The following is a 57,671-nucleotide window of genomic DNA, read 5'->3' on the forward strand; positions in this document are numbered from 1 at the left end:
TGCTTTGGGAGCAGGATGTCAGGAGTTCGAATCCCCTTACCCCGACCAAACACTGTTGTGGCTGTATCTTTAGGACCTTGATGGGTGTACGTGTCTCAGTTGAGGCAGGCTTTACCTATGAGGGGTCTTATACCCAAAAAAGCAGCCGTCTGTCGCGAAACATAGCGTCAGCAAGCTGTGATGTCAAATTGGAGCGCCCCGTACCGAGCGAAAGCTTGTGTATGGGGCGTTTTTTTTTGCAAAAATGCTGTGCTGTGCGTGTATCGGCCCATATACAGCAGTCATTAGGCCTGATAACTGAATATTCGGCAGTGCGAAGCATCTCCGGATAATGGCAGTTTGAGTATTTTACAAATCTCTAATGCAGTTGGTAATCCTGGCCTGCCGATCAATCCGGTCAGGTCCACCACTTCAGGGCGTAGATGCCGAGCATATTGGCTTGGGACAGGTCTGATCCTGGATCACTGGTTCAGCATCAGTTCCTGGGCCTGCAATGTTGTTCTGTACCCGCCTGGTGAATTCCCCCAAGCTTCTCAGCAGATCTTCCTGACTGGAGTAGCCTTACGGCAACTGGCTGACTGCGGTGTAGCGGTCGCCAACGGGCGAGGGCGTATCGTCGTGGTTCACTGTCCGGATATCTGGAGCAGTCGATGGGCTCATGGTCAAGACCTGTGCAAGCAGTGTGCGGGGCTCGGCCAGCTAAGCTATCGGCTTCTGTAGTGGTTTCGCGAGTCGTTGTTGACTGAGTCAAATAATTGACTAGCATATAACGACGCAGCTGGCAAGTGAGATCGAGCTGCTGTCGCACCAGTGGACGCCTGCCTAATCAGCGCAAGATGTGCTCGCCGTTCGCTTACGATGTGGTGGGCCACTTCTTCACTCAAGCATGGGACGAAGAAAACTTCTTTCATAGCTCACGATCAACTTCAACGCCGTCGCCTCTTCCACCAGGCGCATACACTCCTCATCCTGCGCAGCGTGATCGCGATACCGTTCGTAATCCGCGAGGGTAAGCGGCCCATGGGATCGTTTGGAGATGCCTATTACCGGCTGTACGCCGCCAATCAGTTTGCTGGTCGATCGATGAAAGCGCCAATTATGCAACTATGCCTTCTCGATGGGGATAGTCAATCTCGACCTAGCATTTCGCGTACGTCGCTGTAACGAAAATGCGTGCTTTGCAGGACCGAAGGGGCAAGGTAAGCCTTCAGCTGGCAGGGAGCAGACTGAGCTGGCATAACGACCTCTGCTGGAACTGGAGTCGCTTTTGCAGCACATTGCGACAGCTGCCGGTTTTGCCTTCTGACCTCAGCCAAGGTGAGGAGTGGTTGCTTGTCCATCGCCCTCCTGCTCTTGGATTTATGGAACTGGCCAGATGATTTTGCCGGACGAATACGTTGCATTTCCCCGGATCAACTCCAGCGGTGACTAAGGCCTGCTCCGCGTGCGGTGCCGAAGTTCTCGCCGAGTCGGATGGCGACGTAGCGCTGGCCATCAATAAGGCCGAATAACGGAAAATTGCTTAACTCGCTTATGCTGCCGGAACTTCAACACTCGTAGGGCAAAGAACGCGTTGTCGTGGGGCTGCTAAGTCGTTAGCTGCCTGAGGCCTTCCATAAAGGTACCCCTGAGCATAATGACAGCCATTCTGCGCTAGCCATTCTGGCAGGTCGGGCAAGTGAAAATCCTCAATACCTTCAGCGGTCACTCTCATCTGGAGGCTTTGAGCCATTCCCAAGATTGCCTCTACCATAGGTAAATGCTCAAGCTTGCCGGCTTCAAAAAAAGACCGGTCAATCTTGATCTTGTCGATGGACAGCCGCGTCAAATGATACAGGCCTGAATAGCCCATTCCAAAGTCATCAAGGGCTACAACAATGCCGTACGCGTGGAGCTGACTGAGGTTTTGTTGTGCGGCTTCGAGGTTTCCTACAAGAGCCTCCTCAGTTATTTCGACCTCAAAACGTTCGAATGGAAATTTCTCTTGCCGAAGCTGATCCAAAAGGCAATCAGGAAACGACTCATCGGTAACCATGGCAGCGCTGACGTTAAGCGATAAATGCAGCGAGCCATCCCACGCCCTGGCCGCTTGGCAGGCTTGCTTAACTAACGAGCGCGTCATGACCGGAATGAGCCCCAGGCGCTCGAGTTGCGGTATAAAGTCCGCCGGCATTCCTGTGGTGCCATCATCCTTGATCCAGCGAGCAAGAATTTCGTAACCCACAACTGTTTGCGAAGGCAGGGCCACAATTGGCTGATAGAAGGGAACAATTTCCTCTTTTTCCACGGCCATGATCAGTGCAGCCTCAAGATCTTGCTGAGCCAACCTCTCTTGTTCGTACGCACAGTCGTAAAAATTAAAGGAAGAACGGCCACTATGTTTGCCCCTGTACATTGCGGCATCCGCATAATGCAGCAGCATTGAAGATTCCTGTGAGTCTGTCCATGAGCGTGCCACACCAACTGTCGCCCCAAGTGGAGTTGGTATGGACACCTCTGGCATAGGCGCGCCTAACAGAGCGATCGTCGTCTGCGCGATCTGAGTCAGCTCGCTTTGATCTTTTTGCCCCATGAGCAGGAGGCAGAACTCATCGCCGCCCAGCCGTACGGCCATGCCTTCGTGTTGATTGGCAATGCCCTGTAGCCTTCGAGCCGCTTCAACCAGGGTTGCATCACCGACTGAATGCCCGTGCTCGTCGTTTATAGCCTTGAAGTGATCGAGGTCAATCAGCATTATCGTCAGAGGTTTGTGCCGAGCGAGTTGCTCGCGCAATGCTTCCATGAATACTCGGCGATTGGTCAGACCGGTCAAAGAATCGTTATTGGCAAGATGTTCAGTTTGAGCTTGGAGTCGCAACAAACGGCGATGAGTTTTTTGGGTGTTGGAGACCATGTGCTTGAGCACAACACTTGGTACGATCATCGCAATAAGCGAAAAGCTTGTTGAAGTCAGAACAAACCGCCATCGCTCGCCATCTTCAAAATTGCCATCGTATGGTAGCCCCAACCAAAGCATCGCATAGGCCTCGAGTTCGAACTCCCAGAGGGTGGCGAGACCGACCACTGTCAGCAGGGTTGTGAGTAGCAGCAAATGTAAGTGATAACGGTTGGTACGCAGCAAATCGGTCATCGGAGGCCTCGCAGGGCCAGGTTGGCCTGAGTAATATCATACAGCCATCATGCGTAAGTGCCTGTACCGCTGATCGCATCTCTGGATGCATGTGGTCGACAATTTTTTGAGACCTGTTCCCAATCCCGGGGGCAGAGAAATCCGAATACAAAATCCTGATGGTTCCTAAAGCCCTTTTCGGCCGGAGACTGAGCTTTCGTTTTTCATTTCAGGTTTTAGGTTGTGCTACTGTGGTCGGTCTAGTAGCGCGGAAAATCGCGCGTCGCACTGGATGATCGTGTAGTTAATATCCACTGAAAACGTGACCATCTCGGCATCCCGCCTGGCCCGAATTTGACGCGGGGTCGCCAGTTCAGCTTCTTGCTGGGGCTAGCGTTTCTGAGTTACGTATTGAACATTGCGGTCACCTAAGGTCCTAGGGAGCGGCCCCCCCCATTGGCAGCTTTCACAACCACAAAATCATGCTAGCTGGTGAAGTAGCACGAATTAGTGCTGAAAATTGCGGCCTAGCTGTGTCGCGCATTCTGGAGCTATTGATCGACCTTGCCTTAAGGTTGGGGCAGTGGTCATCTTCCCAGCAGGTCCCAAGAAAGCTACTCGCCGCTGTGAGGGTAGGGGAGGTTCGACTTTTAAGCACCTGGCCGTCAAAAGTCGAAATGTCGTAATGGGTGACACAGCTTATGGTGAAGCCTCATAAGCGGCGACTTCAACAGGGTCATTAGTCTTTGGCGGCCGCCGGATCAAGTTCTTTAGCGCCTGGAGTATTGAAGAAGCCCCTTACAATCTGGACAAGCTTCTTGGTATCGATTTTTTGGTTACAGATGTAGGCTTGTCAGGTATGAACAGTCGGCAATTGGCCGAGATCGTTCAGCAGTCACATTCCCAGTTGCCTGTTTTGTTCCTCTCCGGTTAAGAAGAGGGGGCCAAAACCAGAACCGATTACCTCGACCGAATATGCACCTGCTAACTAAGTCATTTCCCTTGGAACTCTTGGCTACCACTGTTGCGCGCATTTTGAAATCGTTAAGCTATTTTGATATCACGGTATAGTGAGTCCAAGGCAACCAGAAGAACCTTGGAATATTCACGCAGAGAATTCTAAGATGAAACGCGAGCCGGGGAGTGCGTTCTGCCATTGAGGTTCACCTCCCAGATGCCGACTCAGGCGAGAGATCAGTTTCATGCCTAGGCTGGCAGGTTTCCTTTGCTGCCAATCCTCAGGTAACCCCGGACCATGATCGCGTACTTCCAGTCGTAGACGATCGCCGCTGGGCTTGATGCTGATGCTTACATCGCCAGATTTTTGTGGAAAGGCGTATTTCACTGCATTGGTGACCAACTCGTTCACCAGCAGGCCCAGAGGAATCGCGTCATCTGTAGGAATCATTACAGGAGGAGCTTCATACGTCAGGATGTTGGTCGACGCAGAATTGCTAAATTTCTCGCAAAGCTCCTCCAGGAAATCCTCCAGATTCAGGCTGCGTACTTCGCCTGTTTGCCATAGCCGGTCATGCAGCTGCGCAATGGTCAACACCCGGGTTTCTGCATCGCTGAGAGCTTGTCGCGCCTCTGTGGACGATGAGCTGTTGCTCTGCACGCGCAGCAACCCTGCCACAATGGCCAAGCTGTTCTTGACCCGATGGCTGACCTCCTGCGTCAGCACATGCTGATGCTCCAAGGGTTGCCGTAATTGCTCTTCGTTAGCCCGCAGTGCGTCTTCAAACCGCTGACGCTCCAACGCGACGCCTAAGAGATTGGCAAAGGTCTGCATAAATGCCAGATCAGCGTCAGTGAATCGACCATCGAGCGGACTGTCCACTTCCAGTACGCCATAGGGCTCATCCGCGACTAGTAAAACCACGTTGATCGCTCGTTTCACTTCGTGATCAGCCAGGATGTGTGGTGTGCGAAAACGGGCTTCTGCCTGCAGGTGGTTGGAAATGACCGCTCGTCTTGTTTGAAAAGCGAAACCCGCCGGGCTTTCTAGATCGGCTCCTGAGCGTGCATGCCCTACGTATCCAGGTTTCCAGCCCACACCAGCGATCATTAAAAAGTCGCCCTCTTCCGGGTGAAAGGCCATGACCTTGCACAACAAGGTGGACATGCCCTCTGCGCACAGGCGGGTAGCCTCCTGAAGCAATGCCCCTGCGTCATGGGTTTTCAAAGCGAGCAGCCCAAAATCTGCCGTCAGCTGCTGTTGACGGAGTCGGTAGGCCAATTCTTCGGCGTTTGCTGCTCCTTGCTCAGGGGGAACTGGGGCAGCATGAGAGTGATCAGCGGACATCTACGATTTCTACGACATGGATTCACTTCGTTTTGACCGAGAGCCTTTGTCATGGCTGTCCAGATCTGGCCGAGGAGGTAGCAGTGAAGCTAACAACCAACGAATGCGCCAGATTCTAAGGTGATAAGACTAGCGCCGTAAATCCCTGGAAAATGGCCCTCCGCTCGAACCGTGGTATTTAGAAGGGGTCTGATAGTCAGTATTCGTTTAACTTATACAGCTTCGGTATCCGCCATACATCTGACGCAACTTTACACAGCACTTGATCGAAAAGTCCTCCCTACTCCTTTGGATTACGACGGTATGCTCATTCCACCTCCTGATGAATTCGTTTCCTCCTCAATGGGGGAGCTATATTCGGACGTTCCACCCATGATCGGTGGGGGCCAAATGGGTGACCTGGTGAGAGGAACAGATTGGTCGCGCAGCTCGTTGGGCGGTTACGACAGCTGGCCCGGCTCTCTGCGCACGGCACTGTCGCTGGTGTTGAATGCCAAAGGCATCGCTGCTCTGTATTGGGGAGAACAGCAATGGCTTCTGTACAATGATGCCTATGGGCTTGCATTAGGAGACCGGCATCCTTTGGCTTTCGGACGACCGATGCCTGAGGTTCTGACTGACATCGGCCCCGTCCTCGGCCCTCAAGTTGCCGAAGTCCTTAGAACGGGTAAAGGGTTTGCCATCGAAAAACTGTCCATGATCATGAACCGGCATGGGCAAGATGAAGAGACCGTCTGGACCTACAGCTTTTCACCTATACAAGGCGAGAGTGGCGGGTTTGTCGGCGTCCTGCTTCTGGCTACCGAAATGACTCAGCAGGTATTAGCCGATCGCGAAAGAGATAAAGCCGAAGAGGCTCGGGCTGCAGCGGTTTTACAGTTGGAGCAACTCAATGCTCGGCTCGAAGCTGAGGTGACTCAACGCACCGAGGATCGAAACCGTCTCTGGTTACTGTCTTCTGACATCATGCTCCGGTGTACATTTGAAGGATTGATTACTGCCGTGAACCCCGCGTGGACCGCCTTGTTAGGTTGGGACGAATCAGAGTTGGTGGGGCAAACACTTCTTGAACTAATTCACCCAGACGACATAGAGCACACGCTCAGAGGGACTCGCATGTCTGCTGATGGGCATGCTTTCTCACGGTTCGATAACCGATATCGTCACAAAGACGGCAGCTACCGATGGATATCGTGGTCGACCCAGCCCGATGAACAGCAAATCAATGCCGTGGGACGTGATTTCACGGCTGAGCACGACGCCGCACAGGCACTGTCTACAGCAGAAGAAGCCTTGCGGCAATCTCAGAAACTCGAAGCCATTGGTCAGCTCACTGGCGGCGTAGCCCACGACTTCAACAACTTGTTAACGGTCATCAAATCCTCTGCGGATCTGCTCAAACGGCCTGACCTTGCCGACGAGCGTCGGGCTCGGTATGTGTCCGCTATCTCGGACACGGTTGAACGAGCGGCAAAGGTGACCGCACAGCTTCTGGCCTTTGCTAGGCGACAAGCATTGAAACCTGCAGTGTTTGTTGCCTGTGACGGGGTAAGAGCCTTGGCAGGGATGATAGAGACGATGGTGGGGGCTCAGATACAAATCACTCTCGATCTGCCCGAGCAAAATCATTTCATCCGTGCCGACCCTAGTCAGTTTGATACCGCATTGGTGAATATGGCTCTCAACGCTCGTGATGCCATGCAAGGCCAGGGGAGTCTCACATTGCGAGTCTACGCTGCAGAGCAATTGCCCGCCGTGCGAACGCATCCTGCCATTGCCGGCGATTACGTTGCTGTTTCGATCAGTGACACCGGCTGCGGTATACCGCCACAAAATCTGGGGCACATTTTTGAGCCGTTCTACACCACCAAAGGTGTAGGGAAAGGAACCGGGCTTGGACTTTCCCAAGTCTTTGGTTTCGCGAAACAATCGGGCGGGGAAATCGTAGTGACAAGTGTGATTGGCCAGGGCAGCACATTCACTCTGTATTTGCCTCGCGTAGTCCAGCCAGGTGAACCTCTAAAGGCTCATGCTCCTGTTTCGCTCATTAACGGTCATGGGACCACCGTGTTAGTGGTCGAAGACAATGTAGATGTGGGCACCTTCACGGTTCAATTGCTTACTGACCTCGACTACGTACCATTCCTGGCAATCAACGCCCAAGAAGCACTCGCTGAATTGGCAAAGGATGCTCGCCGATTTGATATCGTGTTCTCTGACGTGGTTATGCCAGGCATGAGCGGAATCGATTTAGGGCAAGAAATTCATCGCTTGTACCCAGATTTGCCGGTGGTGCTAGCGACCGGATACAGTCACGAGCTCGCTAAGAATGGCACCTTGGGGTTTGAGATATTGCATAAGCCCTACTCTGTAGAACAGCTATCGAGTGTGCTTCAACAGGTAATTAGCGTGAAAAAGCAAGGAGCGCTATTCCCATAATTCCGGTTTCATCGAACGAAGAGCCCGTCAGTGGTCTAGTGGTTATAATCTATGGCGATGCTTTGATGCATCGGTTGCTTATCATTAGCAGTTAATTAACGCGTCCCGAAACACTTTCAAACATCGCCCAATTGACCGTATTTGAGAGCATTGCGCCATAAGTAGCAAGTTAGGAGGATCGTCTATCGGAAGTGGTCGCGGGACCTGCAAGTGTGGGGGCACGAACAAATCTGTGCGTTCTTGTTGAGCGTACTGAACACGAATATCGTAGCGCACAACTTGTTCGTGCCTCAAGAAATGACTCGCGCCCAGTCGACTGGATGGGCGAGAGAGCTGGTGCAGCCCGGTGCCAAGCGACAGTTCCGCCGGAGCGCCGCCGCCTCCTCCACGGCGTTGAAAAAGAACAAGGCAACCGCCCGCAAGCCAATGAGGCTTGCATTTCACCCCGAGGACTTATTATGAAAGCCATACACATTCAGAACTACAAGGACACCCCGACCCTACAGGAGACGCCGATCCCTAACATCGCCCATGACCAGGTGTTGGTGCGGGTCTAGGCAGCGGCGCTCAACCCGCTCGATCAGTATGTGGTCGCCGGCGCGGTGGCCGATTACTTCCCGGTCTCTCTTCCCTATACCGTGGCGAGCGACTTCGCCGGCGTCGTCGAGCATGTCGGTTCTTCGGTGACCCAGTGGAAGGTCGGAGATGCCGTGATTGCCTGGAATGCGCCGGCCGCGGGAGGTGGTTTGGCAGAATTAGCGGCAGTGCCTGCAGCTTCCTGCGTCGCACTTCCCACTACTTTGCAGGCGTTTGAGGGAGCAGGTATTCCGACCGCAGCCAGCACGGCGTGGCACGCACTGTTCTCAATAGCGCAACTCAAGGCTGGCGAGACCGTCTTGATCCATGGCGCTGCCGGCGGCGTTGGTACCTTCGCGGTGCAGTTCGCGCACAAGATCGGCGCGCATGTGGTGGCAACCACGAGCGGGGACGCGGTGGCGCTGGTTCGCCAGTTGGGTGCCGCGCAGGTGATCGACTACACGGCAGAAGATTTCGCCACGATCGCCTCGAACGTGGACGTCGTGATCGATCTCATCGGCGGGGAAGTGCAGAGCAAGTCTTATGGAATACTGCGCAAAGGCGGCCGGCTGATTTCCACCGTAGCAACGCCGGACGAAGCCCTCGCTGCAGAACGCGGCGTAACAGCGAATATGCTGTTCGTTCCGGCATACCACGACCGGCTCGGCGAGGTCGTGCAGGCTATCGTGGAGAAGGGCATCAAGGTCGTTGTTGGTCGGCGCCTGCTCAGCGAGGCTGAACAAGCCTGGGGAAAGGTCGCAGTACACTCACGCGGAAAAACCATCATCACCATCGAATAGTACCGGCAGATGGTGCATGGACCGGCCCAATTGCTCTGAGAACCGACACGCGCAACGAGCCTATCCGCTGATCGGCAGCGGCCAGCAGTGTCTGAGCGACGATCAGGCTGGACTGCGCGGCCAACATGTGGAGGCAGCCCATCGAGCTGTCCCGGCAGTGCTGATCATTGCCGTGGCATCGTTCGTGATACTGCTGATGTTTGTCTCGAAGATGCCGGGAACTTGCAGAATGCTTGCCGGCTTCGGTGATGCAGAGGAATAACTCACGGCTTGACTCCGGCTTTATTGAGCCACCCGACGACCAGAGCACTCGCTAAAACGACCAGGGGAGCGACTGCGTGGGTGAACTCACCGTGCAGCAACACCGTGCCAGCAGCGCCGACCATTACTGCGGCACCCAGCACAGCACCCCAGAACCGCAGCGACTTGATGGCCAGAAGAATGGCTGCGCCCAATTCCAGTACCCCAGTCACGTAGTGGAACCAACTGGGGTAGCCCCATCGGGCGTAATCGGCAGCAATCTCTGGGGGAAGGAGGATGTTGCCGATTGAGCCAACCAGAAAAAAGGTAGCGAGAAGAAAAGCCAGGACGGCTTTCCAGGAAAAATTAGCCATGTTCATGAGTAATCCTTTTGACCTGTGCGCCGTGAAGAAAAGTGGAGACTGCGTCATTGACAATTGCGTCAAGCTGGTCGGCCGGCAGGGGCTGCGGGTCGAGACCAGCGAGCGCTCGCAGTTGAGCCTCCATCACCACTAAATTGACGAACTGCTGCGCAAGCGTTCGCGCCGGCAGTTCGGTGCGCAGCGCATTAGTACGGTTGCCTTGGTGGGCCTTGACCCATGCCGTCAGGATCTCAGTCCCCTTGAAGTGGCCAGCGTGCAAAACAGCTTGCGCAAGCTCGGGAAAGCGCTTGCCCTCGGCAACCATCAGTCGATGCAATTCCAACGTACGCGGTTGCAAGACCGTCTGCAGAAGCTGGCGCCCGAAGCTGGACAAGCCGTCGCGTACTTCGTCTTCTGCAATGTTCAGCTCCTCCAACGGCTTCGCAAGCTCGGCGCAAAGTTGCTGGACCACTTCGATGAACAGTCCCTCTTTGCCGCCGAAGTGGCTGTAGACATTGCGGCGCGATCCTCCGACGCGGGCGATGACGTCATCCACTGCCACCGACTCGAATCCTCGTTCCAGAAACAGTTCGGCGGCAACGTCCGTGAGATCACGAAGACGCTGCGCCCCCTTGGCCGTTCTGTGGTTAGGGGATGCTACGGGTTGCTGCTGTGCCATGAGATCTCCTTGGTACACTCTAAAAAGGTACGGTAATATACCAGACCAATCGGGATTTAACCATTCTTCAAGGTTTTAACCAAGGAGGATGGAAGATGTCTTCGGTGAAATCGACGGAGCGCATCGAATGGAGCTGGGCTACGGTGAACAGCCGTGATGATCGCTGGACGTTGTTGTGGATCCTAGTTTTCGGCAAACCAACTTCAACGGTCAGAACTTTGTACCCGCTCGCTGCGTCTATCGCTGATGGATCGTTCTATGCCGCTGCTATATTGATGGTCTGGTTTCGCTCGTTTGCCGCGATGCGCAAGAGGCGGTCCGCATAACAACCTACATGAATCGCTTTGATCCGGAAACGGGGATAGTCCAGATGTGCGATGATTGCTGTGGCCCAGCCAGGACTTTAATCGACCCAGGCTGTGTGAAAACTCTCGTAATTGTCTAATCTTCTGATCGTGGAGATCGTAGCGGGGACGATCATGAAGCGATTTATTGAAGGTGAGGCTCGGACGCAAGTCACCTTGCTGCCGGAGTGTCTGGACGATTACGTAGCCGAAGAAAATCCAGTGCGCGTGGTCGATGTTTTCGTCGATGAACTCGACCTGGGCGCACTTGGTTTTGAGGGCGTCGATCCTGCCGCAACTGGTCGTCCGGCCTATTACCCGGCGGTGTTGCTGAAGATCTGTGTCTACGGCTATCTCAATCGGATTCAGTCCAGCCGCCGACTTGAGCGTGAGGCCGAGCGCAACGTCGAGTTGATGTGGCTAACGGGGCGTTTGGCTCCGGACTTCAAAACCATTGCCGACTTTCGCAAAGACAACGGCAAAGCCATTCGCAGCTTATGCCGCCATTTCGTAGTTCTTTGCCGCAACCTCAATCTCTTCTCCCAGTCGATCATCGCCATCGACGGCAGCAAATACAAAGCCGTCAATAATCGCGACCGCAATTTCGCTCAGGCAAGGTGAAAGCCCTCATGCAGCAGATCGAGCAGAGCATTGATCGATATCTGGCGGCGATGGATTCGGCGGATCGGGCAACGCCCGAAGTGACCGATGCCAAAGCAGAGCGGCTTAAGGAAAAGATAGAAACACTAAAAAAGCAGATGCAGAAACTCAAGGACATCGAGGCGCAGCTTCACGAAAGTCCAGACCAGCAGATTTCCCTCTCAGACCCAGATGCACGCTCAATTGCCACGAGCGGCCGAGGCACCGAAACGGTTGGCTACAACGTACAAACAGCTGTCGATGACAAACACCATCTAATCGTTGCCTATGAGGTGACCAACGTTGCTAATGATCGTGGGCAACTGAGCAATATGGCGAACCAATCGCGTGAAGAAGTCAGGGCTGAATCGCTAACGGTGGTGGCCGACCGAGGCTATTACAAAGTTCTGGAAATCCATGCTTGCGAGCAAGCTGGCATCACTACCTTCGTACCGAAACCCCTCACATCTGGCAGCAAAGCCGAAGGGCGATTTGGCAAACAGGATTTCATCTATCTTATTGCGTCGGACGAGTATCGATCCCCTGCGAGGCAGCTACTGACCAGGCGGCATTCGTTGATGGAAGACGGCATGTTATTGCATTGTTACTACTTCTCGGGCTGCCAGTCCTGCTCAATGCAAAAGCAATGTACGACGGGTAAGGAGCGCCGTGTGAAGCGCTGGGAACATGAGGCGGTAATCGACGCGATGCAGGTTCGGTTGGAACATGACCCGGGGAAGATGAAGGTTCGCCGCCAGACTGTTGAGCATCCTTTTGGAACGCTCAAATATTGGATGGGAGCCACCCACTTTCTGACCAAAAAACTTCAGCGGGTAAGTACCGAAATGAGTCTTCATGTACTCGCCTACAACCTCAAACGAATGATGAGCATCTTCGGCATAGTAGAAGTGCTTGAGGCGATCAGGACCTAAATCCAGTCACTTGCTCGCCAGTTAGTAACCGTTTGGGCCGCTGACGCGGCCCAAACAGCATTACGAACGTCTATCTAGCTGACTAAGGCAATTCGGGCTTCCGTCTTCTGGTTGCCTCAGACAACGCCCGTGGTTCTCAACTTTCGACCGACGTATTCAGTGCGTTTTCACACAGCCTGGACCCATAGCTGCCGGTCAGTACCGGCAGCAATCGGCCAGGAGCGGTCAAGGTTGCCGCCGACGAGGCTAGAGCCTCGATTTCAAAGGAATATTCAGCCTCCGGCGAGGCAAGTCACAGCTTAAGTATACCTATATGATCTAAGTCTATAGGCTCTCCATAGCGAAGCTGGAGTAGTGAATGGATATCCTTAAACATAAGGTCATAGTCCTGATGTCGACGCATGATCAAACTTTTTGAAACTGGAATCCCATTCTTTGCAAGCAGACGGTTAAGTGGGCTTGCGAAGTTGAAGGCGGTATCGCGGTGAAGTTCAAATGCCCCAGAGAATATATACCCATTGATTTTCCCGCTCACCTCGAAGCAAAGGATGGATTCGTAGTCCGAACTGACTTGTTTCCGATACCGAACATGGACGCAGTACAAAGCTTCAGCATCACCTCTCTCGACCCCACTGAAACGATAGTATCCAGGCTCAAACATATTAACCCTCGCTATGGTTAGTAAATATTGCATCGCCCTCTATTCCTTTATAGTGATATCATTTCAAGTGTCAAGAGTTGATCTGTGTCAATATGCCACGCTAATGTCGAGCGGACACCATTGACTTCCCCTCAAAAAAGTGAATTATAATGATAAGTAAGAATCCAGTAATAAGCTAGCTAGATAAAAGCGACCATAGTCATCCAGTGAGTCCGCGGGGACTAGCGGGGACCAAACTGTATTATTAGTAATTCATCTGGTGCTCACAGTGTTTCGATTAGCCCTAAGTTTTATGGCCGTGGTGAAATTGCGCCTAATCTAGTAGGCGATGCTGAATTTAGAGTCCTTAATCGGTAGGCGATTGGGAAATAACGCAGTTACTGTTGGATAGAAGCATGCCAATCCATACTACAATTTGTGACGAGCGACTAGATCACCTTCCACCTGAACACATTAAGTGAGCATCATATGACAGAGCAAGCATCACCAGAGCATCCCACTACTATCCGTTTTCCTAGAGGATTAATAGTTGCTGGCGTAGCCTTGACTATAATCCTGTTGTTACCAGTTCCTGAGCAGTTGCCAGCTGCAGGGTTTCGGATGTTGGCTATATTAGTCTTTGCGGTGGTCGTTTGGGTCACCGAAGCCGTTTCATATGAAGCCAGCGCGATCATGATTACCTCCCTGATGGCAATTCTCATCGGTACAGCCCCTACCCTGCAGGATCCACTGCAGACGTACGGATCATCTGCCGGGATATCGATGGCACTCAGTGGGTTCGCTAATCCAGCGCTTGCATTGGTAGTAGGGGCATTGTTCATCGCCGCTGCGATGACCCACACAGGTTTGGATAAACGTATAGCTTTGGTAACCCTGACAAAAGTAGGTGCGAGTACTCGGCGTATTTTGTTTGGTGCGATGGTTGTAATCGTTCTGCTCAGCCTTGTTGTGCCAAGCGCGACAGCCCGCAGTGCCTGTGTCGTGCCAATCATGATGGGAGTCATCGCGGCTTTTGGCGTTGCAAAGCGGTCCAATATTGCCGCGGGCATCATGATTATTGTGGCGCAGGGTACAAGTATCTGGAACATTGGAATCCAAACTGCCGCCGCTCAGAACCTACTGACTATTGGGTTCATGGACAAAATGCTGGGCCAACGTGTCTCCTGGATCGACTGGTTGATCGCCGGTGCCCCGTGGGCTGTAATCATGTCTGCCGTGCTCATTATGTTGGTACTGAAACTGCTGCCGCCCGAAAGTGATACCGTTCCAGGGGGAATCTCAGCCGTTAACCAAAATCTGGCCGCTCTCGGGCCTATGACAGCTGCGCAAAAAAGACTCGGAATGGTGTCCTTGTTTTTGCTGATGGCTTGGGCGACAGAGGGCAGATTGCACCCTTTTGACACTACTTCGACGACCTATGCGGGGCTGGTGATCTTGTTGCTGCCCCGTTTTGGGGTCATGACATGGAAAGACGTGCAAGCGCGTATCCCTTGGGGAACAGTAATTGTATTTGGTGTAGGTATCAGCTTGGGTTCTGCCCTATTAACTACCCAAGCGGGACAATGGTTGGGCGGTCAGTTTGTGGAACATACTGGCCTGGACAGGATCGGCTCTCTTGGAGTCTTTGCGATACTCAGTGCATTTTTAATATTGATCCATCTAGGCTTCGCCAGCGCGACTGCCTTGACCTCTGCATTGCTACCAATCCTTATGGCTGTGCTTGTTACCCTCCCTGGAGATTTCAGTAGGGTGGGAATGACCATGCTGCTTGGTTTCGCAATGAGTTTTGGCTTCATTCTACCGATCAATGCACCGCAGAATATGGTTTGCTTGGGCACTGAAACCTTCAATCCCAAGCAGTTTGCTCAGGTAGGAGTCTGTGTAACTGTGATTGGCTATCTGCTTCTGTTGGCGTTCGCTAGTACCTATTGGTCCTGGCTTGGTTGGATGTAACTGGCCACGACAGTATGGTGGGCTATCGTTGATGTAGACCAGCCGTAAAAAAAATCGAAGCAGAACAAATGATGTGTTCTATTCCAAACTTACGTTCAGGAACAAGGAAATAACCATGAAAGCTGCAGTCGTCGCTCCAGGAAAACGCGTAGAAATCGTCGAAAAAACTTCACGAGCTCTCAAACACGGTGAGGCTCGTCTGAAAATGCAGTGCTGTGGCGTATGCCACACTGATCTGCACGTCAAGAACGGTGATTTCGGCGATAAAACTGGTGTCACCCTAGGTCATGAGGGTATCGGTATCGTTGAGGAAGTTGGACCGGGCGTAAATTCCCTAAAGCCTGGAGACCGTGCCAGTGTGGCATGGTTCTTCCAGGGATGTGGGCACTGTGAGTACTGCGATAGCGGTAACGAGGCGCTTTGTCGTGATGTAAAAAACTCAGGCTATACCGTAGATGGTGGGATGGCCGAAGAATGCATTGTGGTTGCTGACTATTCAGTCAAGGTACCAGACGGACTCGAGTCCGCAGCCGCCAGTAGTGTGACTTGTGCAGGTGTGACCACCTACAAGGCGGTAAAGATTTCAAAGATTCGTCCCGGTCAGTGGATTGCAATCTACGGTCTGGGCGGGCTTGGAAATCTCGCCCTACAATACGCGAAGAACGTCTTCAACGCTAAAGTCATCGCCGTGGATATCAACGATGAGCAGCTACGGTTTGCCGAACAAATGGGAGCTGATCTAGTCATAAATTCACGTGATGAGGATGCGGCCAAAACCATTCAGGACAAAGTAGGCGGGGCGCACGCAGTTGTGGTAACAGCTGTAGCGAAGGCTGCGTTCAATTCCTCAGTCGATGCGTTGCGCGCAGGGGGACGCTTGGTAGCAGTGGGGCTTCCTTCCGAAGCGATGAGCCTCGATATCCCAAGACTGGTGTTGGATGGGATTCAAGTTGTTGGGTCGCTGGTCGGAACTCGACAGGATTTGGCTGAAGCCTTCCAGTTTGCGGCAGAGGGAAAGGTCGTGCCTAAAGTTGCAATGCGGCCAATTCAGGATATCAACAATATCTTTGATGAAATGCAAAGGGGAGAGATTAAAGGCCGAATGGTGATTGATTTCGCGCTGGGGACATAAGTATCACTTTAAGCCTAATCCTTCTATTGATCTGCGGTCTCCCTGGCACTTATCGGGGAGGCTGTCAGGCGAGGTCAATATATTAAATAACTTTGCATAACCCAAAGGAACGAAAAAGGCATTATGTGATTCTACTAGCGCATTCGTTAACGTTTTAACGCTTAATGCACTAATTTGCTGGCGCGCTTCACCCCTTCGCTTGCCTATTCCGACGTGTAGCGGCGCGAGCCAAAGTAAATGACGAAGAAAAAGGTTTCACTAAAGATCTGAACACGAAAATCTCTGAGTCGTCAGGCGCGGAACTCAAAACCTTGATTTTCTTGTCTCTTTCCCAGTGTCTCTGAAGCTGAATATATATAACGCTTTTACATGGTCCTCTTCCTCCTACTACACCCTCTCATCATCGGACTCAATGAGGGGCCTAAAAACGCAAGTTGGTACAAATGCGTCTAACAATAGATTCTATCATTTTCTGCAATTGTATCGCCTAAAGTATTAGACTTCAGGTTGCTTTTCATATTTATGCTACGCGTGCTGTCGACCTTCTATTTGCCGGATGCAATCATCAGATTTATTCCTACCCGCTAATTCAATATTTCACTTTATATGTCGGTGAATCCTCCGGCCGGTTCTGCCGCCGATCGTAGATCTTGGTCGTGCTGATGTTGGCATGGCCCAGCCAGGCCTGGACCTTGGCGATGTCTGCTTCGTGCTCCAGGGCATTGGTCGCTGCCGTGGCCCTGAGCCCGTGCCCCCAGCCCAGTCACCTGAACCCCCGCCTTCTTGGCGTAGGCCTCGACCACGGTATAGATGCCGTTGGCCGTAATTTGGGCCCTTTCCATCGGCCGCGCAGCGGTCTGAACATCGGCACCTTCTTGTCGTCCAGATAATGCCCCGAGCGCTCTAGGTAAGGCCAGTTGCATTTTGGCAGACACTGCGCTGAGGATCGTAATCTGCAACGAGAATTACCGTTTGGTAAAAGCTGCGGATCCAACGATCACGCTCTCCTTATTTCTTGGACCGCGATTTGTGCTGCCGCTCCGGTCAGATAAGAGCGGCATTCTCTTGACACGTCGCCTCTGGAGTCGAATCAGCTAGGGAAATCTGCAGTCGCTCCCCAGCTTGCGCACTATCAACGATGGCAGTGCGAGCGCCGCCGACTCTGGACAAGCGGAAACGTCCGACGATATTGTTCAGGTCCAAAGCCAGAGTCGACAGTTCACGGCTTGCGTTACTGGTTTGCTGCGCGCCTGATGACGATTGCGCTGATAGATCTCGAATGTTCATAAGGTTGTGGTCCACTTCCCGTGCAACGTGTGCGCAGCGCTGGCGATGACCAGATTGAGGTCGTTGATCTCGCTTACCGCCGCGCTGACGACGGTAAGAGACTCATTGGCGCCCTCGGCGATACCTAGCGTTTCACTGGCCAGTTCAGTATTGCCACGCATCGAACCTACCGCCCGCTCTGTACCAGTCTGGGTGTCGGTCACCAGACGTTAGACTTCACTGGTTGATTGCTGAGCGCAGTCGAGCCACTGATGTGCGCCGTCCTCTCTGACAGCCAGGCAAGCGAGGTGAACAATTGCTGGAATCCATGTACTCAACCCTCGCGGTGGCCGCACCACAGCGCTTTGCTTACTGGAAGGAAGTGGTGTGTCGCCACTGCCTGCTTGCCGATAGCAAACCCGTAGCCCACAGCGATTTTGATGGGCAACTGGAGGTGCGCGGTTTTGGCATGCTGGACATCAGCACCCTGGCTGCGCCGCTTCATTACTGGGAACGTACGCCTCAGCATTTGCGCAAGGGGCCCAACGAAGACCTCTGGCTGGGATTCACCCGACGCGGTTACGGGCAACTGGAGCAAGGAGGAAGAAAGGCGACATTGGCGCCCGATGATCTATTTCTTTATGACGCAACCCAGACGTTCCGCTTCAGCCTGGGAGGCAGCGAGAATCATCTGGTGCGAATCCCGCGGAGCTTGTTAGCGGCGCGTGTGCCGAGCGTCGAGCGTCGAGCGGTGGACCGCGACGATGCTTGATGATCGTCGGCCTGGCGTCATGCCGCTGCGGCAAATGCTTCGAGCAGCGACCAGTATGCCCTTGGTGACACAAGACGCAGGCGTGGCCACTCGTTTTTCCCAAACCTTGCTTGATCTGCTGGTTCTTAGCTTGGAGCTACAGGACCTGCAAACGAGCCATGCCGAACTGGATCTTTATGGGCGGGTGATGAATTACATCAAGGCGCACTTGCAAGACACTGATTTGACGATAGAACGCATCGCTCAGGCGCATCATGTTTCTACCCGCACAGTGACACGGGCTTTCGCCCGTCATCAAAAAACACCGGCTTCGGTCATTTGGCTGGAGCGCCTGCACGCCAGTCGGGAGGCTATCGAGCGGGGGCAAGTGCGCAGCATTTCACAGGCGGCGCTGGATTTTGGCTTCACTGTTTTTTCCCATTTCAGCCATGCATTCCGCAAAGCTTTCGGGGTCACTCCGCTAGAGATCCTGAATCGACGCTGAAAGAGAAGGTGATTTGCTACAGGTAGATTAAGTTGGGTAAGGCCTTTCCAAACCTCGCTATACTGGCCTGAGAGACAGATCGCTCCAGTTGACCTCTCGTTGCCGGGTACGCCTCTTTTCCGGCTGGCATCCGGCCTTGATGACGCTGGTGTCCACGGCAAAACTTTCACCCTTGAACAGAGCCGCGTCCATGCGGTGACGCAGCACCTCGTTGAACAGCCATCGAAAAAGCGAGCTGTTACGAAAATGACCCTGGAGGTTCTTGGAAAATGCAGAGTGATTGGGGGAATTCATTTTCGAGGCCGAATCGGCAGAACCAGCGATACCCCAAGTCCAGTGAGCCTCTTGTGAGTTCGGGATCAATCGACGGGGCGCCCGATTGGGCTTTTAACCAATTGGTCGTAGGTTCGAATCCCACACGACCCACCATTTTTGGTTTCAAGGTTCACCTTGAAACCGAATCTTAAAGATCTGATGCCACTCGTATCAGGTCGCAGGCAGCTAGTTGAGGTGCCTTGATTTACCGGGGTATAGCGCAGTCCGGTAGCGCGCCTGCTTTGGGAGCAGGATGTCAGGAGTTCGAATCCCCTTACCCCGACCAAACACTGTTGTGGCTGTATCTTTAGGACCCTGATGGGTGTTCATGTCTCAGTTGAGGCAGGCTTTACCGTATGAGGGGTCTTATACCCAAACAAGCAGCCGTCTGTCGCGAAACATAGCGCCAGCAAGCTGTGATGTCAAATTGGAGCGCCCCGTACCGAGCTGATGCTTGTGTGCGGGGCGTTTTTTTTTGTCAAAAAAAGCTGTGCTGCGCGTATATCGGCCCATTTGAAGCAGTCATTAGGCCTGACAACTAGATAATCGGCAGCACGATGCATCTGCTGATAATGGCAGATTGACTATTTTTACAAATCTCTAACGCAGATGTTTAGCCTGACTTGCCGATCCATCCGGCTAGTTCCAGCATTTCAGGGCGTAGATGCCGAGCATCTTGACTTGGGACAGGTCTGTCCTGGATCACTGGTTCAGCACCAGTTCCTGCGCCTGCAATGTTGTTCTGTACCCACCTGGTGAGTTCCCCCAAGCTTCTCAGCAGATCTTCCGGACTGGAGCAGCCTAACGGTAACTGGTTGGCTGCGGTGTCGCGGTCACTAAAGGGCGAGTGCCTATCGTCGTGGCTCTCTGTCCTGGTATCTGGAGTGGTTGATGGACTGATGGTCGAGATCTGTGCAAGCTTTGTGCGGGGCTTGGCCAAGGCTCGGCCAGCTAAGCTATCGGCTTCTGTAGTGGTTTCGCGAGTCGTAGTTAACGGAGTCAAGTCCTTGACTGGAGCAGATATTGATCGGTGTCTATCAGCACGCAGCGTCGCATCCGGTTTTGCCATGTAGCTGATCTTGGCCGGCCGCTTTCCTCGCTCATTCATCACCTCCCGCATCATGTCGTAGTCGGGTTCGATGTAATCCATCGTGGTAGCTATATTCGAGTGGTTCAGCAATTTCTTGGTCAGATATATGTTGCGTTCCGGGAGCGTCATAAGATCACTGGCAATCGTGTGCCGGAAACGGTGAGGCGTCATTCGTATCCCTGTCATCGCAGTGAGTTTTTTGTACATCGCCTCGACTTGATTGGAGTCCATCTCATGGCGCCGGTAGTGGCCTGAAAATCTGTTCACGTTGAACAGCTGGTCACCAGGCTGGAATCTCAAGGCCTTCGCTGCGTGCATGAGGGTTTCAAGCTGAGCCATCAGGCCGTCCGGGATCGGAATCAGGAACTCACGATGAGTCTTCTCTGTTTCGCCTCTGACTCTGATCAGCCGATCGCGCAGGTAAACGTCCGCATATCTCAGGCACAGCAGCGCGTTGAGCCTGATTCCCGTGTAGTAGAACGTTTCGAACACGCTCAGCCAAAACCAGGCAGGTGTAATTTCTGTCCGTTTTGCGGTGGCACGCTCCTCCGCAGCCAACATCATTAGCCAGTTACGAGCGCGGACGCTAGCGTCATTCGCGACTGTCTTTTTTGGGCGCTTGGGCGGTATCACCCGCGTGTTTTTGAGTGGGTTAGCAACCAGATCCAACAAACCGTGCTCGATTGCATAGCCGTAGATGGTGCGCAAATGGCTGGAGTAAGTGTTCCAGCTGCGCTTGGATATCCGCTCGAGCTCAGATCTGCGCCAATCAAGCATGTCGCGGTGGGTGGTCTCACAGGCAAGGCAGTCGCCGAAGAATCTGACGTAGGAATTTGTGGCAGCCCAGTAGATCTTGACGGTGTCGGGCCTCAGGTCATGAGTGAGAATGTATTCCTGCGTCAGTTCCTTAAGAGTCATCGGTTTCATTCAGATGTATCCTTGTCTACCAATTCTGCCAAGCTGATGACTGGGTTGTCATAGGGCACCTCGCTGAAGACGTCGGTAGGCTCTATGAGCAGATAGCCCCGCAGTTGCTTGCTTTTTCGTGGTCCTTTGACCAAGCATGTCCAGATATTCAAGCCTGCGGCAGTCTTACGATGTTTTTTCAGCTTCTCAAAAGATCGCTGAACCACCTGCCAAGCTTCAAGATCACGTTCTTTCGCCTCTCGCTCTATATCTGGATGCTCAAGTGCATATCGTTTGAATATGTCCGGGCTCACCAGGAACGCTGTGCTATCTACGGTATGCACTCGGGCCTTGGCGTCGTTGATGATGATCCTGTGAGAGATCACGCCTCCCTTCAACCAAGTGAGAAAGTTCACACCGTGATTTGAGCTACCTTCAGGCGAAACTTTTGCTGGCTCCTCGACTAGGGCGGTGTCTTTCATTGTTTTTTCACCCTCAAGCTGTCGAGGTTGGCTAAGACGGGGAGATGCCGGAGTAGGGGGCAAAAAGGGAATCTGATCACCATCGTCCACCGACTCAGGCATCGGTTGAGTCGGTGCTGTCGCTACCGGATCGGGGAACAGGTCGAGCAGCTCGTCCAGCGCATCAAAATCTTTTGCTGCAGCAGGTGCCTGCTTAGGTGCATGAGGGGGCGGGGCTGTAGGTGTTTGTGTGTTTCTCGCGGATTCAGATTCGTCTCCCCCAGCAGGCAGGGGCTCGTTGTCATCCGTTATCGCTGCAGATTCCACGGTCAGTGTTCCGCTATACGCATCTGGCCTATCAGTTGTGTTCGGCCAGATCAGTGCCGGAGCTATTTTCAGTACCGTGAACGTGTTCTTCCAGCCGCGACCATTGTCGATGCTGGCCTTCCAAATAGCTTTCCCGTCTCCGTTCGGCTGAATGATCGCTTGATCCTGGAGAAGGTTAAACATTGGGGCGTTGGAGGTGGGGATATGTTCGATACCTTGGGAGAGCAGATGAGCTCGGAGCTGATCTACGGCTGGCTTGCTTACAAGCCACAAGCCGTCCTGAGTCAGCCATCCGTCCGAGGGACCATCGGGCTGGTTTAACTTGAACTTCTCGGAGACTAGCATCCTCAAGCCTTCAGCCAGCTGTCGTTGGATGGATTGTTTGGGCGCCGACATAGCCCGGCCAGGATTGCCTCCGAGTTCCTGTGCCACGGAAGCCTGGTCAGCTTGGGAGACAATTTCACCAAGGATATCGGCATGCTCATACTGGCCAGCGAACGCGAACACGAGTTGAGACCAGAGCTCGGGAAACCCGCTGAGCCAGTCCAGCGCCTTCGCCGGAATCACATTGGAGTAGATCAGCGACGACGCGGCTCCATGTAACCGGTAGTCTCGACCTTTCAAGTACTTGAATCGGTATGGCTGATTCAGAGGCCCGTGCCATGGATGCCAGGTAGTGCCATCTGCGAGTTCAATCTTGACGTCTACCGCAATTTTGCCCAGGTCGTGGACAAGCGCACCATAGGCCGATGCTGCAGACCATGCTTCTGACTGGGCAGCCTGTGATTCGGGCGGAGCTCCAATTGGGAGCAGATACATTTGTCGAATTTTCAGTGCGTAGGCGACGATTTCGAGACCGTGATCCAGCATGCCACCGTGATATGCGTGGTGATGATTCTCAGAGGCAGGGAGATGCTGCACTAAGGCTGCGTAGCTCTTGAATGCCTGCATGTAAAGCGTATCAAACTGGTCTCGGGGCAGAGAGGTCCGCTGCCAGATGTTCTCAATCAACTGACGCCGACGGGAAGTAGAAAGCAGCGCGTCGGGCGACTCTGGTTTGATAAAGCCAACAGCGGCACTGGACGATATCGGAGACGTTTTTCTTCGCTTGAAGAAACTGAGCATTTAGGCACCCATGATGAAGTCATTGGTGGGCCTTTTGCTCTATATGGCTCAGCGTGACAAGTCGAAACCTATATCCGTCCTCGAAAGGTTATCGGCATAAACTGCCATCTGATGTGTGGGATCCAAACATCCTCAGCGACCGGATGTTGCCATGCCTGCCGAGATAAATGTAGTCTCCAAGTTGAGTAAGATCCTATGTAAAATCACATTCCTATGGAGGCCCGCTTTTCGACCCCTTTCGGCGTCCTTTTCCGGCGGACTCGCCGGCCTTTTCGGGTAAGGCACTTACCCTTATTCCCCATTCCATTCACACCCTTCGCTTTGCCATTTGCTTCAGCCCATTTCGCCCCTTTTGATGCGGACGACCTCTGGCAGACGACAATGGACCGCCGCTGTGCAAATCGAAGTCAAGGACGTGGGGCAGTCAATGCTTAACAGGCTGGATGAGCTCCGGTCCTTGATTCCGCACGTTCCCGACTGCGCGATCTACCGTGAACCATTCAAAATCGTCAACAATCCTACAGTGCTCTTTTGCCAACGCTTCTGCTTTCTGCGGTGTAGTTTCGAGATCAAGCCATGCCCGCGCATCTTCTGCCGTCAGTACCACAGGGCGACGATCATGAATGTCCAACATTCCCGAATCGCTCGCTGACGTAATGATGACGAACCCGTCACCATCATGCGGCTCAAGCCCCCTGTGCACCTGGGCCAGCGCCGCGAAGAACATGGGCTTTTTACTCTTAAGGCGGATGAAGTAGGGCTGCTTCTTCTTGGGGTCACCTGCCTCCTTAACCCATTCAAACCAGCCGTTCGCTGGTGCAACTGCCCGTCCGTTAGGCCATAGCTCCTTGAAGAACTTTCCCGTCATCACGGTTTCGACTCGCGCGTTGATTGGTGCTGGTCGTTTGCCTTTTGCCCAGAAAGGCTCCCACCCCCACCGAACCTTGTCGACACTCAGGCCTTCCTCGGTGGGACGGATGATCTCAACCCGAGTGCTAGGAGCTACGTTGTAGCGCTCGATGGGCCGGAGGTCGTACCCATTGATCAGGAGCTGCTCTGGGGCAAGTTCTTTGAGGTAGTGGTCCATGGATTCGTAGATCGAGTAGCGTCCGCACATGATTTCACCTCTAATGTCACTCGTCGAAAATGCCTTTCAGTAGGATTGACCGCGCGCAGGCCAAAGAGTTAACTGTATATCCATACAGCTAACTTTATCGAAAGGTCTTGCTCATGAGCGTAGTCATCATTGGTCCGTTGTCTGAAGGTGGGATCAAGCTACCGCTGTACTCATTTCAGGTGCCAGCTGGGTTTGCTTCTCCCGCTGTCGATTACATCGAGAAGCACGTGTCTCTGGACGAAATGGCCGAGGTACGGGCACCGCATGTGTATCTGGCGAAAATTCTCGGAGACAGCATGATTGGGGCAGGTATTTTTGATAAGGATTTGATCGTCGTCGACCGCAGTCGCACTGCCGAGCATGGTGAGATCGTCGTAGCAGCGCTCAATAATTCGGAACCGATTTGCAAGCGGCTTTTCATGATGGATGGGGTTGTCAAACTTCAATCCGAAAATAGTGCCTACCCGTCCAAGCACATCCTTGAGGGTGACAACCTCGTCATCTGGGGCGTAGTGAACTACAGCATGCGCCGTCATGGAAAAGCATGAGACTGTCTTCGCGCTTATCGATTGCAACTGCTTCTATGCCAGCTGCGAGCGTGTTTTTCGTCCAGACCTGGAGAAAACGCCCATCGTGGTACTCAGCAATAACGACGGTTGCGTCATCGCCCGTAGCTACGACGCCAAGCCATTTGTGAAAATGGGGGCTCCGTATTTTCAGATCAAAGAGGTGCTGCGCCGCAACGGCATTAAGGTGTTCAGCAGCAACTATGCGCTTTATGGCGATATGAGCGAGCGTGTCATGTCGATCATCGAGTCGATGGTGCCAGCCTCCGAGGTCTACAGCATCGATGAGGCGTTTGCTGACCTCACCGGTATCCCTGGAGATCTCACAGCGTTCGGTCGACGCATCCGGGCGACCATTCTCAAATGCACTGGCATTCCTGTAGGTGTTGGCATCGGTCCTACGAAAACGCTCGCCAAGCTGGCCAACCACACTGCAAAGCGACTGTTATCCCATACAGGCGGTGTTGTAGACATTTGCGACGTGCATAACCGCAACTGGGTACTGCGTAATACGGCGGTCTCAGAGGTCTGGGGGGTAGGGAAGAAGATGAATGCCCACCTGGAGGCGATGAGCATCCGCACCGCGATGGACCTTGCGACGGCCGACCCGCGTACTCTGCGCGACCGGTTCAGCGTTGTGATTGAAAAGACTGCACGTGAACTGGCAGGTACTTCCTGCTTGGAGCTGGGCGAAGCTGCACCACCCAAGCAGGAGATCTGTTGCAGCCGAATGTTCGGAAAACGGCTAACAACCATTCAGCCTATCAAAGAGGCGGTGGCCACCTACACTCAGCGTGCTGCCGAGAAGCTCCGTTCTCAAAACTCACTGTGCAAGAAGATCCGCGTCAGCATCCGTACCGGCATGTTCAATCCGGAGGAAGCCAAGTACGCCAATGGCGCTTTGGTTGAATTGCCATACCCCACTAACGATGTGCGCCTTATGACCAGGGCGGCGACGGAGGCAGTGAATCGTTTGTTTCGACCGGGGTTCAAGTACAGCAAGGCTGAGGTTCTGTTGCTGGACCTGCGACAGCCTGGCGAATTTACGGATGACATGTTCGCAGCTTCGCAGCCAGCATCTTCAGAGAAGGTGATGGGAGTCCTGGACGAGATCAACACACGCTGGGGCAGAGGGACTTTACGATCTGGGAGTGTTCCTTCCAATCCAGAGTGGGCTATGCGTCGCGAGCTGATGAGTCAGAGTTATACAACCAGGCTCGATCAGTTGTGGGAGGTAAAAAGTCTGTAGGAGCTCTCTAAGTGTAAGGATCTAGGCGCGAGTGCACTTGGATTTCTGGGACAGCATTTCATTCGAAAACACTGTCGAACCGAAGCGCTAAATGGTTTGAAACAAATGGCCGGCTGTTCGTCGGAAGGTTGATTTCTAAGATAAAGTCGGTTGAATATATGACGGCATAGGTCTATAAATGATGTCAGAACGACATGTTTGATTGAGTCACGAGGTGGCTATGAGCACAGTTAGAGTACAAGGCAGCGCTGCAATTCGGATCGGGCAGGGCCTGGGCCGCGGTGTAGCTGCAGTTTTGCGCTTGGAAGAAGCTTTGTGGTCATCGCTGAGCCGTGTCGGTATGCCTGGACTGATTGTGACCGCTGTTAAGTGGAGTGCTCGAGTGGCTTTCTTCGGTGCTGGAGCGTTGCTCGCAACTTGGGGCTTGCTACAGCTTCTGGGATTGCTCGCCATAATCGCGATCGGAATCGGTGTCTTTAGCAGTCCTTCGATTCAGCAAGGTTCGCAGAGCGTCGATTTCGACTTGGATGCCAACAAGGCAACGAAGATCGAAGTCCGTGAAGGTCTGGACGGTTACGGGACTTATGTCGGTAGCCATCGGGTCGAATAAAAGCACCAGGTAGCTGTTTGAACCCAGCACCTGGCACATTTACGTGGTTAATCAGATCTTCCCTTTGGCTGCTGACACAGCCAACTGGCCTCCTTTCCCTCCAGCTTCTTGAGCCGCGCTAGTGCCTGTAGCCAATCCGCTCATCAAGCTTCCTAGTTTCGCACCACTCCAGCCCAACGCGACTATCCAAAAGCTGGGTAGAACGATGAACATCGCCCCCATCACGAAGTCCAGCAGCAAATCTCCTTGCGCATTGCTGGCTCCAAATACCGGGTCAAAGTTAGTGTGAGGAACGTTGCTGCCGATCCCATTGCCGTAGAGGGCATCGAGAATCGTACTGTCCACCCAGCGTGCGAGCTGGAACCAAAAGTCAACGAAGATTAAGGCAAATGCTGCGAAAGTCACCGTCATCACGACTTTCAAATCGAACGACCCGATCACCAGCACAAACGGAATGCAAATGATGAGAGCCATCTTCAGGAAGGCCATCACCATGGGCGCTGCTTGCCTAACACTGTCCATGGCTGGATACATCACAAGAGATCCTGCTGCCTGGCCAGCTGTAGCTGCAAGGCGTGTGAAGTCATTTAGCACAGAGCCACCGACTTGACCGCCATAGTCTGAATAAACCTGTCCCTGGGTCAGTTGCTGTTTCCTCGGAGAAACCAGATCGCGAATGACCGAATCACTGACCTCGGTCTGGGTCATGAACTTTGCCCACTGAGCAAGTTTGGTCAGCAGATCTGGGCTGACTTGCTCCAGCAGCCTGGCTCTCAGGCCGATGCTCCCATCAGACCACCATTGCGTGCATGTAGGAAAGCCACCACCGCCCGTGGTTTTCGGCAAGCCCGCATCGCGAGTTGAGTCATATGGCCATTTGGTTCTAGGGGTATGCGACCTGAACCCAGAGAATCCGTCGCTGTAATAGCCTGATGTCTGCAGAAAGAATTTAGAGCCGATCCAGTTGACGTCGTTGAGCTGATCATCGCTCAGGGTAGGCTGGGTCATAAACAGTTTTGCCCGGGCTCGTGCGTAGCAATCGTTCGTGAAGTCAGCGACCTCTTGAGCAAGCAGCGGATCGTTGATGCGAGCTTTGTTGACGTCCATCCTGACCTGTTGCAAATCCACGCCGCAGGGAATAGCAGCTACTGAGGCTGCGGTTGCTGCTTTTGACATTGCGTGCACGAGGAGCCACCAAACAGGCACTGTTGCACTTTTGCCATTCAGCGTGCTGAAAGAGGTTTCCCAGCCAGTATCAGCCGGATTCGAGATTGAATACTGGCATTGCTCGGAACGACTTCGGTCAAACTGGATGGTATCGATGCTGACCGTGACTAAAGGCATGCATGCAAGGATGATCACAAGGATTGCCGTGTAGAATCGATTCTCGACTCGTGCCAGGGAGAGGACGCCCTTATTGCCCTCATCAGCGCCCTCGGAACGGGCCCTGAGCCATTCGCTGATGACAATAGCGGCGAACGGGGCCGCGAACAGTCCGCTGTCCTCAATCATGTTCCAGATGCCGCTGTTGATGATCCACCCGACGAGGGTCAGGTAGTACTCAAGGTAGTCATTCGTGTGCAAAATCATGGCAGATCCACTCCTGCTGCAGAGGCCGCGCGACGGCATTCGAACAGAAGAACGACAAAGATGGCCATGACTTCGCATCGCCTCAGTCCAGAGGGAAATGGAGTCGTGGGTGAAGCCTGTCGTTTAAGCGCACACCTGAGCCTGTACCACCCAAATCCTATCGCTGCATAGAGCGATAGCCGCCAGGCCAGCATGAAACCGTAGTGCGCTTTTTGCCATTCGATGAATCGCTCAATATCTCCAAAATAATGAGCGATTGTCGTCATAAAAACTGTTGCTAGAACGATGGTCAGCACTATCGGCCAGGTCAACGACAGCAATGCTGTGGCGCTCCTGCGTAACCACCCCTTTGTGACCGGTGAAGAGCTCATGGTCAGTTACCTTTCGTGGGGTTCTGCAGCTGCTCGAGGCGATCTGGCATAGGGTCACCTTGGAAAATGCCTTTGGAACTGTCTTTCCTGCTTTGAGCGCGTTGTAAAATCGCAGTAGGGGAGTTGCTGGCGAGGTTGCGGCGCATCTCCAATTCGGTCTTTAGATTGTCAATTTCCTGTTGCAGGCTGCTGTTTTGCTGACTGATAGCATTCAAAGCCACATCGTTTGCTGCGATGTTCGGCTCTCTGCTGCCGGTAAACATTGTGCGTTGAAGCAGCAATGCCTTACCGAGAATTTCAGATAACGCGACTTCTGAGGCAAGACGTTTAGCGAGAATGTCTTGGTCATGCTCAGTGCGAAGCGCTTCGACCACGCCGCGTGTCACGGGAAGTGAGTCACTACTTGCGGCAGTCAGGTTTTCTGTGGTGAGTGATTTGCTGCCTGAAATCAATTCCTGAAGCGCTTTCAGCTTGGAATCATAGGACTCCTGTATGAGCGGAGTAAGACCTACGCCGGCCGTAGAGGTAGTTTGCGTACAACCCTCACAGGTGCGCTGTTGCTGTTCGCCCAAGACACGATTTGCAAACGTTGTCGCCTCTTGTGGTGAAGACCAGGTAGAGCACACCATACCGTTGTTACAGCTCGTGGGACTGATAGGTGCAGTCTCTGCAGCGGCTCGGCCGTTGAGGAGGTTGTATCCAGCGCGAGTGACATCGGCGACGACTTTGATAGGTTGTTGCCCGGACCCGCCAGCCTTATTCCCGCTTACCCAAGTGATACCATCATTACCGCCTTGTTTTTCGACCTGCGCAACCGCTGATACGGCATCCGTGTTACCGCTTTTGACTGCCTGACTCATAGCCTGGCCTTCGGCAATTTTGTTCCAACCCATCTGGCCCCCAGCGACGTCTAGCATCTTGTCTGCGATTGCTCGGCAAGTTCCTTTGGAGCGATCAAAGTCCAAGCGACCTTGCAAAATACCGTTGGTGAGCAAGTTGTATAAGGCTGGGTTGGCTCGCTGAATTATTAGCCCAGGGAGTGATGACACAGCAGAGGTGGCATTTGTCAGCATTGATCCCATGATCGTCTGGAATCCGGAAGTAGCGCCGTTCAACTGATTCTGAAGAGTGTTCGTCATGCTCATGTTTCCGCAGACCAAATTGCTGTTCCAGCCCCCGCCGATGCTTATGCTGTCCATGTTGCCTGCACTGCCCATGGTCACGGCGTTTCCACCTCCGACGCTGTAAAGCACATCATCTCCAATCACACTGCCGGACGAGCTGACATTTATTCCAGGAGTGGCAGCCAAGGCACTGTTGATAAGTAGAAAGCTCAAAATCGCGAAAGGTAGAATGACGGCGCGGCGCATGCTTGAAATCCTCTTGATCATCATTGAAAGTCCGTACTGCCAAGAAAGGTTTGTCCTTCCCGCTTGCAGCAGGAATAGGGTCGCCACAGCGCCCAGGCGTAGGCACCGTCGGTTGCTTGCACGCGGGGTAGGAAGTTTGGGAATACCGCACAGCTCTGACTGAGGGTGGGAGTGAGCTCTTGCCACTTACCAGTAGTCGCATCAGTCTCGATCAATTGCCCTGCTGGCCAGTAGCCTGGCTTAGGCAGTGCGAGGAGAGATTGATAGACGTGGACCTGTCCGCTGCGAGTGACCACGTCGCCAACACGCTGCGCGATAACGGCTGCTGCTTTGTAGTCGTCGGCTTGATGGATGAAACCGCTGCGTGGATAGACGCTACCCCACATATCACCTGAAAACAGACCGCCCACTTCCCGTCGTCCAGGAATGAGAGCTTCGGGATATACGGATTCGGGAACGCCATAACGCCAGGCAACCGTATCTAATGTGCTTAGAAGGTATGGCATATAGGGAGTGGCCGCGCCTGCGCAGGCATAGCCCGAGGCGCTGGCAAATTGGCTAAACGTTGCTCCGCCCGGATGACCTATGACGTCAGCGTTTTTGAATTTAGCCAGGCTATTTTCATTATTGTGGTTCGTGGTTTCGTCACCGCCGTCTTGTGCAAAAGATGTTGGTGAGCTCATTGATGAGACTTCTACCCATGGGTTTCCCCCGGTATTTGAGTAGCTGGAGATGACTGCGTCAGGAACAAAATGACGAACCTTGGTCGACGTCTTGACTTGGCATCCGTATGGAGTACAGAAAAGCCAGTAGCAGATGCCGACCACTTTGTATTCGAGACAATCAGGCGACAAGGTCGAAGCGACTATCGTGGCGGATGTCACCGTGCCGGCGGCTGCTGGACCGATAGAGATCGAAAGTGCCAATGCCGCCCACGCTGGAGGCTTGCGCTGATTCATGGGCGCGCAACTCCTTTGCCGGGCTCGTTGCGTTCTCGCCATTGGGCAATGCGCTGCTCAGCCTCGACGACGTCTGTTTCTCCGTAAACAACAAACTTGCGGTCGACCACCACCGCCGGAATATTCGTCACCCCGACGCTCCAGGCGTCTACAAGGTTTTGTTGAGCGATGACCAGGTCTCTTTGCAAGCGCTGCGCGTCTTTGGTTAGGAGGCGCTTTTGTATTATCGCTAAAGCTTGCTGCGGATCAGCCGGCAGTCCTTCTGAGAGCTTGGCTTCAAGCCTTTCTGTTTCGTCCAACAGAATCAGCCGAACTCGCGCCTGAGGTTCAACAGGATGGTTGCGGTCTGTCACAACCCAGGTTTCCGCGTTGGCAAAAGGGGCTAGAGCAGCCGTGAGCAGAATTAGAAGGGCCTGGCGCTGATTGGGTCTCAAGCAGGGGTTGGGCTGTGGCATGGGGCAGTACCTGATGGGAGTGTCAGGTATAGAAGACGAGATTGCAGAGCTGCCGTCAGTAGCAAACCGTTATCGGTATTGTTGGGGGTTGATAACTTCACCATAACGGGAATTGAGCCTGCTACGGTTGCTAAAACTCCTACTGACAAAGGGAGGCGGGTGATAGTGGGTCTATGGAAAGCCCATAACAGTAGGATTTTCCTAATGTCGAGAACCTCGGAACACCGGGACCAAAGCCACGTCCGGCATTGGTTCTGTTTATTTCCGATGAAGACCATGCCGTCCTTGTGGCGTATGGCACCAGCCAGAGAACAGACAGACTCTACCCTGGCGAATTTGTCCTTGATCCAAGCGATCCGGGGTTCTCTCTTTCTGGCCTGACTTGCCGGACGAAGTTCGATTTGAGCAGAACGGTGCAGCTGCCCTTCGATTCATACTGGTTTGGCCCTGTGCCTGGCCCGTACGTAAGTTCCCCGCTGCCCAAGATGGGCACACTGCATATTACATAGCCAAGCTGCCAACGATGCATGGGCCCTGGTCTCCTGACCAGATAGATTGGGCGCCACACTGGCGCCCTTGTCCATCACCATCTCTACGAACAACGCAAATCGGGCCGGTATCCGTACTGGGCTTTCGCGAGGACGCTGACCTCGGCAGTGGCTAGGTCCATGGACACTGGTTGCCCGCTCATCAGTTGCTATCATCAACCCTTAGGGGTTATGTCCGCCAATGTGCCGGAATGCCTTTGAACATAAGGGCTCACCCTTTCCCAGTCCTTTACGATTGCAACATGCCCTCTCTTTTCAATGTACTCCAACCAAGCCTCGAAGTAGTTACCGCTCAATGTATCCCCGTGAAGGGCCTGGTACGCCTGTTCGCACGCGATGATCGCATCACGGACTGCATCTGCTCGATCCCTGGTGATTTGTAATTTGCATTCATCATCAAGCTCGTCTGTAGGGAGTGTCACCATTTGGCTCAGCTTGAAATTGATTTGCACTAATCTTTCAGAGAACGAGGGGTGGAATCCTGCGCCATTGTTGCTTTCAGGAAGCGATCGGATGATCCAGAACAGAATGAAGACGACATAACGACGGATAGCAGTATCATCCATAACCTCCTTGTACATACGCTGAATCACCCTATAGATGGCACCTGCAGCACACAGATCAGCATCGTGCTCTAAAGCGCGCAGCACATAGAATTCTTTGCCCAGCTCGTCCTCAACCTGCTGGTGCGCACGAAACACGTGGGTATACTCATGAGCAAGCACCCACGCCAGACCTAACTGAGCTACCAGATTAGAGCCCATCACATAGGGCGCATCGCGGCCTAGCACTTCATTAGCTTGGGGCCAATTGGAATTCAGGCAGTGATCGATCATTCCTTGCGTCACCACGATGACACCCCATGGCAATGCTTCGGCTCCGACCCTGATAGTCGTCTGAACGAGTAGATCTGGCACCGCTACTGGGGTTCTGAAAGTCTGCCTCATCAACTCTAATGTTGCTTGCGCCATGTAGAACATATCGTCAATTGCGTTGCGCCTGCCAAAATCCCCAACCATTTCGAGGTACTCGCTGACTGTAATTTTGCGCGACTCATCTATGTCTATGAAGTTTTTCATGTGCATCCTCATGGTCAGACGATTCAGGGGGCGATAGATAAAACGGGAAAATTGTACGCTAGCTGATGGAATAGGTAGATTCAGCGTATGCCTGGACCGTGGAAGAGTTGTAAACCCGTGAGCTGAATCAATAACGGCGAGCGGCTGTGCCATTTTCCGAGTTGAGCCTTGAACGGAGTCTGTTTGGGCTGGTAACGCAGATGCGCCAGCCACGCAGGAACAACTCCAAGCGATGCTGACGGAGGCTGGTGGTATAGGCCAGTGGCATCCAAAATAGTAGGAAGGAAAAGTGAATGGAACGGATTCTTGCAATAACGCTCGCATTTTCGGTGCTTGCCAATATCGCGCTTGCGGCCGAGGTGGTGCGGCCAGAACTAAAGCCTGTGACGAACCTTCACGATAGTAAGGGCATTCATGAAGACCTGATCGCATCACAGGAGCTAATTGCTTTGGGCTGCATGGGTAAACTGAATATTGCACCTACGGCATCAGGGCGTTATGACTCTGCCTCACTGGTAAAAATCCAAGAATGTGCAGACAACGAGGGTACTGATCTGGCCGCGAAAATACTTGCGGAATACAAACAAGGTGAAATTGAGAAGGCCCGAATTCCGACCTACATGGTCCATTACGCGGTGATTTTTGCAAAAGAAAACAATCCCGAAGCTCAGAAAATGGCAACAACTGATCTGATTAAAGCTGCGCGAGGCAGGGTAAAAAGCAATACCCCATCACGGCTGAGTAAGAAGGAAAACGTCCATGCAAGACAATGAAATGGTAGGGCAAAAGAATGGGTGATTGGGAACGAACGTTCGGAGAGACCGGGATGGGCGACGGTTTCAACGACTCATTCGGGCAAGACCCGCATAGATGGACAAAGCGCACCGTTACGATGCATTTCGAAACCGCAGAGGAGGCGAAGCAGTGGGCAAGGGAGCATCCCGGCCAAGCCATCGTGCGTAGCCCAGAAGGTTCCGGATTCATCGCCCGTGTCATTTTGATGGAGAACCAGTACTCGGGTGACAGCTATCTGGAGTGCGAGAAAGAAGAGTATTTCGCGGCTGCCAAGGATCATCGTATCCGGAAAGAGGCCGTCGACCATGCTGGCAAATGCATGGGCCTATGGACCAACGACAAGGCGTATTGGCTTTATGACAACGGGTACAAGGAGCTGCTGCTTCAGCTGTACCAGGAAAGCCTGGAGCGCCTGAGAACACGGCTGTTTGACCATAAGACCGAGAACGAGATAGGCGATCGACTCAACGCATTGCTGCCAACACCGTTCCCGGACAATTACTACCCGGTTCGCTGAGTGCGGTTAACCTATGACTTCAAAGTAAACGGGGGCGACAAAAAAGGCGTCCTGTCTAGTTAGTCACGAGTCTGTTGAGTTCACCGTCGTCCGGTAGCTCAGTAATCAAGGATATGTCGCTGTGAGTGCGCTTCGTAAAGCGGGAGACTTCCCCAACAAATCGGTTGTGGAGTACGCGACCATCAAAGTTGAGATTCCGCACAGGTTGGTCCCGATCAATCTGCGCAACGAGCACTACGAAGACGAAGACCTTGTAAAAGATCTTTCCGTCTCACCGACCGGACGTCTCAGTTACAAAACGCTGTACTTGGACAGCAAAGATTTGGCCGAACAGCTTGCGGAGAGACTTGCAGATCTGTTCAAGAGCAGGCCTTACCGCGACCATTACTCGCTGGCAGTGTCCGTTGAGCGCACCACCATGACGGTGACGGCAACCAAGGTAAGCGTACGGGCATCCCCCCTTTTCCGAACACCTGAGTCAGGCTGAATATTGAGCCTAATCGTGTGCGCTTTGCCAATTCAGTCATTTTGGACGTTTAACGCAGGGAACAACCATTACGCTTGAGGCAATCCCGATTTATCGGAATTGCCGCGTAATCAGAAAATTTAAGCATTTCGGGCACGTTGCTTTCAGTGCCTGGCTAGTCTGAGGTTAGCCCTCAGCTTCCCTAAAGCCTTTGTCATACCACAAATCGGTTAACCAACTGATTCAGGTTAACCGCCAGTTTTGACATTTCACCGCATGCACTTGCTGTCTGGCTGGCACCCGCAGCGTTTTGCGCTGCTAACTCGCGGATACTGACCAGATTGCGATCAACCTCGCGGGCTACATGCGATTGTTCTTCAGAGGCGGTCGCGATCATGAGGTTACGTTCATTGATCTGAACAATGGCCGTGGCTATCTGATCCAGCGAGGTACTGGCTTCCTGGGCGACGCCAAGCGATTCGGTCGCAAGGTCTCGGCTCGTGTTCATTGCCTTCACGGCCAGATCAGAATCGTTCTGGATGGCAGCGATCATCTGCTCGATTTCCTGGGTCGACACTTGAGTGCGATGGGCCAAAGCTCTTACTTCGTCCGCAACCACCGCAAACCCACGACCTTGCTCGCCTGCGCGTGCTGCCTCAATGGCTGCGTTCAAAGCCAACAGGTTGGTTTGTTCTGCAATTGCCCGAATCACCTCGACCACTTTAGTGATGCTCTGGGCACGATCTGACAACCCTTGAATCTGCTCGCTGGTGTTTTCAACGTTACCGTTCAGCGTTTGAATTGACTTTAACGTCTGAGCCACTCGCGCCAAACCAACCTCGGTATACCCTTGGGTACGCTTCGACTCTTCAGAAGCTGACTCCGCGTTACGTGCGACCTCGTCAACTGCCGCGCTCATTTCTGTGACCGCTGTGGCTGCTTGATTGACCTCGTCATTCTGGGCGACAAGACCACGACTCGACTCCTCAGTAACCGCTGTCATCTCTTCTGAAGCAGAGGCCAGTTGGGTGGACGAATCGGAGATCTGCATTATCGTGTTGCGCAGGTTTGTCTGCATCTGCGCAAGTGCTTTCAACAATCGCCCTGCTTCATCAGTACCGCTGACCAATACCTCCTTGGAGAGGTCACTGGCCGCAATACGCTCCGCGACGGACAATGCATCGTTAATCGGAGAGGTAATACTTTTCGTCAGCAGTAATGCCAAGCCAATCGTCAAAATGACTACGCCCGTTATAAGGCCAACGACAAGCCACAGGCCGTTGTTGTAGAGATCGGTTGCGGTTTGCCCAGCCTGCGCTGCGCCCTGGTTGTTGAATTTGGTCAAGTCATTGATCTGCTGTTCCATCGCATTCGTGAGCGGGCGGATACCTGTACTCACCAGATTGGCCGCTGTGGCTATGTCACCTTGTCTCATCAAAGGTTCGAGAATATCCAGTTGTTTGGAATAAGCATCGGCGCTGTTTTTTACTGGAGTGTAAAACGAGCGCTCTTTATCGCTCGCTATCAGTGGCTCATAGCCCGCCACCGCATCGGTGAACGCCTTACGATAGCCAGCGAAGCTTTCAATGTTCTTTTGAATGGATTGAGGGTCAGCAATGCCTCGCTGGGTTTCGAGCCTAAGGCGAAGGGTAGTGATATTCATCAGCGCCGTTTGGCGGATGCTGACCATCCAATTGAGTTCGACGTCTTTTTCGGCATCCCTTAGCTTGCCCATTTGGAGGACTGCGAATATGCCCAGCACAAAAACCAGAATGATGATTGAAGTGAAAAACAGGGCAGCTCGTGGAGCTAAATTGAGATTTCTAAGGCGCATGCTAGATTCCTGCTTTCCAATGATGGTTGACATATTCAAAAGGCTATCGACCCAAAATTGGAAACTTTAAGCTTTTCGTCAAGAGGCGATGTGGCCGCTAGACGGCTGTCAAAACCTGGCATGCAGATTCAAAGGCCACGAAGCAGCTTGAATGATCAGGCCAGCGGCACAAAAGGCCTACCCCCATCTCAACTGGGTTGCATGGCAATGGGATGAAGAAGGCGAGACGGGCAGCAAGTCGGCCATAATCAACATTGGCTTGTGCCTAGAACGGGCTGGCATGTGAACTGCTTTCTGATGGTGTCGGCCATTGCTCGTCCCTCGACGCAGTTGCGACCTCTGGTTTTGGCACAGTAAAGCAGTCGATCTGCTTCCTTAAGGGCGGCTGTATAACCCTCCTTCTCCGGTGCGTTGATCGCCACCACGCCGGAACTGATTGTTACGTTCCCCACTGGACTGCCGGAGTGCTCTATAAGTGCGTTTTCAATGCCTAACCTGACTTTTTCGGCAACGCTCAAAGCACCCGCTAAATCTGTTTCAGCTAGCAGGATCACGAACTCCTCACCGCCATACCGTGCCGCTAGATCGCCAGCCCGGTTGATGCAGCTGCCTATGATCCCTGCCACTTGGCGCAGGCAGTCGTCCCCTCGCAGATGGCCGTAGCAGTCGTTGTATTGCTTGAACCAGTCGATATCCAACAAAATGATGGCGATGACCGAGTTATTTCGAGACGCTCGTCCCCACTCTTTTTGCAACGTAGCGTCGAAGCAACGTCGATTGGCCAGATGCGTCAGACTGTCGGTCTGAGCGATGACCTCAAGCTCGGTTTGAGCAATACTCAACTTGTTTTCGGCAATGATCAGGTGCTGGATTTGCCTGTACAAACACATACCCAGCAAAACCAAGGCCAAAGTGATCATGCCTACCAGCGCCATGGATCGATACGCATAGGCCCACCAGGGGGCGAATACATGCTGGCAGGACACGCCAGCAGCAGCGACGATGGGCAACCCAGAAACCCGCCGATAGGCATAAATCCTTTCCACACCATCCACTACAGACTTGATCACAGCGGTACCGCTATCGCTGTATGGCAGGTAACTGGTGAAAATATCCCCTTTTGCCACATTGGTCGTCATGAGTGCGGTTAACGTCGGTCGACGAGCCAGCAGGTCGCCATTGTTCAGCGCAAGGAAAATAACGCCCTTGTCGTCCACATCCATACGCTTGAAGAATGATTGGAAATAGGCAACGGGCACAGTCGCTAATGCCACACCTGCAAATGTACCGTCGGCAGCATTAATGCGCCGACTGATAGGGATAACCATCTCTCCCGTAATGCGACTCTCGACAATAGAACCAACGTGGATGGACTCATCGTCGTTATCGCGGTGATACGCGAAGTACGCGCGGTCGCTGTTGTTTTTCACCTGTATACCTTGGGAAAAGGAGTTGGCGACCCAGTTGCCTTGGGCATCGTAGATGAAAAGCCCCTGGATGCCGTCCACATTCACCACATCCTGAGCCATCAGTTTCGCCAGTCGAGCTTGCTGAGCCCCCTCTGCACCATCGTGCTCCACGCGCTCCACGAGATCACGCAGCGTATTATCAGCTTGTCGTACCGTATCCTGAGCTTGCTGCTCGGCGGCAAGAACGATGTTTGAAACCGCAATTTTGGCGGTAGCTACGCGCTCACGCTTGGACTGGTTCATCTGCCAGGCTGTAGCCAAAATCAACGAGAGACACACCAGAGCAATGAAGCCAAGCAGTGCTTTGGTGAGCACGGAAGGCGCGAGTCTGGTGGAGGTGAGGTAAAAAGGCTTCATAGAAGGCGTCATCAAATTGGCTTGTGAACACTCTATGCAGCTTTCGTACCTGTGCCCGTGAGGCTGGCTAGCTGCACAGCAACGTGTCTGCAAGCGCCCTTAGCTTTTGCTTTTCCTCGTCCAAAACCAAGGCGCCGCCTGACCTTCTCAACAGGAGATTCGCGTGCTTCAAGCAAACGGCTTTGAACAAAGCGGGGTTGATCTGAGCAAGGCTGATCAAAGCTTTCATCACGCGCAGATCCAACTCGATGATTGCTGCGCCATCTCTGGCTATCGGCGCAAAGAAGTCATCGAACAAGTCGTCGACATCCAAGCCATGCAGAAAAACCCGCCCGCAGCTTTTTTCATGTTCTGGGGCAACTGGCTGTGGCTTACCCCACGCAGTCAAGCTACGTACGCCTCGCCCGATGACATCAATGGCCGTGCCGGGGTCATTCACTGCGGGAGACAGCGCGCGGGATGCTATTTCCGACAGCACTGAAAGTCCAAAGCGGGGGTCGTGTTCGAAGGTTCTCCGGATGCCTATTGTCAGCGTAGCGAGTACCTTCTCCGACGGCTCGCTAGTGACCTCGACAGAATCATTGGCCAGCGGTACGAGATAGGCCAGTGGCATCCCCATATGGACGAAACTACCGGGGAGAATATCCACGAATATTTTGAGGTTTCCGGCCTCCGCTACCTCGCTCAGTGCCTGAACATCGATATGCTGTACATATCCAGTCGATTCACTGGTAACGATCTGAGAGCAGATTGGCACAGTCCACCCCTTTGGGAAAGCGACTCCGCCCAGATATGGCCACCGTACTCTATGATCGATTGCATCAATGGCCGCTTTCTCCACTAGATCAATCGTCTCGCCCATTCGCCCCAGTTTTGAAAGGTGATCAATCCAGCGCAGAAGCGTGTAAACGATGAGGATGACCACCACCATGGTCGCTGCGAACAGGAGCACCCGCCCTTGGGCGCCATAGACTCCGGTGCTCAACGCGATGATGCCTACCAGGCTAAATAGAAATGAGCCGATGAACGTCGCGAGCGCGTTTTGTGTTGTCGTGTCCTCCATTACCAACGTCGTCGCACGCGGTGTTACGCCACTGCTGGCCGCGCCGTACGCTGTCACCATAGTGCTTAGCGAAAAGGTGGTCACTGCAAGCATGCTGGAGGCAATGATGCTCAGAATCTTGTCAACGGCATCTGCACCTATACGGGCCGACAGAGAAAATGGAATCGAGTCCTTGAGCAAGATTGATATCAAGGCGGTCGCTACGCCCAGCAGTGAAAACAAGGTAGCCCTGAGCCAGAGCTTCTTTGTGAGTTGCGCCAGTATCCAACGCCATCGAGCGATCATAGCCTTACCTTTTTGGACAACTGCCTAGGAAGCAAACGGAATCATCCTCTGATCACCTAGACTGATTGAGTTCGTTCAACAACAGAAGGTTCAGCGCATAGGCGCCGAACATTGCATCTGCGCACCGAGCTTTCTATGATCGCCCTGGGTGCGCCATTGCATAAAGCGATGCGCAGGTTAAAAGCAAACGCTGGTCGGGCCGCCAGTGGAGTTCTACTGTGGCCAGCAAAAAACCAGCATCTTCACCTATTCCTCGCCCTCAAGTTTTAACCGAACGTGCGCTTTCAGCGCTGGAGCGGTTCTCCCATATCGAAGCGGTCAGCGGCATTGCGCTTTTGTTGGCTGCTATCGTCGCTCTCATTTGGGCCAATAGTGCGATAGCAGGGTCTTATGAGCATTTCTGGAACGCCGAGCTGACCATAGGTGTTGGGCACTTCACTATTTCACGGTCGCTGCATTTTCTGGTCAACGATGGATTGATGACTGTGTTCTTCCTCGTCGTGGGCGCGGAGATACGTCAAGAGATAAGTGACGGTGCGCTTTCCAGCTTCAAGCTCGCTACGTTACCTATTGGTGCTGCGCTGGGTGGTGTGGTCGTACCTGCGCTGATCTATACGTTGCTCAATTTCGGCACCCCTGCCTCCAGCGGGTGGGCTGTGCCTACGGCGACGGACATTGCCTTTGCCGTGGGCGTGCTTGCTCTCTTGGGTAAATCGATTCCCGGCTCCGTGAGAGTCCTCCTACTTGCGCTGGCGATCATTGATGACATCGTTGCAATACTGATCATCGCTGTTTTCTACACAGCCAACCTGGATTACCTGGGGTTGGTCATTGCAGCAGCAGGGTTGCTGATCGTGCTGATATTTCAACGCATGGGTATTAGCAAAGCTTACGTCTATGTCATACCTGGAGCGATTGTATGGTTTGGGCTCTTAAAGACCGGCGTTCATCCAACGCTTGCCGGTGTTGTTCTAGGGCTAATGACGCCTGTCAATTCCAAGCCCTTGCGTGAACGACCTCTGGATACGATTGGGCGTACATTTCAGGAACTGATGGAGCGCTTCTCGCACGCAGAGCAGAGCCCAAAGGCAGTAGCTAAACCACTGAAACAATTGCGCCATGCAGAGCGAGAAATGTTATCTCCTGTGCAGAGAGTGCAATTGGGGCTGCACCCATGGGTCGCCTACGGCGTCATGCCGCTATTCGCGCTGGCCAATGCCGGTGTCAGTCTAAAGGGTATCAATCTGGACGATACGGTGGCGCAAGGTGTGCTTATTGGGGTGACGACGGCGTTGGTACTTGGCAAGCCGCTGGGGGTGATGATCGCCAGTTTTATGCTGATAAAGCTCAAAATCTGTGAACTGCCTGATGGGGTCAAATGGGAGGGCGTCGCGTTGGTAGGGCTGCTGGCAGGTATAGGCTTCACCATGTCTATTTTCATTTCCGGCCTTGCGTTTGACGATCCTGGTTTACTCGCGGCGGCTAAATTAAGTGTACTTGCCGCTTCGTCCTTGGCTGCGATGCTCGGTTTGGTTTGGGGGAAATCCAAGTTCCGCTCATTTGCCGGTAGACCAGCCGCAGGACTCTAATTGCCTATTTTGTGAAAGCCCCTCCACACGTGCGGTAGCAACTGATCGACTTCACTTGCCCGCTGCGTTGGCAGGCGTGTTAGCACGTCCTTCAAGTAAGCATATGGATCATGACCATTAATCCGCGCAGACTGGATCAAACTCATGATCGCCGCCGCTCGCTTTCCGCTGCGTAGTGACCCTGCAAAGAGCCAGTTCTTGCGTCCAAGAGCCCATGGCCGGATCTGGTTCTCTGCCCAATTATTATCAATGGGTACGGCCCCGTCATCGAGGTAGCGCGACAGCGCCACCCAGCGTTTCAGGCTGTAATCGAGTGCTTTGCTGATGGCTGATCCTTCGGGCACAAGATCGCGCTGGGCGCTCATCCAGGCATGCAGCATGTCCATTACCGGAACGGCTTTTTCTAGCCGTATTCGGTGCCGTAAATCCGGCTCCAAATCGCGGACTTCGCTCTCGATTTCGTACAACAATTGGATATAGCGCAGGGCTTGCTCGGCGAGCGTGCTTTTATTCGTCGCATGCAACTCGAAGAACTTACGCCGTGCATGTGCCATGCATCCGATCTCGGTCACACCTAGCTCGAAGCTGGCTTTGTAGCCGCCAAAGTCATCACACACCAACTTACCCCTCCAGTCTTTCAGGAAGTTGCGAGCATGCTCACCGGAGCGGCTGGGGCTAAAGTCGTAAACCACTGCTGCCAAATCCGAGAATTGGCTGGTAGCGTAAGCCCACATATAAGAACGGTGGGTTTTCTTCGAGCCCGGAACGAGCATCTGCACCGGTGTTTCATCGGCGTGGATCACCTGCTGCCCAAGCACTACGTCGCGCAGCGCGTCGACCAGCGGCTGCAACTGAGCCCCAGTCACGCCAACCCATTGAGCCAATGTTGAACGTGGAATCGCCAAGCCTGCTCGACCGAAGATCGATTCCTGACGGTAAAGCGGCAGATGGTCAGCGAACTTGGCAATCATGACGTGAGCCAGCAGTCCAGCGGTTGGGATGCCCTTGTCGATGACCTGAGCCGGAACCGGTGCCTGAATGAGGGTTTCACAGTCATCGCAGACCCATTTGCCACGCACATGACGCTCGACGGTGAACACGCCTGGTGTGTAATCAAGCTTCTCACTGACGTCTTCACCGATGCGCTTGAGTGCACAGCCGCATGGGCAGCGAGTGTTGTTCGGTTCGTGATGGATCAGTGTGCGTGGAAACTCAGCCGGTAATGCAGTGCGCTTGGGTTTCTGCTTTTTCTCGGTCGCCGCTGGCACTGTCTGCAAGGCCTGAAGCTCTGCTTCAATCGCTGCGATATCGGTATCGATCAGGTCATCGAGCAAACTGGCCTGCTCAGGATTCATCTGCTCGCTGCGCTTGGCAAATTTCAAGCGCTTGAGCTGGGCGATCTCGTGAGTCAGCTTCTCGATCACCGTCTGATCGCGGTTGATCTTCTTGCCCAGCGTGTCGACCTGGTGGTCGAGCGTCTCGATACGCTGCATCAACTGCGCCGCCAAGACGCGCAGTTGTTCAGGGGTCAGGTGATCGAAATTGGGTAGCGAAGTCATGGGGCAATTTTGCCAGAGCAGGCAATTCGCGACGATAGACCGATAGGCTAATGGCAACCGTTAAAGCAGTGTGATCGAGCCTCCAGAACCTGCGCGTTGCCATGGCAGACCCAACACCAAAGCCTGAAGTTGCTCGGTATCCAGTTCCATCTCAGAACCATGGCGAATGCCAGGCCAGTGGAACTTGCCTTGGTTCAACCGGCGCGCCGCCAGCCATATTCCGAAGCCGTCATGCACCAGAACTTTCATACGATTGGCGCGGCGGTTGGCGAACAGATAAGCGCAGTGCGGCTTCGCCGCACCGAAAACCGCGACCACTCGGGCCAGCGCTGTGTCGGTACCGGCACGCATGTCCATGGGCTCGGTGGCGAGCCAGATGGCGTCGATGCGGATCATTGCGAAAGGCTGCGGATGAAGCGGGCACAGCCGTCCGGGTCGGAAATGGGCCATTTGACCGTGATGGTTTGGCCGCCCAGCGGCAATGCGATAGCCACCGCCTCATCAGCGTGCCGCTTGGGCATGGGTTGCAGTGGTACAAATGCCGGAAGTGGAGCAACCGCCTTGTCGCGGTAAATCGGCAGCCACTTGCGAATAACGTTGGCGTTTATGCCATGGCTGATGGCGACGCTGGAAACTGACGCTCCAGGTTGCAGGCATTCCTGAACGACCTGGGCTTTAAAAGGCTTCGGGTAAGAGCTTCGTTGGCGCATGGGAATCCTGGCGATAAGGGTGATCGCGTCCGCTTAAAAATAGACGGACAACATCGCCCTTAATGCTGGAGTTCGGAAGGTGAGTTCGCCGGACGCTTACCAACCAAGTGCAAGATCAAGCATTCAGACCAGGTAGCTAGCTACCTTGCTGAGGAATAGGAAAAAGCATGCTAATTCTGACTCGCCGGCAAAGTGAAAAATTGATGATTGGTGACGAAATTGTTGTCGATCTTCTGAGTGTTGATCCTGGAATTGGGGCCGTTCGTGTAGGAATTTCTGCACCAGACTCTACAATTGTAGAAAGCTCAGACTTCGTCATATTAAGCGACAAAGATAAGCCCGAAGCTGTTGTTACCCACAAGCGCCGTAGGAGGATCTAGGGCTAAGCAGTCAGTCATCCTAGGCTGCATTGGTAGAGCGCCAATTGCCCATTGCAAAGTGTGTTTAGGAATACAGCAAATGGCGCTCTAACTGATGCCGCTTCAGACAGAGGAAAACTCCTCAGACCACTAGCCCGCCTTGCGGGCTAAGTGCGTAGAGAGGGACGGTTTTCGGTCCTCAGGGGTAGAGCAGTGAACAATGGATATCATCGCGCTTTTACAGCAAGCATTAGACGCTTCAAACAAGCTTCGGGACCTGGCTAAGAAGGTCGGGGATGCAGATTTCAAAATGCTCGTTGCAGATCTACATTCGGCCCTTGGTGACGCGAAACTTGAATCTGGTGAGCTGAAAATGAAGCTCGCGGCTGCTCAGGAGCAGATTGCTCTTCTTCATACACAAATTAAGCAGAAGGCAACTGGTCAGCCAACCTACACGGACGAAGGTGTATACAGCTTCGATGGAGAGGTAGGGAGGTTTTGTACCTCTTGTTGGGATGCCGGTCAGCTTCGAGTCAGGCTGTCTAATGTTGCACCTGATTTTCACTTTGCGGGCAAATGGATGTGTCCCAAGTGTAACGCGCACTACAGCCCTGAGGACTGAGGAAAATCAAATGACCATGCGCACCTACGAGTACTTCGCCTGCCCTAATGGGCACCACGGCGAAGAAAAAACCTCCGAAAACGATCAGCCCTACTCAAAAAGCTGGGCGCAGGTATCCATCAAAGGGATGACGGATGGTCCTAACGGGGCCTACGCGTGCACCGTTTGCGGTTTGCCAATGTCTTGTGTTCCGAAGCCTCTGTCCTAGGAAAACGCGGCGGATCTCCCGCACAGGTACACCACACTCACATCTGTTGCTGCTGGCCCATAAGGAAGTGAACCATGACAATGCTCGACAACGCTGTGTCCTCAATCCGCTTGGGCGTTGAGGACTTTAAAGCCATCCCAGCCGACGAGGCCCGTGCTCTGTCGGCGATCCGAAACCTCTCTGCCGGGCTGCTGTTGATGTTCAAGGTGAAGCTTCAAGAGCTGAGCCCGGCTGACTCCAAAGAAGCATTGCTCAAACAGCATGTGACTACAGGTCTAGATGCCGATGGCAATCCAGTTTGGGTCGGTAAAGGAGGACAGACAGTCGATGTCCGAACAATCCAAGAGCGCCTTAAGAACCTCGGAGTGGAGGGCATCGACTGGACCCTTCTAGAAAAGCTGACAACCATGCGTAACGATGTCGAGCACTACTATTCAAAGCTGCCTGCATCAGGTTTGGCCGAAGCCATGGCCGCTTCCTTCCACCTTATCCAGCAGTTCGTGCCTCGCTATCTTGACCGAACCCCAATTGAGCTCCTCGGTGGTGAACTCTGGAAGTTCCTGACGGCCCAAGAGGCTTTTTATAATCGCGAATTGAAGATTTGCCAAACAGCTAATAAGCAGGTGCCTTGGGGGCATGAGCTTCTAAGGAGCTCGTTTGAATTACTGCAGTGTCCTGCCTGTAGATCGCACCTTATCAAGCCCGTCACGTTGGTGAGCTCTGCATCGGAGATCGCCTTTGAATGTACCTGTTGCGCCTATAACGCCACTTATGCTGAGGCAGCTGAAAACATCGCGACAGAGCACCATTTACCTGATCTGTACTACGCCTTAACCAAGGGAGGTGAAGCCCCGCTGGAGCATTGCTCTTCGTGCGGACACTTCACCTACCAGACTGAAGAGTTCGAATGCATTCTATGCCTTGAGGACAGTCCTGGCCCGGCTTGCGCCGAGTGTGGCGCGACGTTGGAGTCGGAAATCGATAACGACGACGATATGACTCGGCTGTGCGGCATGTGCCGCTACGCCATCGAGGCTGACTGACCAACTGGTGGCGACGACTACAACGGGGCGAAAGCGTGGGTCGCTGTTGACCCCGATCAGGAATAGGAAAAATCTATGTCGACTTACTTGCTAGTCATCACACCAGATCGTATAGCAGCGGGTACACAGTCAAAGGTGTTTTTAGATTTAATCGGCTGCAATCTCGACCGCGACCCTCCTGCTGCGTGGAATGGCGTTATCAGTGGAAGCGACGGGAATACAGGCACTTTGTGGGTCACGTTGCTTCAAATGCAGGATGAGAAAGTCAACTATGGCTCCGACCTCACCGTGGTGTGGACGCCTAGCCCGTTGGATGAAACGGTTGATCCGCAACGCAAATTGTACCTTGCCCACCGTGACCAAATTATCAACATCATTGACGAACTCGCTATTGATCTCGGCACCGAACGTCCCCCAGAAGCAGCCTATTTCGGTGGCAGCGTCTGTTGGGTACTGCGAAATGCAAACACCTCGGTGCTTTCGGGTGACCTCGCAGGCGGTTATCGAGCGCAGTTCAAGCTTATAAACGGGGCGAAATCCAACAACTGATTCTGCTTAGGAAAAGGCCCAGATACGCCCAAGCCGTTGCGAGAAGGCTACTACGCCGGCATTGTTTTTGGGTATGACTCGCGAGATGAAGAGCATCCCTATGAAGGGCAGGAAGCCGCAGATTGGGAAAAAGGGCGGGTTCAGGGGCTGGCTGACATTTACAAGATGGAGTAATGCCGTGGCGCATTTTGGGGACGTTTACCAGGGCGAAAAATGGATAGACGAGATTACAGCCAGTAGCCCTAAGCAGGCAGTGGATGATGGTGGAATGCCTTTTGATTTAACGGATGGAGCATGAAAAGAAATAAGCATTCTATTGGGGTTGCCGGGATATTCCTGTTCTGTATTTCTCCAGTTCTCATCTTGGTGTTAGCACCGAGATATCCGACCATGATCGAGCGAAGAATAGAATCCACCAGATTAGCAGCTACATCGGTCTACAGAACTACGCAGCCTAATCATAGCAATGTGAAGACGCTGGAAATCATCATGCCGGATGGAAGAGCGTATGACGTGGAAACGTATCTGAATGCGCAAAAGAACGTAAATTTTGACTCAAATCCGTGATGGGAAGACCAAATTAAGTCGGTAGCATGGACACTTTCGGGATGTTGTCTCAAAATAAATTTTGTAGAAATGAATGCTTTAGGGATCTAAATGGATAAGATTTATGCGGTTCAAGCCTTCAGGGGGCTTGCAGCTTTGATGGTCGTTGCGTTTCACGGGCTGAGTATCCAAGAAAAGTACCTGCCGGGGTCAATGTTCCTTCCACAGATATTCAATCTTGGTCAAACAGGTGTAGACCTATTTTTCGTAATCAGCGGATTCGTAATGGTTGTGGTAAGTCAAAGTAAGGTTTACTCAACCAGAGGGATCGCAGCCTTCCTTCGCAACAGAATGTTGAGAATTTATCCGACCTACTGGGTTTACTACTTCTTGCTGCTTGTTGTTTTTTTGTCCGTGCCCGGCATAATCAATAGCTCTCAAGGTGGAGAGGTAGACTTAATTAAATCATTCTTTCTAGTTCCCAACGACAAACTTCCTTTATTGTTGGTCGCTTGGACGCTGACACACGAACTGTGGTTCTATCTCGTGTTTGCTGGGCTTTTAATGCTCCGCAATAGGATGAGGCTTGTCGGTCTTGGGGTGTGGTTAGCTGTAATTATACTGGCGTCAGGGTGGCAGTTCACCTCTCCGCTTCTACGTGTAGCTTTCCACATTTTTACCGTGGAATTCATTTTCGGAGCTTTGCTTGCCTATGCTTATCTAAGTTTACGATCCGAGAGGCTGGGGGGCATCATCGCGATCCTGGGCCTGGCTGTCGCTAGTATACTGCTGTACTTCGGGTTTTCGGAAGTTGCGAAAGGTAATGTTGATGTGCAGTCAAATATCTCGATTTCCAGAGCAATGTTTCTTGGAGGTGGTTTTTCTATACTTGTATTTTCAATGGCTATTTTTGAATCGCTGAAATGGGTAAGTGTTACTAATGCCTTGCGGTTTCTGGGTGATATTTCGTACTCTGTCTACTTGTCTCATGTCTTAATATTAAGCCTATTGGGTCGTGTCTGGTATGCATTAAATGCGTCTGGGACCGTTGTTGAGTTTCATGCTTCTGTATTTTGGGTGGCTGCGTTTGCTAGCGTAGTTATTGGTGGGTATTTGGCTTTTGCGCTGATTGAGCGTCCGTTGTTGAAGGCAACCTTGTACAGATTAACTTCAAAAGCCTCTACTGATACCAAGCAAGAGATTCGGCGTTCGTATTGATGAACTGGCGAATCCCAGCAGAAATCGGGCTACATCTGGCTAGCTGTCACATAGCAGAGTATGGCGGAATCAGTATTTCACGTTGGACATCGGTGATTCTTTAGACTGCTGTCCTCCCTGGTCGTAAAGCTTGGTACCTCGCTGGTTAACTGCGCACGCAGTGCCCCTGCAGTGCACTGGGGTGTGTGTTACTGCAGTGGTGCGCTTGGAGCTCCGCGTGGATCTAGGCCGTGACCACATGGCCGAAAGGTCACGAGAAATTCAGGTGCAAACGAAGGTGTCGCATAAGCGCCGACCATGAACCAAGCACCAAGACAAACTCCGATTGCATGCCACTGCTAACCTATGACAATCTGGTTTTGCCGGAGACGGATCAAGAACTTTTAAAATGAGGATGTTCTATGCCTTCAGTACAGGATTTACTGGCGGAATTACGCGGCATGATTATGGAGATTCAGACAGCAGCCCAGACACCAGGCAAGATAGTTACAGAGGAGGCTGAAAGCTTTGTAACTAGAGCAGAAACGGCAATAGCTGAACTTGAGCAAGGAGGGGGGATGATAGGCGACATCGAAGCTATCGGTGAGCTCACCGAACTCGCAGCAGAGGGTGCAGTTATCGTGCTGGCCTTGTAACGGTGCGATTTCTTTCGTGAGTTCGTTATTGTTGGTTTGAAGTTTTGGTCGTGTGCCTCACATCGCACGATCAATACACGGTTCCTCATGGGCCCTAGCGCATCTTTTCTCTCCCTATCAGCTAGCATCTCCGCATAACCTGCTTCCTGAAGGATCTAGTTGTAAGTCCGGCGCTACCCTATGGGTAGGCCGAACGGTCTCAAGCCCCCATCAAAACTGACTGGCTATGTTTTAGTCTAAGCATTTGCCCAATTGCAGTCGCTACCGCTTCGAAAGCGGCGTAAATGTCAGATTGACCCAGTATTTCGTGGGCGGTTGTGTTGGATACTCCGCTAACGATTTCAACGGGTATAGTTTTCGCTGTGGCATGCTCGATCACCGTAAGGAGTCTACTCAGTGAAAAGTTTGTCGGGTGGCGGATGAACGGCTCAGTTGACCTGGCTTTAGCATAGCCACGTCCAATGCAGCCACACGAGGTAGCTGGCTCGGTCGCCGCTACGAGCTTCAGGTACCACACGTGAAGGGTGCTAACAGATCTTTTGAGCACCGCCCGACTCTGGTCAACTCTGAAGTTCTCTTTCAGCTTGGCAGTATTCGGAACGAGTTAACGGTCGCTGCGTTCGGTCGCGCGGTGCAGGTCGTCTCGGACGAGTTCTTGGTGATCATAGGCGATCATGAGAGCTGCGTCCTCGATTGGCAGCACACGGGCTATAGGCGCTGATTCACTGGTAGGCCGTCTTGAGAAGATCGACGCGCTAGAATGTCATTTAAGGTAAAACCGCCTACGGTGACAAAATCTTATGAAGTCAAGAATCGGCCCAAACGGGGTGCATCTTTTCGATCGCGTTTCAGGCCTGAATGTCCTGTTAGACGAGTTGCGCCCGAAAGAGGCGATTTGGTCAACGTCCCCCCGCCAGGTATCCATTGCTCTAACAAATGTTTGCGACCTTCACTGCGCGTACTGCTACGCGCCGAAGCACAAGGCGTCGCTGCATACTGACCAGGTGCTCGGCTGGTTGAAGGAACTTGATACTGAGGGGTGCCTCGGCATCGGATTTGGCGGCGGCGAACCCACGCTGCATCCTGATTTCGTCGACATATGCAAACGAGTTGCAGGAGAGACTCAGCTCGCGGTCACATTCACGACTCATGGTCATCGCCTGACGCCACAGCTAGTCGAGCACCTCAAGGGCTCGGTCCACTTCGCACGCATTAGCGTTGATGGGGTAGGTCGCACCTATGAACAACAGCGCGGGAAGCAGTTCGCCAGCCTGCTCCGAGGCATGGAGTCGATTGCGACCTTGTCGCCATTTGGGATCAACGTCGTGGTCAACGAGCGTACGGTCGTAGAACTTGACGCGATGAGCGAGCTCGCGCAAAAGGTTGGAGCTAGCGAATTGCTGTTGCTTCCTCAGCAAGCAACCACCGCGGTTGCAAGCATGAATGGAGTTGTCGGCCGAGCACTTCAGGACTGGGTCTCCAGCTACAGAGGCAAGGTGCGCCTTGCGGTCAGTGAGGCAGGTGCGTCAGGACTGCCTACGTGCGACCCGCTCCCCGATGAGCGAGGCCTTCAGGCCTATGCGCACATAGATGCGTCCGGCATGCTTCGTGCGAGTTCTTACTCGCCCGCCTGCGTTAAAATTGAAAACTCCGGCGTTCTGTCGGCGCTTAAACGACTCAGAAATACCCTCGAGATCAACCGGGAGACTCAGTCATGAAGATTTGGAACGGATACGGGTCTGAGCATTCGATGAACCTGGTTCTCATCGGGAAGTTCAAGCGAGCGCAAGACGCCGAGAAGGTCGAGAGGGACATTGACAGGCTCAGCGCTCAGGCGTCTGAAGACGACGGCGACTCCATCCCTTTTGCTGAACCTGAGAATCAGAGATTTTCAGATGACATGCTTTCGTTGCTGGTAAGCCTAAACGTCCACTCCTTAGCACCAAGTGAGCTCGGACAGCTGGTATCAGATTATCGCCTAAAGCGTGAAGACGTTCGAATCACAGTAACGACCGATGAGGCTGACGTATCCGCATTCATGAAACTCTTCATTGAAGCCGGGGCGAAGGTCGAAGTTTTCTCAGCGCACGACTACCCGGCAGATTCAGACGACGCCATCTGACAAGGAAAACGCAGATGCCTGAAGTAAATTGGGATGTATTCAGCAAGCTACCCGGTGCGGCAGACGAAAACTTCGAGAAGCTTTGCCGCGCTCTGGTGCGTCGACACTACGGACGTTTCGGTCGCTTCAAGCAACTCGCAAACCAACCTGGCGTGGAGTTCCACCTCCAGTTGGCGGAGTCTTGCGGTCTTGGGGAACCACCACGCTGGATTGGTTGGCAATGCAAATGGTATGAGCTGACAAACGGGCAGGACTTGGGAGCCTCACGGCGCAGGATAATCGTCGAAGGCATCGAGAAGACGCGCAAACACGTCCCAGGTGTGACCGACTGGAAACTTTGGACACGCCACACCCTGACGAAGAGGGATCAAGAGTGGTTCTTCGCGCTTGAGAAAGACAGCTTTCCTGAGTTGAAGTTGGAGCTGCTGACGGCAACGGACATCGAAGACCTTCTTGTCGGGCCTGAAGCAATATTTCGAGAGACATACTTCGGCGAGCTTGTTCTGACGCCTCCGCTACTTGCTGAGCAGCACAAGCTCGCTGCGGCTCCATTCAAGCGCCGATATCAACCAGAAGTTCATGTTGTCGTTGAAGCCGAGGAGAAGATATTCAGGCATATGGGAGCCCAAGGTGCGTGGGAATCGCTGGATAAGCTCTCAAGTGCTCTGCAGAAGAACTGCACGGAAATTGCTTCGCTAACGGGTCAACTCAAAACTGAACTCAAGGCCGAAGTAGACTCGCTCTTGGTTCGAGCAAGCGAATCGGCAGGCCTGCTAGATGACCTGCACACAGCGCTTGGCAATGGCGACTTCGACACTGTACAACAGATGCTGGCTGCGAATCTGCCTCAACCGGTGCGCTACGACAGGCTACTCTCGAAGCTGCGTGGAGCCCGATCAGGCGGAGCACCGTTAGCCGCAAATTTGGTCGCGGACATCCATGCACTTTCCTCGGAGCTGCTTAGCCTGGAGCGGTCGATCGGTGTTCGAGCCGTGGCCGTTCTTGCAGCTGCGGGCGAGGGAAAATCCGAGCTTGCCGTCAAAGTGACGCAGCCTGATGGAGATCTCCCCGGCGGTGTCTTGCTACTGGGCAAGAATCTTCATGCAGGCCAGCGGCTTGACGATCTCGTGTCTGCCTTCAAGATAGCTGGTAGGCCGGTGGAGAGCTTCGACCGACTGGTTGAGGCCATTGATGCGGCGGGCCAGCGCGCAGGCAAGCGGATCCCCATTGTCATTGACGGTCTGAATGAGGCAGAAGACCCAAGAAACTGGAGGGATGAACTTGCCAGAGCGGAACAGCTTCTGGAGGACTTTCCGTACGTTCTACTGGTTGTCACTCTACGCAATGAGTTCGCGCAGATCTGCCTGCCGGAGGACTTTCCTCAAGTTGAGCACAACGGATTCCAAGAAGCCCCGACGACGGCCATCGACAAGTACTTCGAGTACTACAAGATTGACGCCACCGATGCGGACCTGCCAATCGAGTTCTTGCAGCACCCGTTGACGCTGAGAATCTTCTGCGAGGTGGCGAACCCTCGGCACCAGCAGATTGTCGGGGTGGAGGCGTTGCCCAATTCGCTGGCAAGCCTGTTCGAAGCGCACTTCAACAAAGTTGCCGAACGAGTTGCTGAGCTTTCAGCGACGGCGAATCGCATGTATCAGGATGAGGTGCAAGATGCGCTGCAGACTATTGCGGGTCTCCTCTGGGAGGGCAACGCTAGAAGCGTCGAGTTCCAAGCTGCTCGGACGGCAGTTCGAGACGTGGGCCGTTGGGACGCCAGCGTCATTCGCGCACTGGAGTCAGAAGGCGTCCTCGTTCGAACGACTTCTTCAGAAGGTGGCCAAGGAATTGCGTTTTCATACGACCTGATGGCTGGACATATGATGGCGCGCCACCTGCTTGCCAGGCCGGCCTTAGCGCAGTGGCTGCAAAGCGATGAAGGACGCACGCAGTTCCAATTCCGTGAGCCTGGAGCGCATACTTTCGCCTATGACGTGTTCCAGGCTCTAGTCAGCCAATATCCGCAACACTCTGGCAGGCGCCAACTTTGGCAAGACATGTCGGACGAGAATCTCGTTATGACTGCTCTGTCGTTGACGGCGCAATCAGACCCAAGGCAAATAGGGCGAGAAACGGTAGAACGGTTCGCGCGCGCAATGCAGGAGTCGAAGCAGTTCGCATGGAGAGCCTTCAAGAGACTTCGGAGTACCAGGGCAGCGCGAGCGCATCCGTATGATGTGGGTTTCTTGCATAGCGTGCTCTTGGCCATGCCCAACACGCAGCGCGATCTTTTCTGGACGGAGTGGGTTCGCGAGACGTCTGAGGAAATTGAAAACGATTTAAAATTCCTGTCGACCAGATGGAAGTCAGGAGACCTAGACGAGCGCGAGATTCGGCGGGCACGCTGGGTGATGTGGACGCTGACATCTACGTCCAGAAGCCTTCGAGACGTGGCCACCAAGACCTTGTACGAGTTCGCCGCCAAGCGGCCTACAGAGTTTTTCCGACTGGCAGTGGAGGCAATTGCCGTTTCAGACCCATACGTCCCCGAGCGGATGTTCGCCGCAGCCTACGGTACGGCGCTGACCACTTGGTCAGACATAAATGCTGTGGAGATGCGTGAGGCACTGCCGAGAGCCGCTCGCGAGATTTATCAGGCGATGTTCGCGCCTGGCGCGACGCATCCTACCTCGCATGCTCTCTATCAGCAGTACTGTCTGGGAACCATTGCCATAGCGAGGGCGGTTGATCCGGCTTGCTTGTCTGAGGAGGAGGCAGCTCATCTCCTTCCACCGTTTGGCCATCTGCCCAGTCCATTTGAGAACATGCAGCAGTACGACTTGGCGGTGATCGAACGCGCGAAGCGTGCGGCGATTCGAATGGACTTCGGCAACTACACGATCGGGAGACTGATTCCAGATCGGTCGAACTACGACGAAAGCAACCCAGAGTACCAGCGGGTGCTGGCAGCAATCGTTTCGCGGATGCTGGTGCTTGGCTATGACCCCGAGCAGTTCGAAGCTGCTGATCGGCAAATGAACCCCGGCCCTCGTATGGGAGATGACAAGCACAAGGTCGACAGATACGGGAAGAAATACGGCTGGATCGCTTACTTTGAGATGTGGGGTGTCCGGTACGCGCGGGGCCACCTTGCCGAAGAGCGCAGTGCTCGTCCCTCAGATGCGGACATCGACCCGACGTTCCCGCTTGAGGCCGCGAGCATCGACCTGCCGCTTCCAGCCTTGTTCAGCGGTCAGCCTACGGATACTGTCGACTGGATAGTGAGAGGTCCGCAACCCGACTATCGTGGCATCCTAGAATTAGCGGAGATTGATGGCCTGACGGGGCCGTGGATCGTACTTGACGGGTTTCTCGAACAGAACGCCCCCGCTGATGACAGGCAGGTCTTCACCTTCCTCCGAGGTGTGCTCGTGGACAGCAGAGAAGTCGACCGCCTGTGTACGTTGTTCACTGGCCTAGATTACCCGGGCAATGACGCCATTCCGGGCGAGCCAAGCTACTACTACACCTATGCGGGTGAGATGCCTTTCTCTTCAATTCCGGGACTCCCTATCACTGATGAGCAAGAAGGCGACGGCGCCGAATACATCGTGTCCGCTGATAGATGGTCAAACGATGGCGTCGCGGTCGACATCCCAGTGCAGAGGTACAGCTGGGAGAGCTACCACAGCGTGGTGAACCAGAACAGCGGTGCATGCCTGCCCTCTAAACAGCTCTGTCAGTCTTTGAGTCTCAGGTACTGCGACAACAGATGGGACCTGCACGATACTGCAGGCGTGGCGTCCCTGTACCGCGAAGTCGGCGAGTATGGCTCGCAGGTCCGTGGCTTTTTCAGCTATCTGCGTCGTGACCTTCTTGATAGCTACTTGACGCAGTCCGGCAAGGTGCTGGTATGGCTGATGTGGGGAGAGCGTGGCCTCCATTACCGGTCAGTAGAGGTGCAGAACTTGCACGAGTACTACGCGGACTACCAGAATATTCACAAGCGTACTCACATCTATCAGCCTGCTTCGAGCACTCAATCGTAGACCTAATCAGGAGTGGGGACACCGCCACTCTTGTTTCACGTAGCCGCGCGAGAAACAGGCTCTTTCACCGCTCGGTTTCCGGGGAATTCGAGAGAGCCGACTTTTTCAACAGAATCGGCCGATAGCAGCCGCTCTCTTCTTGAGGGACAATCCGGCGCATTACCTATTTGCCTCCAAGGAACGGACATGGCAAAAACTATCAGGACTTCCCCTATAACCCTGGATGGCCCGACCGCTTCCAGCAGACAAGTCACTCATTGCCTCAGCCTTTGGCGATGAACTTAACGACATCCACCACGTCACTAGCACAGCTGTTACAGGGCTCGCGGCCAAGCCTGAGATCGATGTTCTCATCGAGGATGGCTTGCATCGCAATTAGCTGGCGCAAGACGAGTTGTTGTTGGCGTTGGGGTATGTTCGAGGCAGTGATCTATCGGAAGGGCATCATTTATACCGGCGCAACGTGTATGGGTCCGCACCCACAAGCTCCACGTTTCCAGACGTGGCCACCTTTCGATCATCCACATGCTGGGGTTCCGGGGTTTGCTCAGGAACGATGCATTGATCCGTTTGCTATATAAGGACTCCAGAGCACTGCCACTATGCGCGCAACATCACTCCTCCGGCTGCTCTTGAACCCCCAGATCTCGATACCTTTGCTTACCCCACACGCGAGGATCTGGAGTCACCTCAATCACCGTGGTCGGCGGAGTATTGATACGAAACCCTGGCTCCATTATTGCCCGCATTTCGAGGTACTGGCCGAGGAAGGCGTCGTACGCCAAGCGGGGCGCGTACTGCACGTTTCCTTTCTGGTCCACTGCCTCGCCATGATAGAAAAAGTCCACACCCTGGGCGAGTGGCAGTGACAGACTGGCGATAGGCTTGTAGTCACCCTCATAAAGCGTGAGTCGCAACTTGGCCCCGGTCCCGTACAGCAGCCCCATTTGTTCGGCGAACCAGTTGATGTATCTGTCGCCGTTGATCCGTGTCGGTTCGACAGGCAATGTATAAGCACTATTCAGGCCACGGTTTTTACGCAGGCGGCTGGCCATGCCATTCAACTCCAACCCTTCACCGAACTTGATGTCGACCTGTTCTCCAGCCTCGATCTTGATTGGCTTGTTCACTGAAAGCGCAGGCCACAGCAAGTTCCTGGAGCCGTATGAGCCGCCGCCCTTGGACAGATTTGTCGCCTGCAATATTTCCCACTTGGCTGCTGTCAGGACAATGGGCGCCGCCGTGATATTCGTCGCGCGCACGGACAAGAAAACCTGCTCGTTAACAGATTGATTGTCACCGCCGGGTCGTCCGAATATCGGAGTCGGGCTAAGCCAAGCCTCTGCAACAAAGAGTCTGCGGCCCTGGCTCGCGGCAGTGATGTTGGTCAGGCGTTCCAACGCTTCTTTGGTGATACCGATGCAATAACTTGTCCCCGAGGCGCCCGCACCGCTGACGATGGACGAGCATGGGCCTGTGGTCTGCATATTTGGTGACTGCGCCAGGGCCAGCTGAGGCATCAACAGCACCGAAAGCATCATCGCTGCACGGCGAAGTTTAGCCCCCCTCATGGCCGGGTATCGACTGTGGACTTAACCACAGCGCCTTGTCCGGTAACGATCGGCGAGGCCGCTCCGTGGGTGGACATTCCGTCCTTTACAGGGGGTTGTGCAGGCGCCGATTTAGTTGGCCCGGTGACGTGGACCTCGACCTTCGCGTCAGGTGCGGTAACGATGGGAGAGCCGTCGTTATGGGTGGCAATAGATGGGGCCGGTTGCTCCGCCGCATCGAGTTTCACGCCGACTCCAATGCCCTTTGCATCAATCTGCAGCCCGCGATTTTGAACCAGTGATGCAGCGACCACTAGTGCGACCACAACGACCAGCAAGATAGCCATAATCGAGCTCTTGCGGCTGCTTCTCCCGCGCGCACGCGTTCTGTGCGAGAAGTTGTTCAACTCCAAACTCCTGTAAATGATGGGTGCGGTATCCGTACGGCCGCTGCACGCAGCGGCGGTTTCAACTACTTGCGAAGCTCACGAGTGTATATGAGCACACTCATTGGTGTTCTCTAAATCTTCATTGCTCAGTTTGCAAGCCTGCGGCAAGGAATAGGGCAGGATGGGCTATAAACAGAGTGTGAGAGCGACTCGTTATCGTCAAACCTTTCTGAAAGCGACCCACTGCTTCTGGCCGATTCTGTTGAAAAAGTAGATAGCCTGCTTGGCCTGCGGCAAAACCAGGTCAACGGCCAGCGGACTGGTCAAATCCGATGCAAACGACTGGTCAAGTCCATACAATTTCTCATCTACACAAGTCGCATGCCTTCACTTATGACCGTTGCTCGCGTCCGTCCTTGCCAGCCAGTCGATAGCGGAGAGCAGTAGGTCGCCGTCGGGGGCTCCCTCAAGCTTGATTGATCTCGCAGTAAGATTGTCCTTGACGACCAACGTCGGTGTGGCGGTGACGCCTTCCAGGCTGGCTTGGTGAGCCTGGCTGCGAACAGTCCGTTGGACAGAGATATTGTTCACGGCGCATTCATCGATAGCGTTCTGTCGATCTTCAAGCCCCGGCACCTGTGGATTAACAGCAACCCCTAAACCATTCGACCGAGTGCGTTGATAAATGATTTCCAAGGCCATCCAGAACGCTTTATTTCCTCCTTCGATGCCCGCGCATTCTGCCCACCGAGCCTCATAGCCTGCCACCGGTTCGTGCATCGAAAGCGGTAGATGGTGCCATTGGAGGTTCACGTCAGGGTGCTGGTCAAGCCAAGCTTTGAGCTGCGGGAAATAGTCCTTGCAGTAGGGGCACTCGAGATCCCCATACTCGGTGACGGTGAATCG

Annotated in this window: 48 protein-coding genes, 1 tRNA gene and 8 pseudogenes (1 of these 57 running past the window's edge); 28 read left to right on the forward strand and 29 right to left on the reverse strand. The window is 53.5% G+C overall.

The genetic code is table 11. The features are described from left to right. Positions 1–374 precede the first annotated feature (374 nt). The 4 genes and pseudogenes from RX972_RS06475 to RX972_RS06490 all read right to left on the reverse strand — a co-directional run. Positions 375–760, reverse strand: a pseudogene (locus RX972_RS06475) (site-specific integrase); the annotation flags it as partial. Positions 761–876: 116 nt separating this feature from the next. After that, positions 877–1,104, reverse strand: a complete 228-nt coding sequence (locus RX972_RS06480; protein WP_316873452.1) for an NIPSNAP family protein — start codon at positions 1,102–1,104, stop codon at positions 877–879. A 427-nt stretch (positions 1,105–1,531) separates the two neighbouring features. Continuing rightward, a complete protein-coding gene (locus tag RX972_RS06485; RefSeq protein ID WP_316873454.1) occupies positions 1,532–3,130 on the reverse strand; it encodes a putative bifunctional diguanylate cyclase/phosphodiesterase in 1,599 nt (532 codons plus the stop codon). 1,084 nt (positions 3,131–4,214) lie between these two features. Beyond that, the gene (locus RX972_RS06490) at positions 4,215–5,294 is read right to left on the reverse strand and encodes a histidine kinase dimerization/phosphoacceptor domain -containing protein (RefSeq protein ID WP_316873456.1); all 1,080 of its coding nucleotides are present in this window, start codon (positions 5,292–5,294) and stop codon (positions 4,215–4,217) included. Positions 5,295–5,717: 423 nt separating this feature from the next. Between RX972_RS06490 and RX972_RS06495 the strand changes: the two genes are divergently transcribed. From RX972_RS06495 to RX972_RS06505, 4 genes and pseudogenes are all read left to right on the forward strand, one after another. Beyond that, positions 5,718–7,853 carry a PAS domain-containing sensor histidine kinase gene (locus RX972_RS06495; RefSeq protein WP_316873457.1) on the forward strand — a complete coding sequence of 712 codons (2,136 nt, stop codon included), beginning with the start codon at positions 5,718–5,720 and terminating at the stop codon, positions 7,851–7,853. Positions 7,854–8,422: 569 nt separating this feature from the next. Further along, positions 8,423–8,635: pseudogene (locus RX972_RS29430) on the forward strand (alcohol dehydrogenase catalytic domain-containing protein); the annotation flags it as partial. Next, on the forward strand, positions 8,618–9,229 hold the full coding sequence (locus RX972_RS06500) for an NADP-dependent oxidoreductase (RefSeq protein ID WP_410478206.1): 612 nt from the start codon (positions 8,618–8,620) through the stop codon (positions 9,227–9,229). The pseudogene RX972_RS29430 and the gene RX972_RS06500, both read left to right, overlap by 18 nt. A 16-nt stretch (positions 9,230–9,245) precedes the next feature. Further along, complete coding sequence (locus tag RX972_RS06505; protein WP_316873461.1) at positions 9,246–9,491, forward strand: hypothetical protein; 246 nt, start codon at positions 9,246–9,248, stop codon at positions 9,489–9,491. A gap of 1 nt (position 9,492) precedes the next feature. Here the strand turns inward: RX972_RS06505 and RX972_RS06510 are convergent, their stop codons facing one another. Next, entirely contained in the window at positions 9,493–9,843 is a 351-nt protein-coding gene (locus RX972_RS06510) for a DoxX family protein (protein ID WP_316873462.1), read from the reverse strand. Beyond that, on the reverse strand, positions 9,836–10,510 hold the full coding sequence (locus RX972_RS06515; protein ID WP_316873464.1) for a TetR/AcrR family transcriptional regulator: 675 nt from the start codon (positions 10,508–10,510) through the stop codon (positions 9,836–9,838). Before RX972_RS06515 ends, RX972_RS06510 begins: the two co-directional genes overlap by 8 nt. Positions 10,511–10,605: 95 nt before the next feature. Here RX972_RS06515 and RX972_RS06520 point away from each other — a divergent pair, with 95 nt between their 5' ends. Beyond that, positions 10,606–10,836: a hypothetical protein gene (locus tag RX972_RS06520; RefSeq protein WP_316873466.1), complete on the forward strand. Its 231-nt coding sequence runs from the start codon at positions 10,606–10,608 to the stop codon at positions 10,834–10,836. 153 nt (positions 10,837–10,989) lie between these two features. After that, positions 10,990–12,425, forward strand: a pseudogene (locus RX972_RS06525) (IS1182 family transposase). Between the two features lie 292 nt (positions 12,426–12,717). Here the strand turns inward: RX972_RS06525 and RX972_RS29435 are convergent. Further along, positions 12,718–13,119: a DUF5064 family protein gene (locus RX972_RS29435; RefSeq protein WP_410478203.1), complete on the reverse strand. Its 402-nt coding sequence runs from the start codon at positions 13,117–13,119 to the stop codon at positions 12,718–12,720. Between the two features lie 435 nt (positions 13,120–13,554). Between RX972_RS29435 and RX972_RS06530 the strand changes: the two genes are divergently transcribed. After that, on the forward strand, positions 13,555–15,039 hold the full coding sequence (locus tag RX972_RS06530) for a DASS family sodium-coupled anion symporter (protein WP_316873468.1): 1,485 nt from the start codon (positions 13,555–13,557) through the stop codon (positions 15,037–15,039). A gap of 115 nt (positions 15,040–15,154) precedes the next feature. Beyond that, positions 15,155–16,171 (forward strand): alcohol dehydrogenase AdhP, encoded by a 1,017-nt coding sequence (gene adhP, locus RX972_RS06535; RefSeq protein ID WP_316873470.1) that lies wholly within the window; start codon positions 15,155–15,157, stop codon positions 16,169–16,171. Positions 16,172–16,760: 589 nt separating this feature from the next. Here adhP and RX972_RS06540 read toward each other — a convergent pair. After that, a pseudogene (locus tag RX972_RS06540) lies at positions 16,761–17,081 on the reverse strand (tyrosine-type recombinase/integrase); the annotation flags it as partial. Between the two features lie 254 nt (positions 17,082–17,335). Beyond that, a pseudogene (locus RX972_RS06545) lies at positions 17,336–17,691 on the reverse strand (methyl-accepting chemotaxis protein); the annotation flags it as partial. A 74-nt stretch (positions 17,692–17,765) separates the two neighbouring features. Between RX972_RS06545 and RX972_RS06550 the strand changes: the two are divergent. Further along, a pseudogene (locus tag RX972_RS06550) lies at positions 17,766–18,693 on the forward strand (helix-turn-helix domain-containing protein). 78 nt (positions 18,694–18,771) lie between these two features. Here RX972_RS06550 and RX972_RS06555 read toward each other — a convergent pair. Continuing rightward, positions 18,772–19,069: pseudogene (locus RX972_RS06555) on the reverse strand (transposase); the annotation flags it as partial. A gap of 148 nt (positions 19,070–19,217) precedes the next feature. On the opposite strand from RX972_RS06555, the gene RX972_RS06560 reads away from it, so the two are divergent. Beyond that, positions 19,218–19,294, forward strand: a tRNA-Pro gene (locus tag RX972_RS06560). A gap of 327 nt (positions 19,295–19,621) precedes the next feature. Here RX972_RS06560 and xerC read toward each other — a convergent pair. The 3 genes from xerC to RX972_RS06575 form a co-directional block, all read right to left on the reverse strand. Further along, complete coding sequence (xerC, locus tag RX972_RS06565) at positions 19,622–21,025, reverse strand: site-specific integrase (RefSeq protein ID WP_316873472.1); 1,404 nt, start codon at positions 21,023–21,025, stop codon at positions 19,622–19,624. Next, a complete protein-coding gene (gene mobH / locus RX972_RS06570) occupies positions 21,022–22,917 on the reverse strand; it encodes a MobH family relaxase (protein ID WP_316873474.1) in 1,896 nt (631 codons plus the stop codon). Before mobH ends, xerC begins: the two co-directional genes overlap by 4 nt. 424 nt (positions 22,918–23,341) lie before the next feature. Continuing rightward, the gene (locus RX972_RS06575) at positions 23,342–24,034 is read right to left on the reverse strand and encodes an SOS response-associated peptidase family protein (RefSeq protein WP_316873476.1); all 693 of its coding nucleotides are present in this window, start codon (positions 24,032–24,034) and stop codon (positions 23,342–23,344) included. A 113-nt stretch (positions 24,035–24,147) separates the two neighbouring features. Between RX972_RS06575 and RX972_RS06580 the strand changes: the two genes are divergently transcribed. The 3 genes from RX972_RS06580 (at position 24,148) to RX972_RS06590 (ending at position 26,459) form a co-directional block, all read left to right on the forward strand. Continuing rightward, on the forward strand, positions 24,148–24,582 hold the full coding sequence (locus RX972_RS06580) for a LexA family protein (protein WP_231672285.1): 435 nt from the start codon (positions 24,148–24,150) through the stop codon (positions 24,580–24,582). After that, positions 24,569–25,849, forward strand: coding sequence for a translesion error-prone DNA polymerase V subunit UmuC (gene umuC / locus RX972_RS06585; RefSeq protein WP_316873481.1), 1,281 nt, complete (start codon positions 24,569–24,571; stop codon positions 25,847–25,849). Before RX972_RS06580 ends, umuC begins: the two co-directional genes overlap by 14 nt. A gap of 220 nt (positions 25,850–26,069) precedes the next feature. Continuing rightward, positions 26,070–26,459, forward strand: a complete 390-nt coding sequence (locus RX972_RS06590; RefSeq protein WP_316873482.1) for a DUF3742 family protein — start codon at positions 26,070–26,072, stop codon at positions 26,457–26,459. Positions 26,460–26,510: 51 nt separating this feature from the next. Here RX972_RS06590 and RX972_RS06595 read toward each other — a convergent pair whose 3' ends face one another. The 6 genes from RX972_RS06595 to RX972_RS06620 all read right to left on the reverse strand — a co-directional run bounded on the left by RX972_RS06595 (position 26,511) and on the right by RX972_RS06620 (position 32,831). Further along, on the reverse strand, positions 26,511–28,049 hold the full coding sequence (locus RX972_RS06595) for a conjugal transfer protein TraG N-terminal domain-containing protein (protein WP_316873484.1): 1,539 nt from the start codon (positions 28,047–28,049) through the stop codon (positions 26,511–26,513). Continuing rightward, on the reverse strand, positions 28,046–28,420 hold the full coding sequence (locus tag RX972_RS06600; protein ID WP_316873486.1) for a hypothetical protein: 375 nt from the start codon (positions 28,418–28,420) through the stop codon (positions 28,046–28,048). Before RX972_RS06600 ends, RX972_RS06595 begins: the two co-directional genes overlap by 4 nt. A 2-nt stretch (positions 28,421–28,422) precedes the next feature. Continuing rightward, complete coding sequence (locus RX972_RS06605) at positions 28,423–29,811, reverse strand: integrating conjugative element protein (RefSeq protein ID WP_316873488.1); 1,389 nt, start codon at positions 29,809–29,811, stop codon at positions 28,423–28,425. Continuing rightward, a complete protein-coding gene (locus RX972_RS06610) occupies positions 29,811–30,749 on the reverse strand; it encodes a TIGR03756 family integrating conjugative element protein (RefSeq protein ID WP_231672289.1) in 939 nt (312 codons plus the stop codon). The genes RX972_RS06605 and RX972_RS06610 overlap by 1 nt, the downstream gene beginning before the upstream one ends. Next, positions 30,746–31,204: a TIGR03757 family integrating conjugative element protein gene (locus RX972_RS06615; protein WP_316873491.1), complete on the reverse strand. Its 459-nt coding sequence runs from the start codon at positions 31,202–31,204 to the stop codon at positions 30,746–30,748. Before RX972_RS06615 ends, RX972_RS06610 begins: the two co-directional genes overlap by 4 nt. Positions 31,205–31,907: 703 nt before the next feature. Further along, on the reverse strand, positions 31,908–32,831 hold the full coding sequence (locus tag RX972_RS06620) for a hypothetical protein (RefSeq protein ID WP_316873492.1): 924 nt from the start codon (positions 32,829–32,831) through the stop codon (positions 31,908–31,910). A gap of 293 nt (positions 32,832–33,124) precedes the next feature. On the opposite strand from RX972_RS06620, the gene RX972_RS06625 reads away from it, so the two are divergent. The 3 genes from RX972_RS06625 to RX972_RS06635 all read left to right on the forward strand — a co-directional run bounded on the left by RX972_RS06625 (position 33,125) and on the right by RX972_RS06635 (position 34,630). After that, positions 33,125–33,604 carry a hypothetical protein gene (locus tag RX972_RS06625; protein WP_316873493.1) on the forward strand — a complete coding sequence of 160 codons (480 nt, stop codon included), beginning with the start codon at positions 33,125–33,127 and terminating at the stop codon, positions 33,602–33,604. A gap of 53 nt (positions 33,605–33,657) precedes the next feature. Next, the gene (locus RX972_RS06630) at positions 33,658–34,143 is read left to right on the forward strand and encodes a hypothetical protein (RefSeq protein ID WP_316873494.1); all 486 of its coding nucleotides are present in this window, start codon (positions 33,658–33,660) and stop codon (positions 34,141–34,143) included. A 121-nt stretch (positions 34,144–34,264) separates the two neighbouring features. After that, complete coding sequence (locus tag RX972_RS06635; protein ID WP_316873496.1) at positions 34,265–34,630, forward strand: hypothetical protein; 366 nt, start codon at positions 34,265–34,267, stop codon at positions 34,628–34,630. A 193-nt stretch (positions 34,631–34,823) separates the two neighbouring features. Here RX972_RS06635 and RX972_RS06640 read toward each other — a convergent pair whose 3' ends face one another. The 3 genes from RX972_RS06640 to RX972_RS06650 form a co-directional block, all read right to left on the reverse strand. Next, positions 34,824–36,443, reverse strand: coding sequence for a methyl-accepting chemotaxis protein (locus tag RX972_RS06640; RefSeq protein WP_316873497.1), 1,620 nt, complete (start codon positions 36,441–36,443; stop codon positions 34,824–34,826). Positions 36,444–36,691: 248 nt separating this feature from the next. Further along, positions 36,692–38,269, reverse strand: a complete 1,578-nt coding sequence (locus RX972_RS06645) for a diguanylate cyclase (RefSeq protein WP_316873498.1) — start codon at positions 38,267–38,269, stop codon at positions 36,692–36,694. 67 nt (positions 38,270–38,336) lie between these two features. After that, complete coding sequence (locus RX972_RS06650; RefSeq protein ID WP_316873499.1) at positions 38,337–39,617, reverse strand: DUF2254 domain-containing protein; 1,281 nt, start codon at positions 39,615–39,617, stop codon at positions 38,337–38,339. 218 nt (positions 39,618–39,835) lie between these two features. On the opposite strand from RX972_RS06650, the gene nhaA reads away from it, so the two are divergent. Then, positions 39,836–41,206: a Na+/H+ antiporter NhaA gene (gene nhaA, locus RX972_RS06655; RefSeq protein WP_316873501.1), complete on the forward strand. Its 1,371-nt coding sequence runs from the start codon at positions 39,836–39,838 to the stop codon at positions 41,204–41,206. Here the strand turns inward: nhaA and tnpC are convergent. The 3 genes from tnpC to tnpA are packed head-to-tail and all read right to left on the reverse strand — an operon-like array spanning position 41,203 to position 43,475. Then, complete coding sequence (tnpC, locus tag RX972_RS06660) at positions 41,203–42,765, reverse strand: IS66 family transposase (RefSeq protein ID WP_316873503.1); 1,563 nt, start codon at positions 42,763–42,765, stop codon at positions 41,203–41,205. The two genes, nhaA and tnpC, sit on opposite strands and share 4 nt — an antisense overlap. 60 nt (positions 42,766–42,825) lie before the next feature. Then, a complete protein-coding gene (tnpB, locus tag RX972_RS06665) occupies positions 42,826–43,161 on the reverse strand; it encodes an IS66 family insertion sequence element accessory protein TnpB (RefSeq protein WP_059004149.1) in 336 nt (111 codons plus the stop codon). Continuing rightward, positions 43,158–43,475 (reverse strand): IS66-like element accessory protein TnpA, encoded by a 318-nt coding sequence (gene tnpA, locus RX972_RS06670; RefSeq protein WP_024649586.1) that lies wholly within the window; start codon positions 43,473–43,475, stop codon positions 43,158–43,160. Before tnpA ends, tnpB begins: the two co-directional genes overlap by 4 nt. Before the next feature lie 167 nt (positions 43,476–43,642). Here tnpA and RX972_RS06675 point away from each other — a divergent pair, with 167 nt between their 5' ends. From RX972_RS06675 to RX972_RS06705, 7 genes are all read left to right on the forward strand, one after another. Then, positions 43,643–43,855, forward strand: a complete 213-nt coding sequence (locus RX972_RS06675) for a carbon storage regulator (RefSeq protein ID WP_316873507.1) — start codon at positions 43,643–43,645, stop codon at positions 43,853–43,855. Positions 43,856–44,054: 199 nt separating this feature from the next. After that, entirely contained in the window at positions 44,055–44,456 is a 402-nt protein-coding gene (locus tag RX972_RS06680) for a hypothetical protein (protein ID WP_316873509.1), read from the forward strand. Between the two features lie 282 nt (positions 44,457–44,738). Further along, a complete protein-coding gene (locus RX972_RS06685) occupies positions 44,739–45,707 on the forward strand; it encodes a hypothetical protein (RefSeq protein WP_316873511.1) in 969 nt (322 codons plus the stop codon). Positions 45,708–45,782: 75 nt separating this feature from the next. Next, a complete protein-coding gene (locus RX972_RS06690) occupies positions 45,783–46,256 on the forward strand; it encodes a hypothetical protein (protein ID WP_316873513.1) in 474 nt (157 codons plus the stop codon). An 85-nt stretch (positions 46,257–46,341) separates the two neighbouring features. Next, positions 46,342–46,554, forward strand: coding sequence for a hypothetical protein (locus RX972_RS06695; protein WP_316873515.1), 213 nt, complete (start codon positions 46,342–46,344; stop codon positions 46,552–46,554). Positions 46,555–46,913: 359 nt separating this feature from the next. Then, the gene (locus tag RX972_RS06700; protein WP_316873517.1) at positions 46,914–48,020 is read left to right on the forward strand and encodes an acyltransferase; all 1,107 of its coding nucleotides are present in this window, start codon (positions 46,914–46,916) and stop codon (positions 48,018–48,020) included. 401 nt (positions 48,021–48,421) lie between these two features. Further along, on the forward strand, positions 48,422–48,655 hold the full coding sequence (locus RX972_RS06705) for a hypothetical protein (protein ID WP_316873519.1): 234 nt from the start codon (positions 48,422–48,424) through the stop codon (positions 48,653–48,655). A 199-nt stretch (positions 48,656–48,854) separates the two neighbouring features. Here the strand turns inward: RX972_RS06705 and RX972_RS06710 are convergent. Next, a pseudogene (locus RX972_RS06710) lies at positions 48,855–49,145 on the reverse strand (DNA cytosine methyltransferase); the annotation flags it as partial. A 310-nt stretch (positions 49,146–49,455) separates the two neighbouring features. Here RX972_RS06710 and RX972_RS06715 point away from each other — a divergent pair. From RX972_RS06715 to RX972_RS29440, 4 genes are all read left to right on the forward strand, one after another. Further along, positions 49,456–50,373 carry a radical SAM protein gene (locus RX972_RS06715; protein WP_316873521.1) on the forward strand — a complete coding sequence of 306 codons (918 nt, stop codon included), beginning with the start codon at positions 49,456–49,458 and terminating at the stop codon, positions 50,371–50,373. Then, entirely contained in the window at positions 50,370–50,777 is a 408-nt protein-coding gene (locus tag RX972_RS06720; protein ID WP_042826170.1) for a DUF6375 family protein, read from the forward strand. Before RX972_RS06715 ends, RX972_RS06720 begins: the two co-directional genes overlap by 4 nt. A gap of 14 nt (positions 50,778–50,791) precedes the next feature. Continuing rightward, on the forward strand, positions 50,792–54,826 hold the full coding sequence (locus tag RX972_RS06725) for a hypothetical protein (RefSeq protein ID WP_316873525.1): 4,035 nt from the start codon (positions 50,792–50,794) through the stop codon (positions 54,824–54,826). 223 nt (positions 54,827–55,049) lie between these two features. Beyond that, positions 55,050–55,205, forward strand: coding sequence for a GrpB family protein (locus RX972_RS29440; RefSeq protein WP_410478204.1), 156 nt, complete (start codon positions 55,050–55,052; stop codon positions 55,203–55,205). Positions 55,206–55,440: 235 nt separating this feature from the next. Here the strand turns inward: RX972_RS29440 and RX972_RS06735 are convergent, their stop codons facing one another. The 3 genes from RX972_RS06735 to RX972_RS06745 form a co-directional block, all read right to left on the reverse strand. After that, entirely contained in the window at positions 55,441–56,346 is a 906-nt protein-coding gene (locus RX972_RS06735; RefSeq protein WP_316873527.1) for a hypothetical protein, read from the reverse strand. A 47-nt stretch (positions 56,347–56,393) separates the two neighbouring features. Continuing rightward, positions 56,394–56,723: a hypothetical protein gene (locus RX972_RS06740; RefSeq protein ID WP_316873529.1), complete on the reverse strand. Its 330-nt coding sequence runs from the start codon at positions 56,721–56,723 to the stop codon at positions 56,394–56,396. A gap of 429 nt (positions 56,724–57,152) precedes the next feature. Further along, positions 57,153–57,671 carry the 3' portion of a DsbA family protein gene (locus RX972_RS06745; protein ID WP_316873531.1) on the reverse strand. 189 nt of this gene lie beyond the right edge of the window, so only the last 519 of its 708 coding nucleotides appear in the window; its start codon lies off the right edge, out of view — the gene reads right to left on this strand; it ends in the stop codon at positions 57,153–57,155.

This window comes from Pseudomonas syringae group sp. J309-1 (assembly GCF_032582135.1).
GTDB classification, from domain to species: Bacteria; Pseudomonadota; Gammaproteobacteria; order Pseudomonadales; family Pseudomonadaceae; genus Aquipseudomonas; species Aquipseudomonas quasicaspiana.

Coding starts and splice junctions, on each gene's coding strand:
- RX972_RS06485 (WP_316873454.1), bottom strand. CDS start 3,130: ATGACCGATTTGCTGCGTACCAACCGTTATCACTTACATTTGCTGCTA.
- RX972_RS06495 (WP_316873457.1), top strand. CDS start 5,718: ATGCTCATTCCACCTCCTGATGAATTCGTTTCCTCCTCAATGGGGGAG.
- RX972_RS06505 (WP_316873461.1), top strand. CDS start 9,246: ATGGACCGGCCCAATTGCTCTGAGAACCGACACGCGCAACGAGCCTAT.
- RX972_RS06510 (WP_316873462.1), bottom strand. CDS start 9,843: ATGGCTAATTTTTCCTGGAAAGCCGTCCTGGCTTTTCTTCTCGCTACC.
- RX972_RS06515 (WP_316873464.1), bottom strand. CDS start 10,510: ATGGCACAGCAGCAACCCGTAGCATCCCCTAACCACAGAACGGCCAAG.
- RX972_RS06520 (WP_316873466.1), top strand. CDS start 10,606: ATGTCTTCGGTGAAATCGACGGAGCGCATCGAATGGAGCTGGGCTACG.
- RX972_RS29435 (WP_410478203.1), bottom strand. CDS start 13,119: ATGCAATATTTACTAACCATAGCGAGGGTTAATATGTTTGAGCCTGGA.
- RX972_RS06530 (WP_316873468.1), top strand. CDS start 13,555: ATGACAGAGCAAGCATCACCAGAGCATCCCACTACTATCCGTTTTCCT.
- adhP (WP_316873470.1), top strand. CDS start 15,155: ATGAAAGCTGCAGTCGTCGCTCCAGGAAAACGCGTAGAAATCGTCGAA.
- xerC (WP_316873472.1), bottom strand. CDS start 21,025: ATGAAACCGATGACTCTTAAGGAACTGACGCAGGAATACATTCTCACT.
- mobH (WP_316873474.1), bottom strand. CDS start 22,917: ATGCTCAGTTTCTTCAAGCGAAGAAAAACGTCTCCGATATCGTCCAGT.
- RX972_RS06575 (WP_316873476.1), bottom strand. CDS start 24,034: ATGTGCGGACGCTACTCGATCTACGAATCCATGGACCACTACCTCAAA.
- RX972_RS06580 (WP_231672285.1), top strand. CDS start 24,148: ATGAGCGTAGTCATCATTGGTCCGTTGTCTGAAGGTGGGATCAAGCTA.
- umuC (WP_316873481.1), top strand. CDS start 24,569: ATGGAAAAGCATGAGACTGTCTTCGCGCTTATCGATTGCAACTGCTTC.
- RX972_RS06590 (WP_316873482.1), top strand. CDS start 26,070: ATGAGCACAGTTAGAGTACAAGGCAGCGCTGCAATTCGGATCGGGCAG.
- RX972_RS06595 (WP_316873484.1), bottom strand. CDS start 28,049: ATGATTTTGCACACGAATGACTACCTTGAGTACTACCTGACCCTCGTC.
- RX972_RS06600 (WP_316873486.1), bottom strand. CDS start 28,420: ATGAGCTCTTCACCGGTCACAAAGGGGTGGTTACGCAGGAGCGCCACA.
- RX972_RS06605 (WP_316873488.1), bottom strand. CDS start 29,811: ATGATCAAGAGGATTTCAAGCATGCGCCGCGCCGTCATTCTACCTTTC.
- RX972_RS06610 (WP_231672289.1), bottom strand. CDS start 30,749: ATGAATCAGCGCAAGCCTCCAGCGTGGGCGGCATTGGCACTTTCGATC.
- RX972_RS06615 (WP_316873491.1), bottom strand. CDS start 31,204: ATGCCACAGCCCAACCCCTGCTTGAGACCCAATCAGCGCCAGGCCCTT.
- RX972_RS06620 (WP_316873492.1), bottom strand. CDS start 32,831: ATGAAAAACTTCATAGACATAGATGAGTCGCGCAAAATTACAGTCAGC.
- RX972_RS06625 (WP_316873493.1), top strand. CDS start 33,125: ATGGAACGGATTCTTGCAATAACGCTCGCATTTTCGGTGCTTGCCAAT.
- RX972_RS06630 (WP_316873494.1), top strand. CDS start 33,658: ATGGGCGACGGTTTCAACGACTCATTCGGGCAAGACCCGCATAGATGG.
- RX972_RS06640 (WP_316873497.1), bottom strand. CDS start 36,443: ATGCGCCTTAGAAATCTCAATTTAGCTCCACGAGCTGCCCTGTTTTTC.
- RX972_RS06645 (WP_316873498.1), bottom strand. CDS start 38,269: ATGAAGCCTTTTTACCTCACCTCCACCAGACTCGCGCCTTCCGTGCTC.
- RX972_RS06650 (WP_316873499.1), bottom strand. CDS start 39,617: ATGATCGCTCGATGGCGTTGGATACTGGCGCAACTCACAAAGAAGCTC.
- tnpC (WP_316873503.1), bottom strand. CDS start 42,765: ATGACTTCGCTACCCAATTTCGATCACCTGACCCCTGAACAACTGCGC.
- tnpB (WP_059004149.1), bottom strand. CDS start 43,161: ATGATCCGCATCGACGCCATCTGGCTCGCCACCGAGCCCATGGACATG.
- tnpA (WP_024649586.1), bottom strand. CDS start 43,475: ATGCGCCAACGAAGCTCTTACCCGAAGCCTTTTAAAGCCCAGGTCGTT.
- RX972_RS06675 (WP_316873507.1), top strand. CDS start 43,643: ATGCTAATTCTGACTCGCCGGCAAAGTGAAAAATTGATGATTGGTGAC.
- RX972_RS06680 (WP_316873509.1), top strand. CDS start 44,055: ATGGATATCATCGCGCTTTTACAGCAAGCATTAGACGCTTCAAACAAG.
- RX972_RS06685 (WP_316873511.1), top strand. CDS start 44,739: ATGACAATGCTCGACAACGCTGTGTCCTCAATCCGCTTGGGCGTTGAG.
- RX972_RS06690 (WP_316873513.1), top strand. CDS start 45,783: ATGTCGACTTACTTGCTAGTCATCACACCAGATCGTATAGCAGCGGGT.
- RX972_RS06695 (WP_316873515.1), top strand. CDS start 46,342: ATGAAGAGCATCCCTATGAAGGGCAGGAAGCCGCAGATTGGGAAAAAG.
- RX972_RS06700 (WP_316873517.1), top strand. CDS start 46,914: ATGGATAAGATTTATGCGGTTCAAGCCTTCAGGGGGCTTGCAGCTTTG.
- RX972_RS06705 (WP_316873519.1), top strand. CDS start 48,422: ATGCCTTCAGTACAGGATTTACTGGCGGAATTACGCGGCATGATTATG.
- RX972_RS06715 (WP_316873521.1), top strand. CDS start 49,456: ATGAAGTCAAGAATCGGCCCAAACGGGGTGCATCTTTTCGATCGCGTT.
- RX972_RS06720 (WP_042826170.1), top strand. CDS start 50,370: ATGAAGATTTGGAACGGATACGGGTCTGAGCATTCGATGAACCTGGTT.
- RX972_RS06725 (WP_316873525.1), top strand. CDS start 50,792: ATGCCTGAAGTAAATTGGGATGTATTCAGCAAGCTACCCGGTGCGGCA.
- RX972_RS29440 (WP_410478204.1), top strand. CDS start 55,050: ATGGCCCGACCGCTTCCAGCAGACAAGTCACTCATTGCCTCAGCCTTT.
- RX972_RS06735 (WP_316873527.1), bottom strand. CDS start 56,346: ATGCCTCAGCTGGCCCTGGCGCAGTCACCAAATATGCAGACCACAGGC.
- RX972_RS06740 (WP_316873529.1), bottom strand. CDS start 56,723: ATGGCTATCTTGCTGGTCGTTGTGGTCGCACTAGTGGTCGCTGCATCA.